A 53,074-nucleotide genomic window follows, 5' to 3' on the forward strand; every position below is an offset into this window, starting at 1 on the left:
AACCCCGAAGCCATGCGCGCCTGGCTGGAGACCGGATACCGGATCGCCCAGGCCGAGGACGACCGCGTCGCCATCGCCCGCATCCTCGCCGACCCGGACAGCGGCCGGCGTGTGACACGAGAAGCCAACGCCCTCCTGGACGCCAACAACCCCGAAGCCATGCGCGCCTGGCTGGAGACCGGATACCGGATCGCCCAGGCCGAGGACGACCGCGTCGCCATCGCCCGCATCCTCGCCGACCCGTCCATCAGCCCGGCCCTGCGCGCGGCAGCCAACGCCGCCCTCGACGACAACACACCCGAAGCACTGCGCCACTTCCTGGAAGTCGGCAGGTACCAGGTCGCCTGACCGGCACGGCGCCGCGCCACGGCGCGTCCCCGGGTGGCACCCCCTGCCGCCCGGTCGCCGGAGTGCCGAGAATCCGGGCGGGGCCGCCTGCGCCTCCGTGCGCCGACGGCCCCGCCCGACAGGCCCCGTGCCGGCTCGGCGCTCTCCGCAGAGCTCTGTGGTCCCGCCGCCCGGTGCGGCATGGGCCACCGACACCTCCGACAGCAGAAAGCACCTTCTTCGATGACCGCACCACCCCCACGCACCGAACACAGCGGTCCGCAGACCGCTTCCGCCATGCCCGACCTGCCGTTCAAGCCTCAGCTCGTCAAAGCGGTGTTCAGGGACGTGACCTCGTTGCACGTCTCCCGGCCGGCCGCGTGGGCCGCCGCGTCGGTGACGCGGACCGTGCTGACGGAGATCATCGACGGCGCGAGAAGCGCGGCGGCCGAGGAGGCCAGGAAGAGGCTGATTCCCAAGGACCTCGTCTCGGCGATCGACCGGAACGTCGAGGTGGAGGTGGGATCCACGTGGTACCTGCACAGCCCGACCTTCCACGGCCTGATGGGCGAGGTGCGCGACGCCGATGGTGCGCTCGTGTCTCTTCGCGAGCGCCGCGGGGCGCGTACACCGAGTGGTGTGGCCGGCGCCCACCGGTTCGAGGCCGGGGTGAGAAGGCTGCTGGGGAGCCGGGGGGTGAGGGCGGTCCCGGCGATGGTCCGCGACCTGGACGGAATCGCGAGCGTGTTCCTGACGGCCCTGGCCCGGGACGCGGCCAAGGTCGTCCGCGAGGGCGGGGTCAAGCGGTTCGGGACGGTCAGCCTGGTGGTGCCGGGCGATCCGGCCCCGGCCCCGCTGCTCAAGGACCCCCTCCTCGCCCTGTCCACCCGCCGCGGGGACGGGCGGACTGTCGGCGGGGACGACGTCCTGGCCGCCGTCACGATGCAGCTGTTCGGCGATCTCGGACAACGCGCCCTCACCGAGGCAGCCGAGATGACACGGAACACGTCGGCCAACTGATCGGGCCCGCCCCGCGCTCTGCCCCCTGCGCACGGTTCCCACGTGTGTGCGGCCCCCGGAATCCGCCGCCCGCATTCGGCTCCGGTCGGCTCGCGAGAACGGGCTCGTCGCATGGGCGCGGACCGCCGGCCGCAGGCACCCCCACGGGGAAGAGCTCCCTTGGCTTCGCGGTACTGGAGTCTGCCGATCGCACGGGCGTCTCGATCGGGTGATCGCGGGCCCTGCCCGGCATGAGAGCAGGGCCTGGTGGTGTGCGGGGAAAATCCAGGGGAGCGTACGGCCGCGCGCTGCTACGGTCGGGCGCCATGAGCTGGCTTCCCGACGACTTCGTCCACCCCGTTGTGGTACCGCTGCCGGGCGGTGGTCACCATCTGCGGCCGATCCGGGAGGCGGACACCCCGCTCGACTATCCGGCGGTGATGGGTTCGCGCGAGCGGCTGTGGACCATTTTCGGTCCGGCCTGGGGCTGGCCCGCGGCCACCATGTCCTACGAGGCCGACCAGGCCGACCTGTTGCGGCACGAGAAGGAGATCGCCGCACACCAGTTCTTCAACTACGCGCTGTTCGACGCGGCGGAGACAGCCCTGCTCGGCTGCGTCTACATCGACCCGCCGGAGAGGGCCGGCGCGGACGGCGAGATCTCCTGGTGGGTGGTGGACGAGCTGGTGGGCGGCAAGGTCGAGCAGGCCCTCGACGCGCTGGTACCGCGGTGGATCGCCGCCGACTGGCCGTTCGAGCAGCCGCGCTTCCTCGGCCGCGAGATCTCCTGGCCGGACTGGCTCGCCCTGCCGGAGCACCCCGGCACGTAAGGGGTTGTTGCCCGTACCGATCTCGAAGGCTGTCGATCGAACGGGCGTCCCGATCGGGTGACTGCGGCGGTTTCCGCGCGTGAGAGCAGGGCCTCCTGCCGGCTCGGGGCGCGATCCCGCTCCGAGCGCCGGACCCGCGCGGCCATCGCCCCTCTGCTGACCGGCAGATCCCGCCGGGCGGGTCATGCGATGTCGAGTCGCTCGCCTGCGAGGCGGGCATCTCGACCGGTGAGACAACGCTCGACCTTCGCGGTGTACGCGGCCGGAGGAGCGGACACGGGCACCACCCTGGCGCGCGGCAGCCGGGGCGTGCGCCCGCTCCGAAGTTCGGTCACCGGTTCGATCCTCACGCCGTCCCACCCTTCCGGTCCTGTCGCGGTGGATCCGTTGTTCACCGTGGTGGTTCTTCCGGTCCCCGGTCGGCGGCTGCGGTGAGCTGGGCGGCCAGATCCTTGAGCGCCTGCCGTAGTTCGTCGGGCTGGTGGACGGTGAAGGGCCATTCCAGGGAGGCGAGCATGTGGGCCATGCCGTCCAGCCGTTCTGCCCGTGCGTGCATGAGGACGCCGGTGGGCTGGGGGGTGAGGGTCACCGCTGAGCGAGGCAGTCGGCGGGCGATCTCGTCGAGGGGGCCATGGATCGTCACCTCGACCTGCCAACGGTAGGGCCCCTGGGCGAGGGTCGAGGTCAGGTGGGCGACGGGGTCGAAGCCGTCGGGTGCGGTGAAACTGTCGGCGCGGGGGGTGACGGAGGCGATGCGGTCGATGCGGAAGGTCCGCAGGCTGGTGCGGAGGTGGTCGTGGCCGACGACGTACCAGCGGCCGGTGTGGAAGACCACGCCGTACGGGTCGATGTCGCGTTCGGTGTGTTCCTGGCGCCAGGACCGGTGGCTGACGGCGACGGTCGTGCGGGCGCGGGAGGCCTGGGCCAGGGCCAGCAGGACGCCGGTTCCGGGTGCCTGACCGATCACGGCGCCGGCGGTGAACGACAGGGTCTCCCGCATGGCGGCAAGCGGTTCGCGCAGGGCGTGCGGAAGCACCCGCTCGATCTTGGCGAAGGCACCGGCGCTGGCCGGTGCGGCGGTGCCCATGCCCAGACGTTCTGCCGCGAGCAGGCCGAGAACGACGGCGAGGGCCTCGTCATTGGTGAGGACCAGAGGGGGCATCCGGTAGCCGCGGGCCAGCCGGTAGCCACCGTAGCGGCCGCGTTCGGCCTCCACGGGGATGCCCAGTTCCCGCAGGTGCGCGATGTACCGGCGCACCGTGCGCACGTCGGTGTCCAGCTGGTCGGCCAGCTCCGTCCCGGTGAGCCGGACGTTGGACTGGAGGAGTTCCAGCAGGGTCAGCACACGGGTCAGGGGATACGACATGGATCACTCGGCATTTCAGGGCGGATACTGTCCTGTATCGACTTTACGCTCCCTGCAGCACCTCACTTCAGGGAGATCACATGGCCACCTTCGTACTCGTTCCCGGCGCCTGGCTCGGGGCATGGGCCTGGGAAGGCACCGCCCGAGCTTTGCGGCAGCGCGGCCACACGGCGCTGCCGCTGACACTGACCGGCCTGTCCGAACACGCCGACCGGGGCGGCCCCCGGACGGACCTGGACACGCACATCGCGGACATCACGGGATTCGTCGAGAAGCACGATCTGCGCGAGGTCACGCTGGTCGCCCACAGCTACGCGGCCGCACCGGTCACCGGGGCAGCCGGACGTCTCGGCGACCGGCTGGAACGCGTGGTCCACGTGGACAGCGCCCCGTTCGCCGCGGGCATGTGCATGCTCGACCTCATGCCACCGCAAGCAGCGGACCAGCTGCGCCGGCAGGTCGACGCTTCCGGCGACGGGTGGCGGCTACCGATGCCGCCCTTCGAGGTCCTGGGCTTGTCCAGCAGCCTCGACGGGCTCGATGAGGGCCGGCGGGCCACTCTGCGCACGCATGCCACCCCTCAGCCGTTCGGCACCTACACCCAGCGCCTCGCCGACCCGGTCGAGCCCGGCCCCGGTGTGGACCGTGTCCTGATCGCCTGCCGTGACTTCACGGGACTGCTGGATGCCGGGGTGCCGATGCTGGCCTACCTGAACCAGCCGCCATGGCGGCGCTTCGACCTGCCCACCGGGCACTGGCCGATGCTGTCCGCACCCGCCGAACTCGCCCGCGTCCTCGACGAGGCCGTCTCCTGACCGCGCCGGCCGAGAGGCGCAGCCCGACGCCTGACCACGAGAGCATCCGCCGGCTGCGGGCCTGTGCTCAGGCCCGCAGCCCTGGGCCCGCAGGGCCTGGAGAACGCTGGCGGAATCGGGCGCGATCACCCAGTACGGCGCGTTGACCATGCCCGCCGGGCGGGTGGAAGAACTCCCCCGCTCGTCCGACACCCCGGACGTTCGCATGCTGCCCGCCTACGACGACTGCCTGATCGGCCACCGCACCCGCGAGACGTCCGTCCCCGCTCCCCACCAGGCCCGCGTCCGGCCAGGAGGCGGCCTCGTCCGCCCCACCGTCATCGCCGACGGCCTGGTCATCGCCACCTGGGCCCGTGGCCCCGGCTCGCGCTCCCTCCAGGTGGATGCGTTCGAACCTCTCCCGTCCCGGATCGAGCAGGGTGGCGACCGGGAAAAGGAGTCCGTCGTCGGCTTTCTGCGGCCCTTGCGCGCCCCGGACGCCGTCGACCTCGACGAGGACGACGACGGCCAGGAGGAGTGAGCGCCGCATCCGTCGTCCGGGGCGGGTCGTCGTACTCCGGGAAGACCATCGCCGACCGGCGGCCACGGCTGGGCCGCGGACGCCGCTGTCGGCGATTCCCCGAGTCACCGCAAAGATGCGGCTCGTCCGGTGCGGCACGCGCCGACGCAGGTGCGAGTCAGCCGATGGAGGAGATGCCGCCCTCGCGGGCGTCGAGCAGCTCGTCCCAGTGCTCGGACGCCCATCGGCACGCGGCGGCCAGCGGCTCCAGCGTGCTGCGGCCCAGCGGTGTCAGCGCGTACTCCACCCGCAGTTTCGGGTCGGCGTGCACCGTGCGTGACACGAACCCGTTCCGCTCCAAGCCGCGGAGCGACCGGGTGAGCGCCTTCGGGGTGACGCGGCCCAGTGGCACGCGGAGTTCGGAGTATCTGCGCGGGCCGTCTTCCAGGCAGCGGAGGACCAGGGGTGCCCATTTGTCACCGAAGCGGAAAGGCAGCAGCGGGGACGGACACAGCTCGTCGAACAAGTCGGGTGGCAGCGGCGGCCGTTGCGTCATCGAGGGTCTCCCGTCTCCGGTCTTGGTATCCAGATGGTGACCGACCTTCCGGATATCTTCCGGAGCATCGGCTCGACGGCAGGTATTCCGACGACGGGCAGGATCGTGGTTTTCGGGGCGGGTGGCCGCCTGCCTGCTCGACGGCCTCACCGATCCGCACCCGTCTCCCTCCGGCCGGAAGGCAGCCGACGTGCCGATGTGCACCTCATCAGAGCAACGGGCGTCGAACGAACACCGTCGTTTCGACCTGTGAAGACAAGGCAGGACATTATGCGTGCAGCCCGCTTCCATGAATACGGCGGAGCGGAGGGCCTGGTGATCGAGCAGGCTCCCGAGCCCCACCCCGGACCTGGTGAGATACGCGTCCGCGTCGCGGCGGCCGGCGTCAATCCCATCGATTGGAAGCTGCGCGCCGGCGCCCTGCGCCGGCTGCTTCCCCTGGAGCTGCCCGCCGTTCCCGGTCGCGACGCCGCCGGCGTGGTCGACGAAGTCGGTGACGGAGTACAGGGGGTGAGCATCGGCGACCGCGTCTTCGGGCTGGGCGGTGTCACCGGCGCAACCGCAGAGCTGGTCGTCCTCTCGGCCTGGGCCCACGCCCCCGACACGTGGAGCGATGAGCAGGCTGCGGGCGCCGGTCTCGCGTCCGTGACCGCGATGCGTGGCCTGAACGCGCTCGGCTCCCTCGCGGGGCGCGTCCTTCTCGTCGAGGGCGCCGCCGGAGGTGTGGGCAGCGCGGCGGTCGAGATTGCCGTGGCACAAGGGGCCACCGTGATCGGGACAGCCGGCGAACGCAACCACGAGTTCCTCACCTCTCTCGGCGCCGTTCCCACCACCTACGGCCCCGGCCTCGCGCAGCGTCTCTGCGCTCTCGCTCCGCACGGCGTCGACGTCGTGCTCGACACCGCGGCCTCCGGATCCCTGGACGACCTCGTCGCGATCACGGGCGACCCGACGCGCGTCGCGACGGTCGCCGACCACGCGGGCGGGCAGCGGCTGGGCACGCACGTGGTCAACGCGGAGAACGACTCCACCCTCCTGTCCGCGGCCGCGGAACTGGGTCGGCAAGGCCGCTACACACCCCGCGTCGAACAGACCTACCCCCTGGAGCGGATCGTCGACGCCCACGCGCACGCCGAGCGCGGACGCACACGCGGAAAGATCGTGATCCGCATCTGAAGCGGGGGCATGGCACAGCTGCGCCGGCCCGCCAAGCGATGATCTTGGCGGGTCGGCGCCGACTGCTCAGCGCTGGACGTCTGCCAGTGACGGATACGCGGGTCCGACGGGAACGCGCCGAGGGATGCCCCGGATCAGCAGTCGAGGCCGGGCCCGGAAGCACCGGCAAACGACCGTCTGCCGACACTCATACGCGTGATCACGAACCCGCAGGTGGGAACTGTCGGCTACTCGCGTCGGAAACAACACACCCAGACCCGCCGTCACTCACCCACTGTCCCAAAACCGAGAAATCCCATCCGGGGGTCGGGCCCGTCGTTCCGGTGGCTTCGGAGTCGAGTCCCGACCTCACGAAGCGACCGGCCGATACGCCAGGCCCCGATCGACCACCTCCTCGGCCGAAAGCTCCCGCTCCGGCGGCCAGAAGATCAAGTCCCTGACATGTCCGGACGGGCATGCCAGGACTCTGTCCAGCCTGTTCAGCCAGCCCTCCACCTCGTCGTCCGAGGCGTGGTCCGCGTCCATGATCCGCTGCACGAGCGCGACTGCCTCCGCGCGGCTCATCTCCTCAGCACTCATCAGGTCCCTCCACCGACTCACCCCGACGAGATCCTTGATCGCCCGGACGGCTCCCAGCCGGCTGACAGGGGCGCCCGCATTCGCTCTCCGAAACTGCCGCTGTTCGAACAGCGACGGACGGCGGCGCCTCCCGAAGCGGTGAACATCTGCTGTCCGTTCCCGGGTACTGGCTCAGGTCTTGGGGAGCGGTCACGGCGAGTGAGCGAGCCGCTGCCGAATCGGATGCGTTCGGAGCCGGGGCGAGGTGAGCTCCAGAGCCCGGTCGTCCTGTCCGGCAGCCATGTGGTCGAGCCATCGTTCGTACCAGGCGAGAAAGTCCGGGGCTGAGGAGACGTTCGGGCCCCAGAAGCCGTCTGCGTTGCCGATGAGCACGCGCCCGGTGAGAGGGCCGGTTGTGCCTATGAGGACGAGATCGCTGCAGCCGCGTTCGATGACGTGCAGGAACAGGTCACCACGGCGGGTGGGGCGACAGGCCCGGCTGAATCCCCTTGAGCCCGTGCCGGCGTCTCTGGAGTTCATCGTGAAGAGCGTGCAGTCCTCCAACGGGATCAGTCCGTAGTACGGAGACGCACCACTGCCGCCCATGTCGGTGAGGAAGTCTCGGTAGGGCTGCGGGAGTTCCACGTCGTGCTCGGCCTGAAAGGCATCTGCCCGACCTTTGGTGAGGCGGGGGCCGAGACGAAATGCGTGCCGCTCCTCCCCGAAGGAGTGGCTTCGGTCGGGCGCGTAGGGGATGCGTGCCAGCTTGCGTCGCAACCGCGGGATGCGGGAGTCCATGCGGGCTCTTCTCTCGTGTCGCCCGCAATCTATCGCACGGCACCGGAGGTCATCCTGCGAGCAGGATCCGCTTCCTCGGCAGCTGGAAGCCGGCCCGGCCCGACATCTGGCGCTTGGGCATCTTGATCCGGTTGACGTGCTCTTCGACGACGCCAGAACTCCACGGCGAAGTGAGGCCGGCGATGACGGCGTCGCGGTCGCGGTCGCTGCCCGCGGCGAGGGTGTGGAGGCCGGGCAGGTCGTCCTGCCGGACGGCGTCGAGCCAGTCGGGCGGGCGCTCGCCCCGGCGCTCGGTCCGCTGACCGTGCCGACGGGTCAGGCCGGGTGTCTGCTCAGTATCCCCAGCTGGCGTAGATGGTGACGTTCTCACCATTGTCCCTGGCTCCGACGCACACGTCACGCCAGTCGAGCAGCCAGCCGCTGGAGCGGCAGCTCTCCCGCTGGAGGCCCAGTTCGCGGATGATCTCCGGGTGGGACAGGCCGTCCTCGCTGGTGACCGTCGCGGCGCGCCAGCAGCCTCCGGAACCGCAGCTGGTGTCTTCGTCGACGATGCTGATGCCTGGCGGCAGTGAGGGGAGGGCCGTGGACGGCGGGGCGTCTGAGCCTTCGCTGATCACCAGCGCGTACAGGAGGCCGGCTACGAGGGTGAGGGCGAACTGCGTCCCCAGGAAGCCGATCGCTCCGTTGCGGAGGGAGGTCCATTCCGGGGGAGGAGAGTTCTCGTGCCGTCCTTCCAGTCCCGCGCCGCAGGCGATGAGCAGGGGCGCGAGAACCGTGAACACGAGATGGGCGTCGGGTCTGGGGGCGTCGATCCAGCCCTGCTGGACACTGATCAGCAGACCGGCTCCAACGAGCAGCGTGCCGCCGATCGCGAAGCCCACGACACGGGTGCGGGCGAGCGTCATCCAGACGGCGGCGGGCGCGACGGCGAAGAGTATCCCCAGGACGATCAGCATGTACGAGGGGACGCGCGGTTCCGAGCGGCCGGTTCCACACGGCCGGGGCTCACCTCAGGCCGCAGGCCGGTCGTTCATGCCGCGAGTGCGGCGAAGTCGTCGTTGCCAAGGTCTTGCCTGTGCGCACCTACGGCCTTGCCGGCGACGACAAGCCCGCCTATGAGCCCATGACAGGGTGAGGACCGCCAGCGGCGGCGCGGGGTGGTGAGCGTGGTCGCGGCGACCGTCATGGGCGCGCACGAGAGCGAGCGGCGTGACCGGCCGGTCGGCCGGCACGGCCAAGGCGGGCCGGCCTGCCGATGAGCAGTACCGGGCCGCCGGCGGCGAGGCCCAGGCCGGGGCGCTGGTCGGACAGCCGTCCCGCGGCGGTGACGCCGGTGAAGGAGCCGACGCCGAGGACCACCAGGACGACGGGGATCCACAGCTCGCCCGGTCCGGCGCCGCCGGTCACGACCGGGGCGAGGGACGGGACGGCGACTACGGCACCGACTGCCTTCTCACCCGTCCTGGCAGAAGCGTGCGAGTGCTGCGTCGTACCGTGCTCGGACGTCCGGGGTCGCCGATACCCGCAGCAGGGCGCCGAGCGCGCGTACCGCGCCGTCCTCGTAGCCGGAGGACTCCGCTTCCCGGGCCGCCAGGTCGAGCTGAGTGATGCCCTCGGCCTTGTTCCCGAGCCCCAGCAGTGCCTCTCCCCTCACCATGAGCAGCAGGATGCGGGGGACGTCGGCCGTGTCCGGTCGGTCGTCGAAGGCCAGGGCCCGAGTCGCGGTGGCGAGGGCCTGGTGCCATTTCCCGGCGTCGGCCCGGTGCCGGGCGAGGTGCTGCATGGCCAGCCTCTCCATGGTCCGGTCGTCGGCCTTGCGTGCCAGCTCCACCGCGCGCTCGCAGCCCTCGGCGGCCTCGTCCAGGCGGCCGAGGGACCCTTGGGCCATGGCCAGCACGATCAGGGCGTTGGCCTCGGCCGTCGCGTCGCCGGCCCGGGCGGCGAGCGCGGAGGCGGCCCCCAGGTGGGTCAGCGCCTCCGGGGTACGCCCTTCCTCGATCAGGACCCAGCCGAGCACGTTGAGCACCCGTGACTCGCCGTGCTGGTCGGCGTCGGCCCGCGCCGCTGCCACGCCGGTCTGCAGGAGCGGGACCCAGCCGTCCCGGACGCGCCAGACGATCAGCGGCCACAGTGCCAGGACGATCCGCCAGGTCCTGCTGTGCAGGGCGGCGGCGTGCGCCGCGGCGACCGCCAGTACGAGGTCGTTCTTCTCCGCGGCGTACCAGGCCACGGCGGCGGACCGGTCGCCGAACTCGCGCACGGCGGCGGGCGGCAGAAAGTCGGCCGGCGGGGGGAAGCACTCCTCGTTGCCGGGCTCGGCTGCCGCCACGGCTCCGACGGCCGTGGCGATGTAGTGGTCGAGTACGCGCTTGAGCGCGTCGGGTCCGGCGCCCAGGCTGCGGGCGTAGAGCCGTACGAGGTCGTGCATCGCCCATCGGCCGGGGGCCGTCTCGGTGAGCAGGTGGGCGACGGCGAGGCGCTCCAGGGCGGTCTCGGCGGCTGCCGGGTCCGTGTCTGCCAGGGCCGCCGCCGTGTACCGGTCGACGTGCGTGCCGGGGTGGCGGCCGAGATGGGCGAACAGGCGGGAGACGTGCTCCGGGAGCTGTTGCAGTGTCAGGTGCAGGGCGGCTCGCACACCGGTGTCCTCCAGGTCCAGCAGGCTCAGGCGGCGTGTCCGGTCGGACAGTTCGGCGGCCATCGCGCCCAGGGACCAGTGGGGTCGTTGCGTCAGGCGGGCGGCTGCCACCCGCAGCGCCAGGGGCAGCCCGCCGCACAGTTCGGCGAGCCGTAGCGCGGCCGCCGGCTCGGCGTGTACCCGTTCCGTGCCGAGTATCCCGGCCAGGAGCATGGTGCCGTCCTGGGGTCCGAGCACGTCCACGGCAACAGACCGGGCGGCGTCGGTGACGATCAGTCCGGGAAGCCGGTGCCTGCTGGTGACGACGGTGACGCAGCGGTCACCGCCGGGCAGGAGCGGCCTGACCTGTTCGGAGTCACGCGCGTTGTCGAGTACGACGAGGAGGCGGCGATCGGCGGCGAGCGACCGGAACAGCGCGGACGCGCCGTTCGCCGACTCCGGTATCCGGCTGTGCGGCATACCGAGGGCCAGCAGGAACTCGCGTAACACCTCGATGAGGGCCGGTTCACCCGTGTCGCTGAAGCCGCGCAGGTCGGCGTAGAGGCGCCCGTCGGCACGTCCGGCGGGGTCGTGGTGGGCCCAGTGCAGCACGAGGGCCGTCTTCCCGACCCCGGCAGGACCGACGACCAGGCAGACGGGCGCCTCGCCCGCGGTGGCCCGGGCCAGAGCGGCGAGTTCCGCCGTCCGGCCGTGAAAGCCGCGCGGGGCGCGCGGCAGCAGATCGGGCGCACCGGTCCGCCCGACGGCATCCGGTGCGGCGGCAGGCGGCGGGGCGGCCGTCTTGCGGGCCGGGCGGGGACGGCCCAGGCTCGCGGCGTGCTCCAGCTCGCCGGCCTCGGCCCTGCTCAGGCCCAGGGCCGTGACCAGGGCCTGCACGGTGCGGCGCTGCGGCCCTCGGGAGCGGCCCTGTTCCAGGTAGGCCAGGGCGCGCACACTCACCCCTGCGGCATGTGCCAGGCCCTCTTGACTGAGCCCCGTCCTGCGGCGCAGAGCGTACAGCTGCGCGCCGAAGGAACGGTCCGCCGGTGTGCGCCAGGCCATGCTGAAGACCTTCCCCCTGCTCGACGTGGCCCGCCGAACGCCGAGCCCCCGCAAAAGTATGAAGGACACGCTTTTGCGGGCGGAATTGCATGGTGGGCGCACGTCCGGACGGGTTGGGTCGATGCTTGAGGAAGAGGGCGCCGGGGCCGTTCGGAAGCCTTTCCCTCGCCGACGCCCGATCCCGCCGGGACGAGAGCCGGTGAGCGAGCCACCGCCCCTTCCTCACCGTCCGTCTTGCGAGAACGCCTGCCCCGAAGCCGCGGCAGGCGTTCCGGGGGAGTCCTTTCCGCGCGCCACCACGACCTGCGCGGAAGAGTTTTCAGGGAGCCGTACCGATGTATCCGATGTCCGCCCTACGCCGAGCCGGAAGGCAACTGGGGGTGCTGCTGTTGGCCTTGACCGCCGCATGCGGCCTGCTGAACGGCGTCACCGCACCCCAGGCCCACGCGAACACCAGCGAGCGGTGGACCGATATCGACTGGCACATGGAGGACTACGACGAACCGCGCGGCGGTTCGGCCGCAGCCCGGCAGTCGCGGTACTACCAGGACGTGGTGAACCGGATGCGTCAACTCGCAAGCCAGGAGATGGCCGGTGTCCAGGGCCAGCCCGGCCTCTATGACACGACGGTTGCCCGCGGAAGGACCACCAACCGGGTCATTCGGGTCCTGCTCTGGAGCAACCAGGCGACCGACCGCAACCCCACCGGCGCTCAGCGGGCCGACGTCGCGTTGTACTACTCGGTCGACAACCTCTACCTGATGGGCTTCTCCGTCCATGGACTCCACTACCGCATCAACGCCTCCTACAGCGCGCACCTGGCGGAGGAGATCCGGGTCCACGAACGCATGCGGGTGGCTCCCCTGGTCCGTGAGATCAACTCCGACGGGAGCTACGCGTCGCTGGCCGCCGGTCCCGAGTGGCGCGGAGCCGAGCCGTACACGGCGAGCAGGTTCATGATCCACTGGCGGGCCCTGGAGGCCGCCACCCCGAGTTCGATGAACAGCAGCCCGGTGCGGCGGGCCCTGGCCTACTTCATCGGCGCCACCGCCGAGGCCACCCGGTTCGGTTGGATCCAGAACCGCATCGCCAACGTTCTCACCTACAACGAGGACCGGACCGACCCGAACGGCCCGGCGCACATCGGCCGCTTCGGCACCGATCTGCAGAACAACTGGAACACCCTGTCCACTCTGGCTCACCAGTCAGCACGGGGAAACAGGACCACCCCCGTGAACATCGACGAGCGGATCTACCGGAACCTGTGGGAGATCTGGGACGGGGACGGTGACGACGACGACGGCACCGGCCGGCCTCGCATCGCCCCCTTCCTCGCCATCCAGGGCAGCGGCATCTGACCGGTGGCACGAAGGCGGGCGGGGTCCGATCCGTCACGGACCGGACCCCGGCCGCCGTACGCGCCCTCAAGCCCAGCCGACGCCGACCGGTCGCACCCGACGGCGCAGCCGGCCCGTACCGCCGGCGGCACGTACACCACGGCGAGGGCCAGGAATGCCGAGAGACCCCGGAGCAGCTGCGCGACCGCACCGAGCACCGGTCGGTCTTCGTCGGTGGTGACGCGCGACTCCTCCCATCGCTCGGTGGCGAGGGCACCCGCCGTCCGCGGGCCGGCCAGAGGTGGTGGTTGAACGCGCAGGTGTGGCCGTCCTCGCTCCTCGGCCCTCACGGATTCAGTCGTCCGGGTTCAGCGCCCGCCGGACGTCGTCGGCCGGCCCAGGGGGAGGAGGTACTGGACCGGCTCGTCGAGGCCGTCGAGGCCGAGGAGTTCGTGGGTCAGGTCGTCGTGCAGGCCGCCGAGCGGGAGGGTGGCCAGGCCGAACGCCGCCGAGGTGAGCAGCAGTGTCTGCGCCAGGTGGCCGGCCTCCAGCAGGCCCAGCCGCAGCGCCCGCAGGCCGTACCGGCGACGCAGCAGACCGAGGTCGAGATGGACCGCGAGCACCGCCGGGGCCTCGTCGATGCCCACCGCGTCCGGGTCGTCCGCCGGCCGGGACAGGTAGGAGGACAGCGCCTTGAGCTCGGCGACGGTGGGCGCCGGGCCGATCGGGAGCAGTGCGCGGCGCTCCGGTACGCAGTGGTAGGTGCCCGCGGCCAGTTCCGCGACGTCCAGCGCCACCAGGCGCACGCGCACGCTGTAGAGGGCGCCGGCGCTGGGGTACGGGCGGTGCCGGAGGGTGCGTACGCCGCCGTCGGCGAGCGGCAGCCGCGTCGTGTGGCTCTCGGCATACGCGGACCACAGCACCCCGCCCAGCGTCTCCGCGTCCAGCGGCCCGGACAGCGGCCCGCGCACCGAGCTGCGCCGGCACAACGCCTCGGCGAGCGACAGCTCCGGCAACGGTGCTCCGGGCAGAGGGAGTTCGGCCGCCAGCCGGGCGGCCGAGGGGGCGGGCGGCGGGGGCAGGTCGCGCAGCGCGGTGTCCTCGGGCCGCCCGATCCGGAACTTGCTGCGCTCCAGGTACCGGTAGTCCGCCGCGCGGTGCCCAGCGGGGAAGAACCCGGGGTCGTCCTCCGTCTCCAGCAGCGCCCGGGCCGCGAGGTGGCACACGGCCCGCTCCTCGTCGGGGGTGACACCGATCCGGTTGAACAGCATGTGCAGTTGGGAGGCCCACACCCAGGGCACGCGGTGGGCGGCCCGCTCCGCGGGCACGGCGCCGCGCAACCGGGCGTTCGCGGCACCGACCCGGCGCACCCATTCCGCCAGCCAGGGCGCGGCCGTGCCCGCGTCGAGGGCTGCGCGCAGGGCCCGGGCGTGCCGCACCAGGCCCGGCCGCTGGAGGGCGAACACCGAGTTCACGCTGGAGTGGACGGCGGCTCCGGGCAGCGGATCCACCTCGGTGGCCCAACGCCAGGAGGAGGCGTGCCGGCGCAGCCAGCCCGCGGCTTCCAGTTCGTCCAGACCGAGCGCGTGGGCGGTGGCGTGGGCGAGGTCGAGGGCGAGCGGGAGCCGGGCGGCGCGGTCCGGGGTCGCGCGCAGGGCCTCGACGGCCGTGCGGGTGGAGTGCGCGAACACGTCCTCGGCCAGGGGCAGCGCGGCGGGGCCGCCGTACCGTTCGGTCTCGGGGACGTACGGCACCTCGCGCACCTCGCCGTGCCGGGACGGCCAGGGACCGGTGAACTCCGCGGGCCGGGCGGCCGCCAACCCCGCCAGGGTGGAAGGCAGTTCGGTGGCGGCGCCGGCGGACAGCGGGCCCCGGAAGCGGATCCGCAGGTGAGGGCCGCCCTCGCCGTAGCGGAGGAAGAACCAGGCGGCGCGCGGGTCGGCGGTCAGGTCATCCATCAGCGGGGCGAGGTCGTCGGTGACGAACGCGTCCGTTGCCGCGCCGCCGGTGTGCAGGGCGAGGTGCAGGCTGTGCCAGGTCTGTCCGGGGGCCTCGGAGGCGGCCGGTCGGGGGCGGGCGGTCGTCATCGCGTCCTCACGGGAAGGGGTGGGGATGGAGGGGCAGTTCGTCGTGGCGGGGCGGCCGGGCGGTACGGCCCAGCCGGTGAGGGACCTCCAGCAGCCGGTCCAGTCCGGCGGTGCGGCGGTTGACGTGCCCGAAGGTCATCGGCAGTGTGCCGGGGACGATCACCTTGGCGCAGTGCAGGCCCAGCCGGTCCCGTACGCCCGGCTCGTCCTGCGTGACCGCGATGACCTCCAGGCCCTCGGCCGCCAGCCGCTCCACGGTCCGCTCCAGCAGCACCGTCAGGTCGGCCACCGGCTCGGGTGCTCCCGGCCACCGCTCGTACCACGGCGCCTGCGCGGTGTCGGCGAACAAGAAGTCCAGCCGGGGCTGTGCCTCCGGCAAGGTGTTGAGGCCGACGTGGTCGTCCAGGTCCAGCACCAGCTCGGGGCGGTCCAGCATCGGACGCAGCCGCTCCGGGGCCCGGGGACCGCCCGGGCCCGAACGGCGGGCGGCTTCCTGGACGTTGGTGACCACCTCGGCCACCGCCGAGCGGATCGCCACCCGGGGGTCGTGGTGGGCGCCGGCGGCCAGGAACGCGCGGGGCGCGTCGGGGTGCGCGCCCTCGTAGCGGCAGAGCGAGATCACCGCCGGGACACCCAGGTCGTTGGTGGCGTCCAGCAGGCTCAGGCGGTAGCGCAGCAGCGCCGCACGGTCGGCCAGGAAGGTGACCTCCGGGTCGTCGACGGGGACGGCGACCCGGGGCAGGGGCGTGCGCGCGTACCACGCCATCAGGAAGGCGTCGCGTTCGGCGACCTCGAACAGCCCGTACAGCGCGGCCTCCTGGGGGCTGTTGCCCAGTCCGCAGCCGTTCGAGGACTCGTACACCACCCGCGGCCGGTCCGGCCCCGGTACGTCCCAGTACGCCACGTGCTCGGGTACCGCCAGCGCACGGCGCTCGGTGAGCGACCAGCCGTACACCCAGTCGAGTGCGAGGTCCGGGGAGTACGCGACGGTGCGCCGGGCCGGGTGACCGTCGAACTCGGGATCCGGCAGGCCGAGCCGGACGGGGTCGAGCACGGCGTGCTTGCCCCCGGCGACGAGGTCGGCGTGCGAGGCGCGCAGCACGGTGCGGCGTCCGGTGGGCCGCATTCCGGCGAACCGCTCCACGCTCTCGAAGAGGGCGATGCGTTCGCTGGAGCGGAAGTCGCCCGACCGGCCGTGACCGCCGTCGTCCAGGGAGCGGCCGTCCGTCACCCAGGCGGTGGTCAGCGCGAACGCGGAATCCTCGGTCCGGAAGAGGCGGCGCACCGGCCCGAACCGCTCGTCGTGCAGTTCGTCCCGCAACGTGGCAGGTGTCGTACGGTCGTTGGGGCCGCGCAGCACCGACGGGTCGGGCAGCGGCCGGGGCTCGACCGGCAACCGGGCGCCGGCGGGCGAGTCGTCCGGCAGCGGCCTGCACACCGGGCAGCCCCCGACCGGCCGGATGCGGTGGCTGGACCAGGTGTACCGGTCGCCCTGGAGCAGGTGGACGACGGCCCGGCCGTCGACCGTGACCGGGCCGGGGCCGCGGGGGCCGGGTGCGGGTGGGCCGGACGTGGGTGGTGCGTGCCGGTCGGCAGCGGGTGGCTCCGGTTCGGACGGGTCGGTCGCCAGCAGGTCCGCAGCGAGCCGGAGCGCCGCCTCGGCCAGTGGCGGGGTCCCGGTGCCGCCGAGGGCGAGCCGCGGACTCTGCCACGGCACCCGGCCGCCCGCGGTGGCCAGCCGTTGGTGTTCCGCGCAGCCGACGCAGGCCCGCGCCCCGGGGTGGAGCACCGGCCCGATCACGGTCAGCGCGCCGTCCTCGCGCACCGGCACGAACCGCACCGGATGGGTCAGGGCGTGCCGGCTGAGCCGCTCGGCCAGTCCGAGGTCCCACGTGGTCAGCCGCACGATGGCGGTGCCCGCGACCATCGCGAGCGCCGTCGCCGCGTCGAGGACGGGCACGGGGGCGGAGGCGGAGGCGGGGAGCGCGTACGGGTCGGGGGTGCTCATCGGGGGCCTCCCGGTGCGGACAGGACCGTGAATCCGGACGCGCGCAGAGCATCGGCGAGAGGGTGGTGGCCTGCGCCCTGCCAGGGTGTGGGGCGCAGGCCGGTCAGGCGGCGCAGAGCAGTGCGCAGGGCCGGTTCCCGGGCGGCGATCGCGGCCAGCCAGACGTCGGTCCAGCCCTCGTCCGCCCAGCCGGCCGGCTCGGCACCGGCCGCGGCGAGCGGGGCGGCGGCGCCGCTGAGCGCGGTGTGCCGTGCCCGGTCCGGTGCGTGCTGCGCCGCCATCACGCGCGTGACCGCGTCGAGGGCGGCGAGGGCCACGGCGTCCGCCGCGGTGGCCTCGACGGCGCGGCTCACCGTGGCGGGCGCGGCGCCGGCACCGGACGAGGCCGGCCGGACCCGGACGACGGCCGCATGGACCTCACCGGGGCCGAGCCGCCGGACGGACAGCTCGGCGGAGCGGCCCATGCGTTCGGTCAGCACGGTCCACCAGTGGTGGGCCTGGGGGTGTGTGCGCCGGACGTCGTCCCCGATGCCGCGGGCGGCGGCCGGGGCCGTCTCCGACGTGGTGGAGGCGGCTTCCAGGTCGAGGGCGGCGCGGCGCAGTGCCCGGCCGTGGGCGTGGTCGCGGCTCGCGCCGACGACCGGGGCCGGCAAGACGTCGGCGAGGGCGAGTTCGGCGGCCCGGCAGGCCGCCTCCAGCCGGGCCAGATCCGCCCGTACGGCGCCGGCGACCAGCAGGCCCGCCGGCGTCCGGCACGAGGCGAGCGACGCGGGGAGCTGCGGCAGGTCCCCGGGCAGTGGCGCGTCGAGCACACCGAGCCGCGGGTCGCCCAGGGCCGTGACCCGGCGCAGGGCCTCCCCCAGGTCCGGCGCGGGCGGGGCGTCCGGACCCCGGCGGGCGGCGCGCGGGGCCGCGGCCCACGGGTGGTACGTCGCCTCGGGCGGTTCGGTCCGGGCGATCAGCACGGCCGGATGCCCCGCCCTGTCCGTGCCGAAGGCGTCCTCGTGTCCGGCGGGGTCGGGAAGGCCGGCGACGGCCGCGAGCAGCCGCCCGGCCGCGGCACCGGCGAGCAGCGCGACGTGCGTGGGGGACGGCCCTGTGGCGGCGGCAGCCGTCCGCCGCGGTGCCCCGGCCCGGACAGACGTCGTCCTGGAGGGCGCCGGGACGGGCACCGTCGACCGCGACCGCGCGGTGGCGGGACCGCTCGCCGCCCACGGTGGCGGGGCGGCGAGGCGGGTGGCGACGGCGGCGGCGTCGGAGCGGGCGCGGTGCGGGGGCCCCGGCTCGGTGACGAAGCCGCCGTCGGTGTCGCAGGACACGGCCAGCGCCACGGCCCCGGTGGGCGTGTCGGCGGTGATCACGGCTCGGCCGGCGGCCAGCCGCCCGTCGGCGACGACCCGGGGGCTCGCCCCCGCGCGGCCGAGCGCCCGTACGAGGCTCGCGGCGAGCGGACTCTCGGGGTCCGGTGTGGCGACGACCGGTCGCGCGTTCCGGATCGCTTCGGCCGCCTCCGCCGGGTGGGCGGCGGACGAACCGGGCCAGGGCGGGAGTTCGGCGTCCTGCGGGTGCTCGACGACCAGGTCGTGTTCGCGCAGCCGGGCCGTGAGCGCGGTGATCGCGGCTTCCACCCGGGGGTCGGCCTGATCACTCGCGGCGCCCTGCTCCCGGACGTCGGTCCCCTCCCCCGCTTCGGCCCGCGCCCGGACGTCGGCCGCCTCCCCGGCTTCGGCCCGCGCCCGGGCGTCGGCCTGATCCTGGGTGCCGGTGCGGACCCGGGCGTCGGCCTGCGGCCTCGTGCCGGTCCGCGGGTCGGCGTCGTCCGGCGAGCTCGTGCCGGTCCGCGGGCCGCCGTCGCCGCGCACCGCGCGGTCGGGGGCGAGCCGGGCCGAGAGCAGTCGCCACAGGGCCGGCAGCGCGCGGCTGCCCTCCAGCGTGACGCCGACGCCGCGGCCGCGCAGGTGCAGCCCCGCGAGCAGCGGGGTGACGGCCACGCCGGGCCGCAGCCGGAGCCGCGGTTCCGGCCGCGGCGCGGGCGCGGCGGGGGCTTCGGACGCCGGCGGGGCGGGCTCCGCTCCCGGAGCGGGGTCCGGTGGCTGCGGGGCCGTGCCCGTCGCTGCGGCGGGGGTGGTCATGACGAGCCCTCCACCGCGGCGATCACCTCGTCGACGCGGACCTGCCAGATGTGCCCGGTGAGCGCCGGCACGGTGCGCACGACCAGGTGCGCGGCGAGGTACCGTTCCACCGGCCGTACGTCGCAGATGGCGAACAGCCGATAGAGCGCGTTCGTGCAGACCCGGTAGATCAGGTAGTCGGGCCGGCTCCACATCGTCCCCCGCGGGTCCGAGCGGCTCAGTCGGCGGTGGAACTCGCTGTAGCGGGTGCGTGTGTCCGGGTTCCAGCGGTCGGCCACCGCCCGGTCGCCCAGTGCCGCCGCCCGGTCCCGGTAGGCGAGGGGGTCGCCGGCGAGGTCCGCGCCCGTCGCCAACCGCTCCGCCGCGATGCGCCACGCCTCGGCGGACCAGTCGGCCCAGGCGCGTTCCCAGCCGGCCGCCCCGCCGCCCGTGATCCGTTCCACCAGCGCGGTGACGGCCGGTCCCGTGGCCTTCCACCGGCGTTCGAAGGCCGAGCGCAGCCGGCCGTCCGGGTCCTCGTGCACCAGGAAGTCCTCGAGGTGCGAGACGAACGAGTAGTGACCGCCGATCAGTCCCTGCGGGTGCGCCGCGGCGTGCGCGGCCAGTGCGGCGACCGCGAGCTGCACGCGGGCGGCGGGCGCGTCCCCGTGCTCGCCCAGGAACGCGCACCCGGTGCCGAGCGCCGGCAGGCCCAGCGCCAGCAGGTCGTCGCGGAGCCGGATCCCGTCGGCCCCGATCAGGGCGTGCAGGGACGACCGGCCCACCGGTTCGACGCGGACCGTGCCGTCCGGCACGAGCGGGCCGTACGGCGGGGCGATCAGCTCGGCGCGGCCCGCCGCCTCGGCCCGGGCGAGGAGTTCCTCCTCGGTGACCTCGGCGCTCGGGGGGCGGTCGGTGACCCGGCTCCGCAGGGCCGCCGCGGTGCGCTCGGCCGCCGCGGCCACCGGGCCGGGTGCGCCGCGCAGCCGGAGCCGTACGTGGGGGCCGTACAGCCAGTGACGCTCGACGTGCGCGGTCAGACCGTCGGCGGCGGCCCGGCGGGCCAGCGGCAGCACCGCCTCGCGCAGCAGCGGGGCCTTGTCCTCGCGGTAGTCGTACACGACGACGTCGAGCCCTGCGGCGGAGCCGGGCGTGGCCGGGTCCAGGGGGGCGACCGCGGGGGCGGGGCCGGCCGGGGCGTTCATCGGGTGCCTCCTCGGCGGGGTGCGGGTCGGTCGGCGGGCCGGCGTGCGTCCTCGTCGGCCGTACGACGGCGCGCCGGGCGGTACGTCTCGATGACGGACTCGACGGCATGGGCGGGCCGGTCCCGGCCGCCGAAGGCGGGCAGGGCCTCCTCCAGGACGACACCCCCGGAACGGCGTGCCAGCCAGCTGCCCAGGCAGCGCAGGTGCAGGACGTTGCCCAGGTCGAGCGCCTGCGGCTTGGGCAACCGCAGCCGCGCGACGAAGTCGTCGACCGCGTGCCCGGCCGGGGGGCGCGGCACCGGGTGCAGGAAGAGCTGCTCCGGCAGGTCGAGCAGGGCCCTCCAGCGGGCCACCGCGGCGGCCGGCACCTCCCGTTCCTCCGCGGCGAGGTCGGCGCGCAGCGCGTCGAGCACGCCCGGGCCGAGGTACCAGCGGCGCCGGGCCAGCACCAGGTGGCGGTGGCGCAGTCGCGGCGTACGGACCACCTGACCGCCCGGCGCCGCCACGGCGTGCCGGGGCAGCAGCGGGCGGAAGTCCACCACCCCCTCCGGATGGTCGGACAGGAACGGTCCGAGTCGCCCCGGCAGCATGACCGGGGCGAGGAAGCCGAGGTAGAGCACGTCCAGCGGGTCGCCGGTCTCCCGTACGCGGAACCGCAGCCGGTCGGTGGCGGGGTCGTGGACGAGATCGAGATCGGCCTCGGCGAGGGCGGTCCGGCCGCGGTCGGGCCCGATCTCCTCGGCGAGCAGCAGCGGGTGCAGGTTCGCGTTGAACCCGCCCACCGGCCGGATCTGCGCCGCCCGCGCGCCCGCGCCGAGGCCGCGCCGGATGCGCTCCCCGATCTCGGCCGCGGCGCTCGCGGGGAGGGCGTCGAGGAAGCGGCTGGTGAAGCGGCCCCAGCCGCCGTAGACGTGGTTGACGCACAGCGACTCGCCGTCGTGGGCGCGTTGGACGAAGTGGGAGTAGCTGAGCGGCCGGGCGGCCGTCCAGTCGGGCAGGCGGGCGGCGAGGGCGCGGAGGTGACCGGCCGGCAGGACGATCTCGGGGGCGGTGTCCCCGGCCGGTCCCGCCGCCTCCCGCGCCAGTGCGGCGAACTCCTCGCGCAAGCGGACCAGTCGGACCAGTCCCGAGGGCAGTTCGGGGTCGTCGGACCGCCGGCCGGCGAGGCGGCCGGACTCCTCCCAGGCGGCGGCGGTGGCGGCGCCGAAGTCCCACGGGTCGCGGCAGGTGCCGCCCTCCCCGTAGCGGGCGACGAAGCGGTCCCGGGCGACCCGGCTCATCACGTGGCCCAGGTCGAACAGCTCGGCCAGGGGGGTGAGTTCGGTGAGCGCGGCGCGGTCGGCGGGGGTGAGCGGGTCGTACCCGGCGGGCCGGTCCTCGTACGGCGGTCCCGTGGTGCGCCCGTCCCCGCCCGGTGAGGCCGGCGGGTGGTGCGGGGGCAGGGGGGCGGGGGCGACGACGTCCTCGGTGAGGACCGTCAGCGGGGCCGCGTCCGGTGCGACGGGTCGGCCGGTGTCGGCGAGCAGTTCGTGCCAGCGGTCGGCCAGGGCGGCGAGCAGGGCGGGGCGCTCGGCCGCGGGGGCGGTCGAGAACCGCCCCGTGTCCCGGGCGAGCGTGACGATCCGGTCCGCCAGGGCGGCGTCCGCGGGCCACTGGCGCAGCCAGTCGGCGAGCGCCAGGAGCGGGGCGGGGTGCTGCGGGTCGACGGGCTCCGCGGGCACGAGCAGTCCCGAATCGGCGAGCCGGTCCACGAAGCCCGCGACGGCGGAGTCGTCCGCCGTGCGGCCCAGGTCGGCCGCGAGCCGGGCGGTCAGCGTGCCGAGGGTGAGCGGGCGGTCGGTGAGGGCGGCGGCCAGCACGTCCAGCGCCGGGCGGGCGGCCAGCTCGACCTCGTCCTCCCGGCTGACCAGGTAGCGGCCGCCGGCGAACAGCGCCTCCGTGCGGGCGAGGCGGACCCGTCCGTCGGCCGCCCGTGCGGTGCTCGTCATCCGGTGGGGCAGCGCGCCGCGGCGGCGCGGCTCGTCGAGCAGGGCCGCGGTGAGGGCGGTGACGAGCGTGCGGTTCTCCTTGACGACGGGGGTCAGCGAGTGGGTGGGAGCCGGGCCGGGCTCCGGCGCGGAGGTGGTCGTGCCCGTCGGGCCGTCGGCCGGCCCGGCGGCCCAGCCGACGGCGGTGAACCACGACAGCGGACTGGTCTTCGTGCTGGCTCGCAGGGCGTGCCGGAGGACCGAGGGTTCCTCCTTGCGCGCCCGTCGCCCGGTTTCGCCCCGGCCGGCCCGGTGGACCGCCCGCAGCAGGTCGGCGCTGGTCAGGGCGATGGCCCGGGGGAAAGCGGGGGAACGGCAGAGGCCGGCGAGCGCGGCGCGCTCGGCGGCCAGGGCGGGCGGGACGGCGGTGCCGAGCTCATCGAGCAGTCGAGCGCGCAGCGCCCGCACGGCGAGCCAGTCGGCGAGCCGCGGCACCCGTTCGGGCAGGGTGCCGAGCCGGTCCAGGAGGGCGGGGCGGGGCTCGCGGCCGTTGTGCAGGGCGCGGCGCAGGGGGAGGACCACCCGGCGGTGGAAGTCCTCGTCGTGGGCGGCGCGTGCGGCGAAGAGGTCGTCGGACAGGGCGGCGCGCAGGGCGGCGTCCTGGGCGGCCAGGGCGGTGAGCCGGGCGAGCAGGGTCCGCACCTCGGCGGAGGGGGCGGTCTCGGCGGGGTGGGGAAGCACGGTCGTACGGACGAGGGCGTACGGTGCGGTCCGGTCGTACGGGTCCGCCGGGTCGTCGGGCCCTGCCGGATCGGCCGGGTCGTGGGGACCTGCCGGGTCGGCGTGGTCGTACGGGCTCGCGGGGCCGCGTGCCGCCGCCTGGTCGGCCCGGCCGGGCGGCGGCACGCGCACCGGGGCTGCCGGCGGGGCGGGGTACGGCATGGCGGGACTCCCGGCGTACGGCTCGGAGGCGGGCGGGATCGGTGGAGCGGGGGCGGCGCGGGCCGGGCGGGAACGCGCACCAGGTGTGCGTGGGCGGACCGCGTGGCGATCGGAGGCGTGGGCGTGCGGCCGGGCAGGGCTGGACGAGCCGGCCGGCCGCACGGTGGCCGTGGCCCACCGGCCCCGCGGGATGCGAGGCCGGGGGCGGACCGGGAGAGCAGGTGCAGCCCCTCAGGTTCGAAGGGCGGCAGGTTCGAAGGGCGGCACTCGGGGAGGGCGCGGGGTCAGAGGACCACGGGCCCGTTCTCCTGCGGCTGAGCACACGACGACGAGCCCTGGCAGGAACAAGAGCCCCAGGAGGCGCCGTTCTCGGGCAGTGCGGCGGTGTCGCGCAGCGAGGTCACGGTCAGGTCGGTGAGGTCCAGGTCCGCGTCCAGGGCGAGGTCCTGAAGCTCCAGGGCGTCCTGCTGGTTCTGGGTACGGGACATGACGAACTCCTTCGAGAGTAGGGGGAGCGGAACGCGCCGGCGGAACGCCGACGCGGAACATGCCGGAAGAAGGGCACGTGAGGGAACTGCGCTCACAGCTGGAGAAAGAGCCGAACGATCATTCGTCGTACAGGAGCGAGTGTGGATCTCGGGAGATGCCGCCAGCAAGGCCGATCCGCAGATTGGCCCGTTGTGCTCGACCTGGTTCGGCGCGTCTCGGCACGCGCGGCGCAGGGGTTTGACGGCGGCCGGACCGGCGCATGGTGAAGACGGTGTGGAGCCGCGTGTTCTTCGCGGAACGACTTTTCCCTGGTTGTCCACACATCGCGCCAGGAGTCCCGACAAGTGGACGCGACACCTCCGCCGGTCGGCCGCCGCTCCCCTCGGCCGCCGCGGCGCAGGCCCGACACGCGGAAGTGACGTACATCACTTCGGCGACGCGTGGACTCTCGGTCAGTTCCCCGTCGTCCCCGCGGGACGGACCACCGCTCGGGCCGGCGTCGCGGCGGCCGTCGTCGGTCGGGCGACCGTTCCGGGCCTTGGTGCCCGGCGCGCTGTGCGGGGCCTCTCGTTCCGCGCCGCCGAGATCGGCGGCAGCGAGGTGCCGTGGACGACGCCCTCTCGGCCGACGGCCGCCGCGGACGGGGCCGGCCCGGTGGGACAGCGGTGACGCACTCGTGACGACCGTGCAGGACCACGGCCTCGGCTGCCCGGTTTTCGCCTGAACCCGGTCGCGGGTCAGCGGGCGAGAGAGACGGCGAAGGGCTTGAAGCCGTGTCGGCGCAGGACGTGGGGTACGACCAGGATCATGGCCTCGGTGGCGCGGGCCGTGGTGATGTCGCCGAGGTCCTCGATCCGTTCGGGCGGCCGGCCCAGGTCGCCGGGCAGGCCGTCGCCGTCGTCGCAGGTGGCGTTGGAGACGTCGATGAGGATCTTGCCCGCGAGTTCGGTGCGCAGGCCGGTGAGGTGGTCCAGGGAGCTGTCGCCAGGGGTCGCGTTGATCACGATGTCCGCGGTGCGGGCGGTGGTGCGCTGGTCGGCGAAGGCGCTTCGCGGCGGGAGCCCGGTGGGGCGGGCGGCGGTGTTCTCGGGGTTCCGGACACCCACCCACCGACACCGACCCGGCACATCGCGGGAAGGGCGACGGCCGTTCCCGCGGAGCCACTCCGAGGAGATCAGGCCGGTGAGGACCGGCGCGGTGAACCTCCCACCGTTCGCCCCGGGACGGCGCCGTCTGACGACGGCAGCCTAAAGTGGCGAGATGCCTGCACCTGCCGACCGGTCGGCCCTGGACCTGCTGGACGCCCATCTGGAGGCGCTGTGGGACGCGTCGGGCGCCGCGCTCCCGCTGGAGCCGCTCGGCCTCGCGGCGGAAGGAGGGGACGAGCTGGTCCGTCGGGTCCTCGACCGGCTCCGGAGCGTCCCGTGCGAGCCGAAGGACGCCTTCGGCCGGGAAGTCGGCGGTCTGCTGGTGGAGTTCCGCTCCCGTCGCAGCCCCTGGAACGCGGCGGCGCTGCGGCTGCTGGACGACACGTACACCTTCGTGGCCACCGGTCCCCGACGGCACGAGGACTGGGCGCACGACGTCCATGCCGTGCTGCACCGGAGAGTGGCCGATCCCCGCGGCTGGGTCCGGCTGGACCGGGACCGCACCAACCCCGCCCGCCGGACGGTGCCCGCCTATCCCTTCGACCCACCGGACCCGGCGGAGTTGCCCGCCCGTCTGTACTCCCTGGAGGCAGAGGCGGCAGTCGCCGCGCTGGCCGTCATGGCGGAGGAATGGCACGGGGAGCCGGCCCCCGTCCGCTCCCGCCCCGACCGGGACGCCCTGCTGGCGGACGCCCGGTCGCTGCTCGACCGGTACGGGCCCGGTGCCCGCTACTGGACCAACGCGACGGCCGCCGCCTGCGGTCCGGCACCGGACTTCCTCGCATCCGGCCTCCAGGGCACCGCGTCCCACTGCTTCCACACCCGCGAGTACATCGCCGGCCTCGACGTGTTCGAGGACCTGGGCGTGATCGCGGTCGACGACGAAGAGGTGGGCGTCTTCTGGTCGTTCGGGGCGTACTGACGACCGTCGCGGAACATACGCCCCGTACCCGCACGGTGTGGCCCCGCCGCTCCCGGCGCGATGCCTCGACGCGCGAAGGTTTTCGGGGCCGCGGCACCGGATCGGTCCTGCTCCTGGTCATCGGTACTGCGGTACCGCCGTACCGCGGTACCGCTCTCGGCCGGTACGGCGGTGTCCTGGCGCAGGTCGAGGCCCGCAAGGGCGTGGGCGTCGTCGAGGCAAGGCGCTGGGGGGCGTCGGGCTGTCCGTCGCCGGCTCGGTGACCCGCTTCGCCGAGGCGTACCCGGCCGGCGACGCCGGGCAGTCGCCGGGTGGCCGACGGAGGTCGGCAGCCGCCTGCACGGCTTCGTCGCGGAGCCGGACGCGGACCGCCCCCCGCCCGCACTCCCGCACCGCGGAGGGGCCGAGGCCGGCCTCTTCGGCGCATCCGCTCCTTCCCGGGTGGACCGGGCGCGGTTTCCGGCCCGGCCGTCGCCGCCTAGGCCGGCCGCGGCTCCTTGTCCGGCCGTTACGGGCCCGTACCGCACCCGGACCACCCACCCGACCGGAAACTGACGCGCCGGCCCGCGCTTCCCGGTGGCCTCGCCCCGTCGACGCCGGACACATGGCCCTCAGGCTCTGAACCCCGTCATGGCGCCCGGCGGGAGGACGCCGGGGGCGCCGGGGCGCGGGCCCCCGGCCCACGGGGTCAGGGGCGGGTCGCACCGGGTGCAGAGCCGCCCCTTCGGGGCGGGCGGGTCACACCCCTGGAAGCCGCTCCCGGTACCGGCGACGACGCGGCGCACGAGCGGGGAGCAACGGGGCCACGCGATCCCACAAGTCGTCAGGCACAGGACCGTCCGGCACCTGCAGAGCCCTGCCGCCCCCAGCCCAACCGCCGAGCCCCTCAATCCAGCTCATCCTGAAATGACCGGTCGGAGATCGCACCCACGCCAGTGCGGAACGGCGCCCCCGCCCGTAGCGGCCGCTCCGGAGCGGGCGGAACGGCCGCGTGACGGGTGTGACGGTCGGCGGGCCTCCGTAAAGGCGTCAGCGGGCCGTGCCGAAGTCCTGCGTCCAGTAGTTGCCGGGCTGCGCCAGCCCCACACCGATCTCCTTGAAGCCGCAGTCCAGGATGTTGCGCTTGTGGCCGGCGCTGGCCATCCAGCCCGCCATGACCTGCTCGGGCGTGGAGTACCCGTAGGCGACGTTCTCGCCGTAGGTGCTCCAGAGGTAGCCCGCGCGCGTGATCCGCTGTCCCGGGTCGGACCCGTCGGAACCGGTGTGCGACATGGTGGTGTGGCTCGCCATGTCCGCGCTGTGGTTCTGGGCGGCCTGCGAGAGCTTCGCGTTCAGGGTGACCGGGGAGCAACCGGCCTTGGCGCGCTCGCCGTTGACCAGGGCGACCACGCGGGCGACGGCGGCGGACGCGGGGGCCGCCGTGCCGGCGACAGGGGACGTGCCGGCTGCGGGGGCCGTGGGGGCGGGCGGCTTCGGTGCGGCGGTCGTCGTCGAGGGGGGCGCGGTGGCCGGCTTCGACGCGGTGGTGGTCCTCGTCGGGGCGGGTGGGGTGGGCGTCTTCGAGGCGGGCGCCTCGGTCTTCGCCGGGGCGGGCGCCGCGGTCCCGGGAGAGGCCGTGGGCGAGGCCGAGGGCGAAGACGTCGCCGTGGGCTTCGCGGTCCAGACGTCCCTCCCCCGGTGTCCGTCCCAGGACGTCTTCCTCCCGTCCGTCCAGAAGCCGCCGGACGTGACGGTGACGGCATCGGATCCCGCGCCGTCCATGCATGCCATGGCGGCCGACGGCACCGCCACCGCGCCCATCGCCAGGACGGCTATGGCTATGGGTCGGCGGCGCGTCGTCCTGCGGTGCTTCCGGTGGTTCCTCATACGGACCTCGTTCGGTCGACTCTCCTTGCGCCTCCGGCAGGCTCGGTTTCGCACAGGCAGTGCGCTTGACCTGCGGGGACGCCTTGTGGGGCCGTCATTGTTAAAAGCCGCGTGAGGGCACGGCAACGGGCGCTCCCACTACCTCGCCTAGTAGGCGAGAGCGCCCTTGAATCCGGCCCGGGATTGTGCCGAGCCGTCGTGCCGGACGTCGGCGGCGCCTCACGCTCCGTCAGAAGGACGGCAGAGGCGGTCCAGCGGCCCGAGACCGGTGGCCCTGGCCGGCACACCCGGCCGAGGAGCCGCGTATGCCGGTTTATGTACGCCAGATCCGCCTATGTCACCCACGCGCGACGTACTATCGCGGCACGTTGACGGGGGCCGGGGACGTGAGGGATGTCACTGGCTTCGCCTGCAACCTTTTCGATCGTCGGTTGCGCGCAGGAGGCGGTAGCAGCGGGCGCTTTCGTCCAGGCCGGGACGGGAGTCGCCGATGCCCTGGTCGTCTTGGTCGTCCGGGCGCTGTCCGGGCCGTCCGGGCCGTCGGCGATCCGTTCTGCGGTGATCCGACACAGGGCGGGCGGACGGTCTCCGGAAGCGAGGTCGCCGGGAACACCGCAGGCCGGCTGCCGGGCCTTGCGGCTCCGGCGGGGGCGGCCGGCCCGGCAAGCGGGCCACCCCCGCGCCTGATCACTCGGCAGGTGCCTGCCGGCCGTGGTCCCTGACCGACTTCTCGATGGTGTACGCCCACGCGGTGAACGTCTCGACCTGCTCAGGGGTCAGATCACGTACGGAGATCTGCTCCAGGGTGCGCCACATGTCGGCGATGGGCTCCCGCAGGGCGCGGCCGGTGTCGGTGAGGCTGACCACCATGACCCGCCGGTCGTGGGCGGCGGGCTCCCGGGTGAGCAGTCCGGCCTCCTGCATGCGGCGCAGAGACTTGGAGACGGTGGAGTGGTCGAGGCCGACACGCTCCAGCAGTTCTGTCTGTGTCTGGCCATCGTGGTCGAAGAGCTGCATCAGCAGCAGTTCCTGTCCCGGGTGGAGGTTCAGGGCGCGCAGCATGGCTGCGGCGTGGCCGCGGTGGGTGCGGGCGAGCTGGAAAACGGCGTAGCTCAGTCGCCCGTCGCGTGCCGCGTCCGGTGGTTCCGATGAGGTGGTGTCCGACATTGCTGCTCCCTGGTGACAAGAGGTGACAAGAGTGGGGTGACCGGTCAGTCGACGGTGAGGACGATCTTGCCTCGGTTGTGGCCGGCATCGCTGGCCTGCTGCGCCTCGGCGGCCTCGGCCAGCGGGTAGGTGGCGCTGATCGTGGTCACCAGTGTGCCGTCGGCGGCCTGCCGGGCCAGCTCGGCCAGCCGCGCGGCCGAACGGCGCTGCGGGCCCTCGGCGAAGACGATGCCGAGTTCGCGGGCACGGAAGTCGGCGGTGGTGACGATCCGGTCGGTGCCGCCGCGCAAGGTGACGGAGTCCTCCAGTGCGCCCTTGCCGGCGGCGTCGAAGACAGCGTCCACCCCGTCGGGAGCGAGCTCGCGGACCCGCTGGACCAGGTTGTCCCCGTAGACCAGCGCGGTCGCGCCGAGCGAGGTGACGTACTCCTGGTTGGCCGGTCCGGCGGTGCCGATGACGCGGGCGCCGCGGGCGACGGCGAGCTGGACGGCGACGGTGCCGAGCGCGCCGGACGCCCCGTGGATCAGCAGCGTCTCCCCCGAGGTGACGCCGAGCAGGTCCAGCACTCGCTCGGCACCGTCGCTCGCCACGGGCAGGGCGGCGGCGTGCGCCCAGTCCAGGCCGGCCGGCTTGGGCGCGAGGACGGCCGCGGACGCCAGGGCGTACTGGGCGTAGGAGCCGGTGTCGGACCAGCCCAGGACCTCGTCCCCCGCCTTCAGGTGGTCGACGTCCTCGCCGACGGCGTCGACCACACCGGCGATCTCCCCGCCGGGCACGGCGGGCAGCGTGGTGGGGAAGATGGCCTCCATGGCACCGGAGCGGATCTTGCCGTCCACCGGGTTGACACCGACAGCCCGTACCCGCACACGGACCTGGCCGGGACCGGGACGAGGAGTGTCGATCTCCGCCTCGTGCAGAACCTCGGTACCGCCGAACACGTCGAAAACGATGGCCTTCATGACGAAATCTCCTCAGGTGGGGTGCCGCACCGACCACTTTCCGTGGCCAGCCACATAAAAGTAGCACTGATTATGTGGCTGGCCAAGTAATCGCTTCGGGTGAGGCCCCGAGGGCGGCCCGCCTGGCGTCACACGCCCCTTCGACGGCAGGCGGCCGCTTGACGGCAGGCTGCCGACGCGGCCGACGCAGCCGACGGACCCGGACGTTTCGGAACCCGCGGACGGCGGCGAAACCGGGGCCGGGAGAACCCCGGCGGGGCGTCGGAGACGCGGACCCGGCGGACGCGGGCGCGCTCGTGCAGGGTGTTCCCGCTCTACAGGCCCTTGCGCATGCCGACGCGGTGCAGGCGGCGCCGCTCCGGATACACGGCGTCGACCGGGAGCACCCGCACCCCGGTTCGCCCTGGCGGTCGGAGCACAGCCAACGCCTCGGCGACCGCGGGCAGTTGGTCCCCTCCGGCCGACGGCATCTCGTCGCTCACCCGGTGCTCCGCACGTAGAGCCCGCGGGCCGGTCCCCGCGGTGGAGCCGAACAGCCCGGCCAAGACCGGTGGCGCCGGAGGCACGGGACGCGTGCCGTGGAATTGACCCGGGAATCCGCGGACGGATTGCCCCAGGCACCCGGTCAACCCGCCGCCCAGAATAGTGATCACCAGGGCGACGAAAACGCCTGCCACCAAGGGAGCGCACGCCATGAGCAGCATCCGTACCGACTTCGCGCCGATCGTGACCCGGGCCGCCGAGGCGGAGACGACGAGCGACCCGAGCAGCACGATGACGCTGCTGGCGGACTCCGAGGCGACAGGCGGGCTGCTGACCAGCTACCGCTCGACCTTCGCGGAGGGCGCGGTGGGAGCGCCGGCACACTTCCACACGCGGGCCGCGGAGATGTTCTACGTGATCGACGGTTCCCTGCGCGTCCTGCTGGGGGAGGCGGTCACCGTACTGAGCGCCGGTGACTTCCTGCTCGTACCGCCGCACACCCCGCATGCCTTCGCCGCCGCCCCGGGGTGCACGGCGGACGTGCTGTTCACCTTCACTCCGGGAATGGCGCGCTTCGACTACCTGCGGCTCCTGGGCCGGGTGATGCGCGGCGAGGCCGGCTTCGAGGAGATCAAGGCGTCCTCGGAGCGCTTCGACAACCACTACGTCGACAGCCCGGCGTGGAACGCCGCACTGGCCTCCGGCTGAACCACGGCGCGGTCCCCGCTCGGCGGCCGGGCGGATCGTCGTGATCACGCCAGGGCCGGTGCCACCCGGACCGGCTTCGGCGAGATGACGGCCCCTTGCCGATCAGCATGGACTTCCCGTTCCGGGTGCGTGCGAACTCCTCGGACCGCCAGGAGACGATCCGCACCAGTTCGTGCTCCTCGACATGAACCACAGCCGTCTTCACTGCGTCCGGGCCCACGGCCCGCCGCTGCCGGTAGTCGCGCTCCAGCTGTTCCTCGGCAGCCCGAGCGGCGGCTTCTCACTCGATCACGCGTGCGGCATCTCGTACGGGTCCTTTTGCGGGCCAGCGAATTCGCTTGGCGCAGGGCCTCCTTGGAAGGGCTGACGGATCTCCTCGCCCGGGAGCGCGACAGCGGCGGAAGGGGCTCCCGCCACTCGGCTTGTCGGGGGCCTGGCTCAGCCGTCACCCATGCACCACACGCACTCCATCGGCCGCGCCCCTCCGCCGCGGCCGCCCTTCCGTACCTCCCCCGCCGCTCCGGCTCCCCGTCGGCCGGCCCGGGATCCGGTGCCGGTGCGGCGGGGAGCCGGAGCGGACGGTGCCGGGAGCCGGCCCGGCCGGTGTCACCGCTCAGGCCGGCTGCCGGTGTCACCGCTCAGGCCGGCTGCGGCTCCTTGTCCGGACGGTGGATCGGGGTGGCCGCGCCGGTGAGGGGTGCCCCCGTCCCGCCGTGCCGCTCCGCGATGATCTCCGCCGCGATGGACACGGCGGTCTCCTCGGGGGTACGGGCCCCCAGATCCAGCCCGATCGGGGACCTCAGCCGGGCCAGCTCGCGTTCGCCGACGCCCGCCTCCCGCAACCGCCGCTCCCGGTCCTCGTGGGTGCGGCGCGAGCCCATCGCGCCGATGTAGGCGGCCGGCCGGCGCAGTGCCTCCCGCAGCAGGGGCACGTCGAACTTCGCGTCGTGGGTCAGGACGCACAGCACCGTCCGCCCGTCGGTGGCCGTGCCCCGCAGGTACCGGTCGGGCCAGTCGACGACGATCTCGTCGGCGTCCGGGAAACGGGCCCGGGTGGCGAAGACGGGCCGGGCGTCGCACACCGTGACGTGGTAGCCGAGGAACCGTCCCGCCCGCACGAGCGCCGCCGCGAAGTCGATCGCGCCGAAGACGATCATGCGGGGCGGCGGCACGGCCGACTCCACGAGCAGGGTGACACCGCCCGGGCAGTGCGTGCCGTCCTCGGAGAGTTCCACCGTGCCGGTCCGGCCGGCGTCCAGCAGGGCGCGGGCCTCGGCGCGCGCGGTGCGGTCCAGCTCCGGGCCGCCGCCGAGCCCGCCCCCGGACGAGCCGTCGGGGCGCACGAGCAGGGCCCGGCCGAGCAGGGCGGCGGGGCCCCGCGCCACCCGGGCCAGGGCCACCGGCTCGCCGTCCGCCGCGGCGGACAGCGCGGCGTCGTGCACCGCCCGCCCGGCGGAGAACGGAACGACCAGCACGTCGATCGTCCCGCCGCAGGTCAGTCCGACCGCGAAGGCGTCCTCGTCGCTGTAGCCGAACCGCTCGGTCAGCGGCCCGCCGTCGCGCAGGGCCTGGCGGCACAGGTCGTACACGGCGCCCTCGACGCAGCCCCCGGAGACCGAGCCGATCGCCGTGCCGTCGGCGTCGACGGCCAGGGCCGCCCCGGGCGGACGCGGGGCGCTGCCGCCGACGGCGACGACCGTGGCGACGGCGAAGTCCCGGCCCTCCTCGGCCCAGGCGTGCAGGGCTCCGGCCAGATCAAGCATCGTCGCCCGCCGACAGGACGCGGTCGGGCCGGATCGGCAGGTGGCGGTGGCGTACGCCGGTCGCGTGCCAGACGGCGTTGGCGATCGCGGCGGCCGCGCCCACGATGCCGACCTCGCCGAGGCCCTTGATGCCGATCGGGTCGTCGGGGTCGGGGTCGTCGACCCAGTCGGCCTCGACGTGCGGGACGTCGGCGTGCGCGGCGACGTGGTAGCCGGCCAGGTCGGCGCCGTGGACACCGCCGCTCGCCGGGTCCCGGACGGCCTCTTCGTGCAGGGCCATGGACAGGCCCCAGATCATTCCGCCGACGAGCTGGTTGCGGGCGGTGAGCGGGTTGACGATCCGGCCGGCCGCGAAGACGCCCAGCATGCGGCGCACCCGGACCTCGCCGGTGGCCGGGTCGACGGCGACCTCGGCGAACTGGGCCCCGAAGGAGTGCCGTTCCCTCTGCGCGAGCGCGCCGACGGCCTCGGTCGTGTCCGACCGCACGGTGATGCCCTGCGGCGGGACGTCCCCGCCCGGCGCGAGGGTGCGGCGCAGTTCCTCGGCCGCGGCCGTGACGGCCCAGCTCCAGGAGCGGGTGCCCGCGGAGCCGCCGGCGATCATCGCGGGGCCGAGGTCGCTGTCGCCGATCCGCACCAGCACGCGGTCGGTGGGCACCTCCAGGGCGTCGGCGGCGACCAGGGTGAGCGCGGTCCGGGCGCCGGTGCCGATGTCGGCGGCGTTGATCCGGACCGTGAAGGTGCCGTCCGCCTGTGCTGTCACGGACGCCGTGGAGGGCATGGCCATCGCCGGGAAGGAGGCGGCCGCGGTGCCCGTGCCGAGCAGCCAGCGCCCCTCTCTGCGCACGCCCGGGCGCGGGTCCCGCTCCGCCCAGCCGAACCTGCGGGCCCCTTCCCGGAAGCAGGCGACCAGGTTCCGCCCGGCGAACGGCAGTCCGGAGACCGGCCCCACCTCGGGTTCGTTGCGCAGGCGCAGGGCGATCGGGTCGACACCGCACTTCTCGGCGAGTTCGTCGAGCGCCGACTCCAGCGCGAACGAGCCCGGCGCCTCGCCCGGGGCGCGCATCCAGGTCGGGGTGGGGACGTCGAGCCGCACCAGTCGGTTGGCCGTGTGGTGGGCGTCGGCGGCGTACATCGACCGGCCGGCCGCGGCGCTCGGCTCGACGAAGTCGTGCACGGTGGAGGTCTGGCTCAGGGAGCGGTGCTCCAGGGCGCGCAGCCGCCCGTCCGGATCGGCGCCGAGGCGGACGCGCTGTGCGGTGGGACTGCGGTAGCCGGCGAGGGAGAACATCTGCCGGCGGGTCATGACGACCCGTACGGGCCGCCGCAGCACGGTCGCGGCCATCACGGCGGCCACCTGGTGGGCGCGCCCGCCCTTGCTGCCGAAGCCGCCGCCGACGTGTTCGGAGCGCACGCGCACGGCGCCGGGGTCGAGGGAGAACAGGTTCGCGAGTTCCGTCGCGACCCAGGTGGTGCCCTGGTTGGAGTCGACGACCTCCAGCCGGCCGCCCTCCCAGCGGGCGGTCGCCGCGTGCGGCTCCATAGGGTTGTGGTGCTCCTCCGGCGTGGTGTACCGGGCGTCCACCACGACGGCGGACGCCGCGAGTTCCCGGTCCAGGTCGCCCTTCTCCGCCACGGCCGGCGCGTGCCCGTCGACCGGGTGCGCCTCGGCCTCCCGTGCGGCCGAGAACGCGACGTCGTGCGGCTCCTCGTCGTACGTCACGGCGAGGGTCTCGGCGGCCTCCCTGGCCTGTTCGGACGTCTCGGCGACGACCAGGGCCACGGGCCAGCCCCGGTGGGGCACCCGGTCGTGCTGGAAGAGGCCGGTGCTCGGGTCCGGCGGGGTGCCCATCATGCCGATGAACCCGGTGTCGAGGCGCGGGGCGTTGTGGTGGTGGAGCACGGTGAGGACGCCGGGCATCGCCAGGACGGTGTCGGTGTCCAGGGAGCGGACGCGGCCGCGGGCGACGGTGGACAGCACCAGCCAGCCGTGGGCGAGTTCGGCGAAGGGGATCTCGCCGGCGTAACGGGCCGCGCCGGTGACCTTGTCGCGGCCTTCCACGCGGGTGTGGGCGGTGCCGGTCGCGCGCCCGGCGGCGGACCGGCCGGTGGTGGCGGTGGTCATCGGGCGGCCTCCTCGGCGAGTTCGCTGAGGACGGCCACGACGAGGTTGCGCATCAGGGTCACCTTGTATCCGTTGCGGGGCAGGGGCCTCGCGGCCGCCAGTTCGGCGTCCGCGGCGGCGGCGAAGGTCTCGGCGTCGGCCGGGGCGCCGGTCAGGGCGCGTTCGGCCGCACGGGCCCGCCAGGGGTGGGAGGCGACGGCCCCGAAGGCCAGGCGCACGTCGTGCACGACACCGTCCCTGAGGTCGAGGGCGGCCGCGACCGAGCCGACGGCGAAGGCGTACGAGGCGCGCTCGCGCACCTTGCGGTAGCGGGAGTGGGCGGCCGTGACGCCGGGCGGCAGGGTGACGGCGGTGATCAGGGCGCCCCGCGGCAGGGCGGTCTCCCGGTGCGGTGTCTCCCCCACGGGCAGGTAGAGGTCGGTGAGCGGCAGCTCGCCCGGTCCGCCGGCGGTCTCGTAGGAGACGCGGGCGTCGAAGGCGGTCAGGGCCACGCCCATGTCGGAGGGGTGGGTGGCGACGCAGTGACCGGAGGCGCCGAGGACGGCGTGGTTGTGGTGCTCACCGGTGAGGGCGGGGCAGCCGCTGCCCGGATCGCGCTTGTTGCAGGGCGAGGTGACGTCGGTGAAGTAACCGCAGCGGGTGCGCTGCAGCAGGTTGCCGCCGACCGTGGCCATGTTGCGCAGCTGCCCGGAGGCGCCGGCCAGTACCGCCTGGGCCAGGGCCGGGTAGCGGCGCCGGACCTCGGGGTGGGCGGCCAGATCGCTGTTGGTGACGGTCGCGCCGATGCGCAGTCCGCCGTCCTGCGTCGACTCGATGCGGTTCAGGGGGAGTTCGCGTACGTCGACGAGCCGGGCGGGCCGCTCGACGCCGGTCTTCATCAGGTCGATCAGATTGGTGCCGCCGCCCAGGAAGCGGGCGTCCGCGTCACCGTCGAGCAGCGCCACGGCGCCGGGGACGTCGTGGGCGCGCCGGTAGCCGAACTCCCTCATGCCGACGCTCCGTTCGTCTCGGCGGCGCGGGTCACGGCCTGGACGACGGACACGTAGGCACCGCAGCGGCACAGGTTTCCGCTCATCCGCTCGCGGATCTCCTCGGGGGTCAGGGGCGGCGGTCCCGCCTCGGGTCGCAGGTCGCGGGTGACGGCGCTCGGCCAGCCCGCGGCGTGTTCGGCGATCACGGCGATGGCCGAGCAGATCTGACCGGGTGTGCAGTAGCCGCACTGGAAGCCGTCGAGGTCGAGGAACGCCTGCTGCACCGGGTGCAGTTCGTCGCCGTCGGCCACTCCCTCGACGGTGGTGATCTCGCGTCCCTCGGCCGCGACCGCCAGTTGCAGGCAGGCCACGCTGCGGCGGCCGTCGACCAGGACGGTGCAGGCACCGCACTGCCCCTGGTCGCAGCCCTTCTTGGTGCCGGTCAGGTCGAGCCGTTCCCGCAGGGCGTCGAGCAGGGTCGTGCGGTGGTCGACGGTCAGCGGGTACTTCTCGCCGTTGACGGACAGGGTGAGGTCGCTGGACGTCGATGAGGCCATGGAAGCCTTCTCTCTCACGTGGTGAGGCGGGTCGGGAGGGGGCGTGGGCGCTGCGGCCGGCGGCGCCGGTGCGCGACCGTGCGGGAGGCGGGGCAGGTGGGCCGTGTCCGGCCGCCCCGGGCTGTCCCGCGCGGACGGCACGCCGATACGATGGGAACAAGCGGACAGTTGTCCGTTGCCCGGAAAACGTAACGGACAACTGTCCGCTTAACAAGGACCGGGTTTCGGCCACCACCGCGAGGAGGGCCAGTGGGCCAGAACAAGGAAGCGCCTCTGCGCTCGGACGCGCAGCGCAACCGCGCGCGCATCCTGGAGGTGGCGCTGGCCGAACTGACCCGCTCGGCGGACACCCCGCTGAGCACGATCGCCAAGAAGGCGGGTGTCGGGCAGGGGACCTTCTACCGCCACTTCCCCACCCGCGAGGCCCTGGTCATGGAGATCTACCGCCACGAGATGCAGCAGGTCGCCGACACCGCGGCCCCGCTGCTGTGCGGCCGGGAACCCGACCGGGCGCTGCGCGAGTGGATGGACGGGCTCGCCCGGTTCGCCATGACCAAGGCGGGGCTGGCCGATGCGATCCGGCAGGCGACCGGCGCGCCGGGCACGCAGAAGCCGGGCCACGCCCCGGTGACGGAGGCGGCCGAGCGCCTGCTCCGCGCCGCCGAGGAAGCCGGCGCCATCCGCCCCGGGATCACGGTGGACGACCTGTTCCTCGCCATCGGGGGCCTGTGGACACTCGACCCGCACAGCGACTGGCAGCCCCGGGCGACCCTCCTGCTGGACCTCGTCATGGACGCGCTCCGCGTCGGAGCGCCCGGGCGGTGACGCGCCGGGGCCGCCAGGGGCGCCGAGTGCCGCGGTGAGGGCTCCGGGTTCGCCCGTCAGGGCGGCGCCGTGGAGGCCGGATCCGACCGTTCCGCGCGTGCCGCCGGCACCGCCGGGCGGGTGTCGACGCCGTTTCCGGCGCAGGCCGGGAACGCGCCGATGCGCGGTTCCCCGGAACGCGTCACGTGACAGAGCCGGCCCGCGCCTTCCCTCGCCGGGACGTTCCGCTCGCGACGCCCACCGGGACCCGCGGCCACCACCGGATGCGGGGTCCGGTGCCGGCCGGGCCGGTACGGACAGCCGGGCAGGACCGTTTCCCGCGTGGTGAGGTTCGTTCTCACGGCGGCGGACCGGTCCCCGGGCCTGCGGCGCGGGCGTAGCGGGCGGCGAGGTCCGCGAACGCCGCGGCCAGTTGCGGTGGGCCGATGATTTCGACGTCGGTGTCGAAGTGGCCGAGGGCGGCGGCGAGTCCGGTCCAGGACCAGGAGCCGAGGGTGAGCCGGCAGTGGTGGGGGCCGAGTTCCTCGACGGTTCCGTCCCGGACGAAGGGGGCGACGTCGGCGGCCGGGAGGTGGAGGACGACTTCGCCTCGGCAGGGCCAGTCGGTGCTGGTGCCGTCGTTGCCGCGGAACCGGCTGGTGAGGAAAGTGGAGACGTCGCCGCCGGGGAGTTCGCGCGGGGTGAAGCGGGGGCCGGTGGGCGTGCGGGGCCGGATGCGGTCGACGCGGAAGGTGCGCCAGTCCCCGCGGTCGAGGTCCCAGGCCACGAGGTACCAGCGATGGCGCCAGGTGACCAGGTGGTGGGGTTGTACGCGGCGGGGGGCGCCGGCCGCGGTGTCCGGGCCCGGGGTGTGGTCGAGGCGCAGTTCCTGGCGGGCGTGGATGACGCGGCTGAGTTCCATCAGGACCTGGGGGTCCACCTCGGGGGTGTCGCCGGCCGCGGGCGGCCGGACGGCGGTGACGCGCAGCAGGTCGATGCGGTGGCGCAGGTGGGGTGGCATGACCTGGCGGAGGGTGGCCAGGGCCCGGGCGGCGTCTTCGGCGACGGCGGTGCCGGTGGCCGCGGTCTGCAGCGCGACGGCCAGGGCGACGACCTGGCCGTCGTCGAACAGGAGGGGCGGCATACGGGTGCCGGCCTCCAGCCGGTAACCGCCGGCCGGTCCTTTGACGGTGGTGATCGGGTAGCCGAGGTCGCGCAGCCGGTCGATGTCGCGGCGCACGGTGCGCGAGGTGACGTCCAGACGTCCGGCGAGGTCCTCGCCGGACCAGTCACGGGGGGTCTGGAGCAGCGAGAGCAGCGCGAGGAGGCGGGAGGAGGTCTTCTGCATGGGATCCATGGTCCCCGCAGTGGAGGACACACCCTGTCCGCTACTCCTGCCAATGTGGCGTACAAGCCGCTCAGGAGGCATCGCCCCTGGTCACGGCAGTCGCCGTCCGGACCGGCCGGGTCGGCGGCGCATTCGTCACATCGAGGCAAGGAGCAGGCCGTGTCCGTCACGACCACCACTCACCTGAACTTCCGGGGCGCCGCGCGCGAGGCGCTGGACTTCTACCGGTCCGTCTTCGGTGGACGCACCGTCGCGGTCACCTACAGGGACGCGGGCGCCGTACAGAACGAGAGCGAGGCGGACTGGGTGATGTGGGGCGAGGTGACCGGTGACGACGGCTTCCACGTCATGGCCTACGACGTGCCCGCGCAGCTGCCCTGGAACCAGGGCGAGAACCCGTTCTTCGTCTCCGTGCGCGGTGACGACGCCGAGGAGATCGGTGCCCTGTGGGGCAGGCTCGCCGAGGGCTCGGCCGTCGTGCGTCCGCTGGAGCCCGCGCCGTGGGCGCCGCTGTACGGCATGCTCACCGACCGCTTCGGCGTCACCTGGGTCCTGGACGTCACCGCCCCGTACCACGGCTGAACCGGCCGGCCCGCCATGGACCGCGCCGTCCGGGCCACCGCAGCGACACGCGCGGCCCGGACGGCGCGGGCACCGAACACCTACGGCAACGGAAGGAAAGGGGTCACCGTGCGGACACGGGAGCCAGGACGGACCGTCCTCGACAGCCGCGCCCTCAACCGCGCCACCCTCGCCCGCCAGCACCTGCTCACGCGCACCGACACCTCCGCGCCCGAGGCGGTGGCCCACCTGTGCGGCCTGCAGGCGCAGGAACCGCAGGAACCCTTCGTCGGCCTGTGGTCCCGCCTGTCCGGCTTCGAACCCGGCCGGCTGGACGACGCGCTGACCGGCCGCACGGTGGTGCGCACCCACCTGATGCGCCGCACCGTCCACCTCGTCACCGCCGACGACGCACTCGCCTGGCGGGCCCGCCACGACACCATGCTCCGGCAGCGAGTACTGGGCACCTACCGGCGCGAGCTGGCCGGCATCGACGTGGACGAGGTCGCCGCCGCCGGCCGCGCGGTCATGGCCGACGGGCGGCCCCGCACCATGACCGAACTCGTGCGAGCCCTGGAAGACCGCTGGCCCGGTCCACCACGCCGCGTCCTGGGCGAACTGCTCGTCGCGGCCCTCATCCCCATGGCCCAACTCCCGCCCCGCGGCCTGTGGCGGCAACGGGCAGGCGTGCGCAACCTGCCGTTGGCCACCTGGCTGGAACGGGACGTCGACCCCCTGCCCGCCGGGGACGGCGATCCCGTCGGGCAGCGGCTGCTGCGCCGCTACCTCGCCGCCTACGGGCCCGCCGCCGGCGCGGACCTGCGCGCCTGGTGCGGCCTCGCCGGCCTTCCCGCCGCCGTCAAGGCCTGCCGGGAGGAACTCGTCGTCTTCCGCGACGAACGCGGCCGCGAACTGCTCGATCTGCCCGACGCACCCCGCCCCCACCCCGACACCCCGGCCCCCGTCCGGTTCCTCCCGGCCTTCGACAACGCCGTCCTCGGCTACCACGACCGCAGCCGCATCATCGACGCCCCCCACCTCGGTCTGTCCGTGGCAGGCCACCGTACGGTCCTCGTCGACGGGCGCGTCACCGCCACCTGGACCGTGCGCGGCCACCGGCTCCGCGTCAGCCCCCTCCGCACCCTCACCGCCCTGGAACAAGAAGCCGTCCGCGCCGAAGCCCAGGACCTGGCCGCCTTCCTGGACGAAGGGATCGAGGACGTCCGACTCGGCACCGGGGACTGACGCTCACGCGTCCCGGTCCCCGCCGTCACGGGACCGTCCCGAAGGACACGTCGAGGGCGCCGCCGGCTCGACGAGCAGCCACCCGGATCCGGCGTGACGCTCGACGCCGCTCCCGCTCCGGATCGACATCGACCCGGCCTCCGGCCGCCCGGCACACGCCGCTCCACAGCCCTGCGCATCTGGACGGAACTCCCGACCCGGCACACCGGGTCGTGTCCGGTGGGCGGTGTGCCGGCTCCCTTCCGGGCTTCCGCCCGGCAGGGAGCCGGCCCGGGGTGACGACCGCGCGCTCACCGCCCGTCGCGCAGCAGCGCGCAGACGAAGTCCTCCTGGACGGCGCGCAGCCGCTCGAGCCGCGCGGGATCGCCGGCCCTGTTGATCTGGCTCGTGACCGAGAACGTCAGTGAGCGCCGGCCGTCGGGCGTGGCGGCCACCAGCTGTGTGTAGCCCGGGAAGTTGCCGGTGTGGCCCAGCACGACGCCGCACCGTGTCGTGTAGCGGAAGACGCCTAGTCCCGCGGCGTTGCGCCCCGGACCGGCGGGTTCGGACGCACCCGCGATCCACCGGCGCTGCTCCCGTACGACGCCCTTGCCGTAGAGCGCGCCCGAGACGTAGCCGCGGACGAAGCGGGTCATGTCGAGCGGAGTGGAGACGATGCCCCCGGACGCCCACGCCCCGGAGGCGCTGACGAGCTCGCTGACGTCCTCCGGAGACGCGGGGTCACTCACGTCGTACCCGTGCAGGTAGGGCTCGGGCATGCGGTAGCCCTGCGGGAGGCTGGTGTCGCGCAGTTCCAGCGGCCCGTACACGAGTCGCCGCAGGAGTTGTTCGTACGGGGTACCGGTGACCGCTTCCGCCATCAGCGCGACGGCGATGTTGTCGGAGTTGGAGTACTCGTAGCGGCTGCCCGGGCTGAACCGCAGGGGCTCGTCGGCCACGTGGTCGAGCAGGTGGCGGGGGTCGAAGCGGTGGCGCGGGTCGGCCGCGACCACCGCGATGAACTCGGGGTCGCGCGAGTAGTCCGGCAGGCCACTGGTGTGGTTCAGCAGTTGCCGCAGCGTCACCGGGCCCCACGCGTCCGGGAGTTGCGGAAGGCGCTCGCGCAAGGTGTCGTCCAGGTCCAGTGCGCCGCGGTCGACGAGGGACAGTGCCACCGCTCCGCTGAAGGCCTTGGCCGTGCTCGCGATCCGCATGTGGTCGCTCGCCCGCGGCGGGCGGCCCGTCGCCAGGTCGGCGACGCCGGCCCGCAGGACGCGGGTCTGCCGGCCGTCGCGCAGCACGGCGACGATCGCGGGCGGACCACCCGGCTCGTCCACGAACCGGTCGATCCGGCGTTGCAGCGCACGGTCGTCCACCGGCCGCCGCGGGGTGCGGTCGCCCGCCGTCCCGGCCGGGAGAGGGCGGGCGGAGCGGCCGCGCCGTCAGCGGGCGCTCGTGGTGGCGATGTCGGCGATGTGGTCGTACCGCTCCACCAGCACGAAGAGCCTGGTCCTCCGCGTCGTCTCCCCGCTGCCGAAGGTCAGGGTGACGACGGCCTCATGGCCGTTGCCCACGGTGCCGTTGTCGGTCACCGTCCACCGCGCCGGGACGTTCTGGGCGCGCAGGACGCCGTCCACCTGGTTCTCGTTCTCCCAGGCCGCCAGCCGCTCGGCGAAGTCGGGCGTCAGGTAGTGCCGGCGGAGCGCCGTGGCCAGCGTGACGTCGGGGTCCGTGTAGTCGCCCTTCGCGTCGACGTACGCGCCGTAGAAGTCGCCGACCCGGGTCACCGCTTGACCGGGCGTGCCGCTGACCGACTGCGGTGCGGCGGTGGACGTCTTCGCGGGGGCGGGGACGGACGCCTGCGCCGGCACCTGCGTCGGCACACCGAGTCCGACAGCCAGGACGAGGCCGGCGGCGAAGGCCGCGCGGCGGCCCGGACGACGGTGTGCGGGGAACTTCCTGTTCATGTGTGTCTTCCTTTTCTGACTCTGACTCTGGCTCTGGTTCTGGCTCTGGCTCTGGTTCTGGTCCGTGTGCGGGTGCTCTCGGCCGGTGTCCTCGCCCCGGGGCCGTCGTGTGACGGCGGGCGCGGTGGGTGCGGTGAGGCGCCGCGGGGTGCCGCGGGGTGTCGCGGGTGCCGCGAGATACCGGACGCCGCGCCTCGGGCGTTCGAGCACAGAGGCGTCCCGGTGCGCAGGTGCGGGAGGGTGTCGTCGCCGTACTGCCGCCGGGCGGTCGTTGCGCCCCGGCCTGTGCGGCAACGGTGGGCGGTCCCTCCCCGCCGAACCGCGGAGGGGGCGCCGACCGTTCGAGTGGATTCAGCAGGTGGAACTGCTGGAGATCTTTATCCCGGTGACGCTGTAGGCGTTCGCGAACACGGTTTGGCTGTTCGGCCGCAGGCAGATCGAGGTTCCGTCCTGGAGCCGTAGATACGCCACGTCGTCGTTCCGGGTGTTCACGACGTAGTAGTGCGGACGAGCCCTGACCGTTTGGTAGGAACTGGTGACATCGCGGTACTTCGCGATCGGCGTGCCCGCCTCATAGGCGTGCTCGTCCACGTAGAAGCAGACGTAGGGATACGGGCACCCCTGGGTGGGGGACTCCGCGTGGGCTGCCGGCGCGCCTGCCACGGACATGGCTGCGACGACCATGCCCACGCCCGCGAGGCCTGCCGCCTTCCGGACGACGGACTCCATCAAAACCTCCAAGAATCGAGTGGATCGGCTGAGACTGCGGCGTCGCATCGTGATCCGCTGCGGACGCCGCCGGCCGGCAGGGGCAACACGGGTTGGTCCCCGCAACCGTGCTCGGTGCGACACCAAGAGCATCGGCGGTCACCGGAGCCCGGCACAACGACTGTCGCCCCTTCGGTGAGGGTGGAACCGTCCCAGCCCATCTGACGTGCAGGGATACGAGTGCCTGGGATACGGGATCGCGGGCGGACGACGGAGGGACGGTGCCGATGCGGGACGACGTCGAGGAGTTCGCGGCGCTGCTGCGCAGGCTGAAGGACCGCACGGACCGGAGTTACGGCTCGCTGGCCCGCCGCGTCAACATGAACACCTCCACGCTGCACCGGTACTGCACGGGCGAGGCGGTGCCGCAGGACTTCGCGCCGGTGGAACGGCTCGCGGCCTTCTGCGAGGCGACACGGGAGGAGCGGCTCGAGCTGCACCGACTGTGGTTGTCGGCGGTGGCGGCTCGACAGGGGGCGCGTACGGCCGACTTGGCGGAGACCGCGGTTCCGACGCCGGCGTCGGGGCCGGGGCCGGCGTCGGACCTGGAGCCGGCGTCGGAACCGGACACGGAGCCGGGGCCAGGGCCGGACCTGGGGCCGGCGTCGGAATCGGACACGGAGCCGGGGCCGAACACGAACAGGGACGGGGCGTTCGTCGGGGAGAGCCGCTCCGCGGAGCCACCCGGGAACGGTCCCGACCCGGACCAGCCCGCTCACTCGTCCTCCCTCGTTCCCTCCCTCGCCTCCCCTCCCATCCCCTCCCCCGCTGCCCGTCCCTGGTACCGCCGCCGACGGGTCCTGGCGTCCACCGCCGTCGCCTGCGCGCTGCTCGCCACGGTGCTGAGCACGTCCGCCCTGCCGGACGGCCGCTCCTCCGAGGCGGCTGCCTCCCGCGCAGCGGGCCCGCGGCCGAGCGCTTCCGGCACACCCCACCGCTCGGCGGACCCGTCGGCCGCCACTCCCCCCTTCCCCTCCGCTTCCCGAAGCTTCACGTCCTCCAGCTCTGGGCGGGAAGCCCCCGCCCCCTCCACCCCCGGCAGCGGTCCCACCCCGGCTGCGAAGCCGGCCACCGGTGTGCCCCTCGCCTGGACCACGGACTCCCTGGTCTGGGACAAGGGCTGCGACCACGACTACGTCATCGACAAGCCGCCCGCGCAGGTGCCTCCGCCGCCGGTGGAACAGGACGCCGGGGCATGGGCGGCGACGCAGGGCGCGGTGCACGGGCGGCACACGATGGTGCAGATCTCGGTACAGGGACGGTCCTCCACGGCCGTGGTCCTCGAAGCGCTCCACGTGCGCGTCGCAGGCCGCGGCACCCCGGCCGCCGGGAGGGCGTACGCCATGGGCCAGGGCTGCGGCAGCGACCTCACGCCCCGCCGCTTCACCGTGGACCTCGACGCCGTCCGTCCCCTCGCCCGCCCGAAGGACGGCGCCGACACCGGACAGACCGTCCCCGCCGTGCACTTCCCCTACCGCGTCTCCGCCGAGGACCCGGAGGTGCTGCTGGTCGAGGCGACGGCACAGGCCTACGACGCCCGCTGGTACCTCGAGCTCGACTGGTCCTCCGAGGGCCGCACCGGCACCATCCGCATCGACGACCACGGCCGCCCGTTCCGCACCACCGGCATCGAGGGAATGCCGCACTACTGGTACGGCACGAACGACGCGGGTGAGCGTGCCTGGGTCCCTTCGACGGAGTAGCGGCGGCAGGGTGAGGGCTCGCCGCTCGTGACCTGCCGATCCTGCGTGACCTGGGCGTTCTCGGCCGTCTCACGGCCTCGTCACCCGTGATCGGTCTCGAACCCGTGGCATTTCCTCGCGAGGGCGAGTGCGAGATCAGGCGGCTTGCCCGTGTCGGCCGGGTGCACCACGCTGAGCCCCGAGCACGAGGACCACCGGCGAACCCGGCCCGCGCACCGATGAGTTTCCCGCGCCGTTCCGGTCCACACGCCGGACACCCACGGACGGAAGGCTGAGCCATGCGGAAACTGATCTACGGCATGAACCTGACTCTGGACGGCTACATCGCCGCGGCCGGCGACGACATCGGCTGGAGCGGACCGCCGAGCCACGAGCTGTTCCAGTGGTGGCTCGACCACGAGCGGGCGAGTGGCCTGTCGCTGTACGGGCGCAAGCTGTGGCAGACGATGAGCTCCTACTGGCCGACCGGCGACCAGCAGCCCGACGCCACCCCGGCGGAGATCGAGTTCGCGCGGAACTGGCGGGACACGCCGAAGGTGGTGTTCTCCTCGACGATCGACAAGGTCGACTGGAACACCCGCCTGGTCACCGGTGACGCGATCGCCGAGATCAGCCGGCTCAAGGCCGAGGACGGCGGCCCGATGACCATCGGCGGCGCGACGCTCGCCGGGGCGGCCATGCGCGCCGGGCTGATCGACGAGTACGTGATCGCCGCTTATCCGGTCCTGGTGGGCGGCGGCACGCCGTTCTTCACCTCGCTGGACGGCTGGGTGAACCTGAACCTGGTGGAGACGCGGACGTTTCCCGGCGGCGTGGTCCTGACCAGGTACGAGACGAGGCGCTGAGCAGCACCCACTCCCTCGTCTCCTGCTAGGTGGACGCCACCGACTGCGGCTGCGACACCTTCACCGGCTGCCTCACCCCGGAGTTCGGCGCGGAGCGGGCGGTCTCGAGCACGGTGTACGCGGCGGCGGGGGCGGCAGGATCCGCGGGAACCGCCGTCGGGCCGGGTCACGGCCGCACGAGGCGGCGCAGGGCCAGTCGCGCGAGCGGCGCATAGGCCAGGAGCACCGGCCGCGGTCCCTCCATCGTGAGCCCGGTCGTGCTGCCGCGCCCGTGCGTCCGCACGTCGTGGTGCAGGCGGAGCCGGATCGGCCCCAGGCGGACGCGCCAGGTCCAGGCGCGGCGGTCGTGGTCGACGTGTTCGACGGTGAAGGCGAGCCGGACACCGACCGCCGACTCCACGGTGCCGCTCATACCGGAGGTCAGCTGACGATCGGGAGTGTGCACGGCCTTGATCTGCGGGGACCAGGCCGGCCACCGGTCGACGCAGGCGTAGCGCTGCCAGACCGTTTCGGGGCCGGCCGGGCCCGTGGCGTGGAGGGTCAGGCGTCCCACGGCGGGTCCGTGTGTCGCCGTGCCGGGCGGGCACGACGGGCGGTGCTCATCGGATCTGGTCCCGCAGGTATGCGGTGAGGGCGGTGCCCGGCCGGAACGTGGCGGCGCCGTCCGCGCCCTGGAAGCTGCCGAAGCTGCCGAGGGTGACGGCCTCCCGGCCCTTGAGCGCCTCGGCGATGGTCCCGGGGTGCTCGACCGTGCCGAAGAGCGTGTCGAGGACCAGGCCGACGTCGTCCGCGGTGAGCCGCGGCCCGTTCCCGCCGTCGCCGGCACGGTGAGCGGTCTTCTCGGCGAGCTGTGACTTGTCCATGTACGCATTCCCGTCGCGTCCTGGTGCCGGTGCTGTGGTGCTTCCACCATCACAGCAGGCCGCGGCCCTCGCATCTTCGGCCGGACGCCCGGGGCGCGAGCCGACGAGCGTGCTCGCAACGGTCGGCGCGAGGAGGCGTACCGGCCCGGGTCGCCGTGTTCGGCACAGGTGTTGAGCCCGCGCCACGGCTTCGGTCGGGGCAGGGGCCGCCGTGCGCCCCGGGGCCGGCCGGGAGCAGTCGCAGGGAAAGGAGAGAAGGCCGACGGCCCCCGCTCGCCGCGCTGCGGTACACCTCCCCGACTCGACCCGACCCGCGCCCTGCCCTGCCCCGGCGATGCCCCGGCGATGCCCCGGCGATGCCCCGGCGAACGGCCGGAGCGTTCGCCGGGGCATCGCCAAGGGCCGGTCGCGGGCAGTGTCCACGGTCCGGTGCTCGAGGCCGGTGACGGTGCGGTGACGGCGGCGGTCCGCCGCACGTGTCGCGGTCACACCGGCGTGGGCCCGGACGTGGCGCCGAGACCGGTGCGACCGTCCCGCCCGAGGCGGCCGTCGTCACCTGGCACGGGACTCAGAAGTCGTCGGCGCCGTTGCGAAGTTCGGGGGTCCAGTACCCGGTGAGGGCCTTCACCGGGTCGACGGCGATGCCGTCGCTGCCGGGCGCGGTGACGGCGATGACCGTGGAGTCGCCCTCCAGCATGACGGAGAACGCCGACACGGGTTCGTTGTCCTCGTCGACCCCGCCGTCCGACAGCTTCACCAGGGCGTAGGCCGGGGCCCCCGCCGTGAGCACGACCGGCGCGGCCGGCTTGCTCTTGGCGACGGACGGGACGTCCTTCTTGTGGCTCTCCAGGAACTGGATGTGCGGGAAGCCCGCCAGTCGGCAGGAGTGCCGGGTGGTGTTCCGGGCCGTCAGGACGATGTGGGTGTAGGGCGGACCGTCCTGCGTGGCGGCGGTGACGCGGACGTCCCGCGCGGTGCAGACCGGAGCGGAGGCGGTCACCTGCTCGCCGGTCGAGCCGGTCGTGCCGGCGGAGGTGCCGGTGGAGCCCGCGGAGGTGCCGGTGGAGCCCTTCGATCCGGTCGCGTCCGCGGAGTCGGCCGCCCCCGTCGCGCCGGACGTGCCGGTGTCCTCGCCTGCGGTCGCCGGGGAGGAGGCCACGGTGGCCGAAGTGGTCGGCGCGGACGTCGCCCCGGAGTCCGTGTCGCTCTGGCACGCGGTGAGGGACAGGGCGAGAGCCGTGCCCGCGACGGCGAGCAGCGTGGAGCGGTGGCGCTGGGTGTTCATGGAGAGTTCCCCCGTGAGGTGGTTCGGGGCCGCGGGCGGTGCCGTCGGCCGATGTCGTCCTGCTTGCTTCTCGTGGTGGTCGGTCGCCCTTGCCGGGCCGGTGGCCGGAGGGCGGGATGCGGACGGGCTCGCGCGGATCGGCCCGCGCGGACTCGTTCTCCGCCGGGTCCGTGCGCCGGGGCGCCCGGACCGCGCGGGGCCGGGAGGGGCGTTCCGCGTCGGCCTCCAGTCGATCACTTCCGGTCTCCGCGGCCCAGGCGGTTCTCCCGGCAGAAGTACCGGCGGCGATACTTCTGCCGGGGGCTCGCGTGCGGACGAGCCGGACGACGGGAGACAGCGACGGTGCGCGACGGCACGCCTTCCACAGGGGACTTCGGGCAGCGGGTGCGGGCTCTGCGGGTCCGCGCCGGACTGAGCCAGGAGGCGCTCTCCCACGCGGCCGGGGTGAGCGTCAGGGCGCTGGCCGACATGGAACGCGGACGTACCCGGGGGCCGCAGCGCCGTACGGTGCAGGCGCTGGCCGAAGCGCTGGAACTGGACGGCGACGAGGCGGCGGGGCTGGAGGGGGCGGCCGCCCTCGGCAGGCCGCGTCCCGGGCCGGTCACCGGCCCGGCCGGCCCCGGCGCCCTGGCGCTGCCGCGCGACATCCAGGACTTCACGGCCCGCGGACCGGCCCTCGCCCGGCTGCTGGACCTGGTGCGGGAGGCCGGTCCGGACCGGCCGGTGGCCACCGTGGTCACCGGGCAGCCGGGGCTGGGCAAGACCGCGTTCGCGGTGCGTGCCGCGCACCGCCTCGCCCCGCACTTCCCCGACGGGCGGTTCGCCCTGGACCTGCACGGCATGGATCCCGAGCCGGTCACCCCCCGGGACGCGCTGGCCCGGCTGCTCGGCGCGGTGGGGGTCGCCGACGCTCTGATACCGGCCGGCACCGACGACCGTGCCGGTCTGTGGCGCTCCCTGGCCGGCGAGCGGCGCATGCTCCTGCTGCTGGACAACGCCGCCGACGAATCACAGGTCGCCCCGCTGCTGCCGGGGGCCGGACCGTCCCTGGCCATCGTCACCAGCCGCCACGCCCTGGCGGGTCTGGAGTCCGTGCACCGCACCGATCTGGCCCTGCTGCGACGCGAGGAGTCGGTGGAACTGCTGACCCGCATCATCGGCCCGGAGCGGGTGCGGGCGGAGGCCCAGGCCGCACGCGATCTCGCCGACCTGTGCGGGCACCTGCCGCTGGCCGTCCGGATCGCCGGCCAGCGGCTCCTGAGCCGGCCGCACGAACGCCTCGGCAAGCTCGTCGCCCGTCTCGCCGCCGAGGGCCGGCGGCTGGACGGCCTCCAGGCCGGCAGCCTGCGGGTGCGGGCCGCCTTCGCGCTCTCCTACCGGCAGCTCCTGCCGGCCTCGCGGACCCTGCTGCGGCGCGCCGCGCTGGCCGCCGGTGCGGACTTCAGCCCCCGGGCCGCGGCGCTCCTGGCCGATCTGCCCTACGACGAGGCGGTCGCCCGCGCCGAGGAACTGACCGACGCCGGACTGCTCCAGAGCGACGCCGTCGCCGAGCGGTACCGCTTCCACGACCTGCTCAGGCTGTACGCGGTCGAGCAGGTCGAGGCCGAGGACGGCCCCGAGGTCCGCGACGCCGCCCTCGACCGGACCGCGTCCTGGATGCTGCGCCGGGCCACCGTCGCCGCGCTGCACTTCGACGTCGACCACGAACGGGCCGTCCCGCAGGACGACCCGGACCCGGACCGGGCGCCCGCGGGCCGGGAGGAGGCACGGACCTGGCTGGAGACCGAGCGGGGCCAGTGGCTCGCCGCGCTGCGCCGGGCCCATGCGACCGGCGGGTACCGGCAGGTGGTGGACACGGCGGAGGCGATGCACTGGTTCTCCGACCTCAACCAGCACTGGGAGCAGTGGGTGGAGGTGTTCCGGCTCTCGGCCGACTCCGCCCGTCTGCTGGGCAGCGGGCGGGAGGAGGCGGTGCACCTCAACTACCTCGCCTGGGCCTACAACCACTGTGTCCACGACCCGCGCGCCGCCCTGACGAGCGCCGACGCCGCACTCGCGGCGGCCCGCGCGTGCGGGGACGGGCTTCAGGAAGGCTGGGCACTCGGCTACGGCGCGGGCGCACTGTACCGGCTGGGCCGCACGGAGGAGGCCCAGGAACGCCTGCGTGAGGGCGCCCGCTGCCTCGCCCCGCAGAAGTCGCCGCAGAGCCGGCTGGCCGAACTGTCGATCCTCAACACCCTGGGCACCCTGCTGCGCCTGAGCGGCCGGGCGGCCGAGGCGCTGGACATCCACCGCCGCAGCGAGCGGATCTGCCGCGCGGGGGTTCCCGGCCGGACGGACCAGGTGATCACGGTGTACCACGCGGTCGCCCGGCAGCAGATCGGCAACGACCTGGCGGCCCTGGGACGCCGGGAGGAGGCCGAAGCACCGCTGCGGCAGGCCCTCGCCGCCTTCGACACCGTGCAGATGGCGGCCTGGGCGGAGCAGGCCCGGCTCGACCTGGGGCGGGTGCTCGCCGCCCTGGGGCGTCCGGAGGCCCGCGAGACGCTGCGCACCGCCCGCGACGCCCTCGCCGCGCTGCGAAGCCCCCTGCAGGTCGAAGCCGCCGCCGCCCTCGCCGCGCTCGACGAGGCCGGCGTCGGCACCGGCTGACGCGGGGAACGGCTGACGCGGGGAACGGCATCGCCCGGCGCAGGGGCTGTTGCGGGCCGCGTGCCACGGTGGCCGCGACGGCTCCGCGCGCCACGGTGGCCGCGACGACCGGTCCGCGGGCACGGCTCCGCTCCCGGCGGGCCGTTCGCCCGTCGTCCGTCCGGGACGGGAGCCGTAGGCAGGCGACCGGCGCCGAGGGAGGCCAGGGGCGTTCCGCGTGGAGTCATTAACAGCCATACCCGTCAGGCCCGTTGACTTGCGACGAGGGGCGCCTCCACCATGACCGGGCGGTCACATGACCGTCCGGTCACATGAAGGGGTGTCCATGCCCACTCCCACCTGGACCCGGCTGTCGCCCGCCCGCCGCGAGCGGGTCCTGGTCGCGGCGATGGACGAGTTCGGCGCCCACGGCTACTCCACGGGCAGCCTGAACGTCATCGCCCGCGAGGCCGGGGTCGCCAAGGGCTCCCTGTTCCAGTACTTCTCCGGCAAGCTCGACCTCTTCTCCTACGTGGCCGAGCAGACCTCCCTGCGCGTCTACGCGCACATGCAGCCCTGGCTCGACGGCTACGACGGGACCGGCGACTTCACCACGCACCTCGTCGACGCGCTGGAGGCCTGGCTCGAGTACTTCGCCGGGCAGCCGCTGGAGCGCGGGGTGGCCGCCGCCACCGTCATGGAGCTGGACCCGGCGGTCCGGGACGCGGTCAGGCAACCCGTGAACGCCATGTACCTGGCCGGTCTCCGCCCCCTCCTGGAACGTGCCGTCGGCGCCGGGGACCTGCGCGAGGACGCCGACCTGGACGCGCTGCTGTCGTTCCTCCTGGTGCTCCTGCCGCACCTGGCGCTCGTCGCGCACGTCCCGACGCCGAACAGTCCCGTGCAGCTCACCGGGGTCGGTCCCCGGGCCCGGCGCGAGAATCTCGAACGTCTCGTCATCCCGCTGCTCGCCGAGTTCCGGGCGCGGGACGACCGATGAGGAAACCCGACCGCGAGGGCGTCGTCCCGCTGCCGGGCGCGGGACACCGGCCGGCTGCCGACCCGGTCCGCTCGACCGCCACGGCCCTGCGGCCGGCCGCACGCCGCGCGGCTGCTTCCCCGCGTGCCCCGGGCCTGAGCGTCCCGGCGACCGGTGGCCGCGGCGGGCGGGACCCACCGCGCCCCCCCCCACCCTCTTCCGACCCCTCGCGACCAGCCGGTCCAGAGCCTCCCGGCCGTACGCGTCGTGCCCCGTCGGTGCGCACGGACCGGTCCCGGCCGAGCCGGGTTCGCTCCGGGTCCGGCGCGGTTCCCCGCTCGATGAGCTTTCTCCCGCACACCGCTCGGGCTCACGGCTGTGGCCGCGGCGGAGTGGGTCTCCGGCCCCGGAGCCCCACATCCCAGAGCCCCAGAACACCCGCACACCCGCACACCCGCACACCCGCACACCCGCACACCACGGAGACGTACCACCGGACATCACTGCTTCCTCCCCACAGAAAAGGTGATCTCGTGTTCCGTACACTCCTGCGGTCCCTGACCGCGCTGCTGCTGTGCGCGGCAGCCGCCCTCTCCTCGGCGTCCGCCGCCCACGCGTCCGAGGCGGCGGCCCCGGTCCGGGCGGCGGACCCCTCCACCACGGGGTCGTTCCCCGTCGCCTACACCGACCTCACCGTCTCCGCCTCGGGCCGCTCGTTCAGCGCACGCGTCTGGTACCCCGGCACGACGGCCGGGGCGAACGCGCCGGTCGCCGCCGGCTCCCACCCCGGCCTCGCCTTCGGGCACGGCTTCTTCCAGGCCGTCACCCAGTACGAGAGCCTGCTCAAGCACTACGCCTCCTGGGGCGTCATCACCGTCGTGCCCAAGTCCCAGGGCGGCCTCCTCCCCAGCCACTCGGCGTTCGCCGACGATCTGAACGCGGCGCTCACCTGGCTCACCACCCAGAACAGCACCACCGGCTCGCGGTTCGCCGGCGCGGTCAGCACCGGCCGGCTCGCCCTCTCGGGGCACTCCATGGGCGGCGGCTCGGCACTGCTCGCCGCGAGCCGGAACCCGGCCGTCAAGTCCGTCTCCACCCTCGCGGCGGCGGAGACCAATCCCTCGGCGGTCACCGCCTCCGGCGCGCTGGGCATCCCCGTCCAGTACGTCGGCGGCAGCGCCGACAGCATCGCCGGCGTGGCGGGCAACCAGCAGAAGATGTACGACGCCAAGGCGTCCGCCACTCAGCTGCGCGTCATCACCGGTGGGTTCCACTGCGGGTTCGAGGACAGCTCCGGCATCGGCTGCGACAGCGGAACCGTCACCCGCGCCGCCCAGCTGAAGCTGACCTACGGCATCACGACCGCCTGGCTGCTCCACACGCTCGGCGTCGACTCCTCCCTGTACGACCAGGTGTGGGGCTCCGCGGCCCAGAACCTGGCCGGTGTCGTGTACTCCGCCAAGCCCTGAACGCTCCGACGCACGACGCACGACGGCGGCGGTTCGGCGCCGGCCGGGCCGGCTGAACGCGGAGGGACCGTGACCGTCCGGAGCACACCGGCGGTGTGAGCACGTCGCCGGGGGGGGGGGGCCGGGGGGGGCCCCCCCCCCCCCCCCCCCCCCCCCCCCCCCCCCCCGGGGCGCCCCCCCCCCCCCCCCCCCCCCGGCGGGGGGGTTAGCGC

At 74.2% G+C, this 53,074-nt stretch carries 45 protein-coding genes and 2 pseudogenes; 17 read left to right on the forward strand and 30 right to left on the reverse strand.

From position 1 onward, the window contains the following. The 3 genes from ACF09K_RS19555 to ACF09K_RS19565 form a co-directional block, all read left to right on the forward strand. Positions 1-348: ALF repeat-containing protein (locus tag ACF09K_RS19555; protein ID WP_392245133.1), on the forward strand; the 348-nt coding region annotated here is incomplete at its 5' end. Positions 349-570: 222 nt separating this feature from the next. Next, entirely contained in the window at positions 571-1,347 is a 777-nt protein-coding gene (locus ACF09K_RS19560) for a hypothetical protein (RefSeq protein ID WP_392245134.1), read from the forward strand. A 305-nt stretch (positions 1,348-1,652) separates the two neighbouring features. After that, complete coding sequence (locus ACF09K_RS19565; protein ID WP_392245136.1) at positions 1,653-2,156, forward strand: N-acetyltransferase; 504 nt, start codon at positions 1,653-1,655, stop codon at positions 2,154-2,156. A gap of 391 nt (positions 2,157-2,547) precedes the next feature. Here the strand turns inward: ACF09K_RS19565 and ACF09K_RS19570 are convergent, their stop codons facing one another. Continuing rightward, the gene (locus ACF09K_RS19570) at positions 2,548-3,522 is read right to left on the reverse strand and encodes a helix-turn-helix transcriptional regulator (protein WP_392245138.1); all 975 of its coding nucleotides are present in this window, start codon (positions 3,520-3,522) and stop codon (positions 2,548-2,550) included. 80 nt (positions 3,523-3,602) lie between these two features. Between ACF09K_RS19570 and ACF09K_RS19575 the strand changes: the two genes are divergently transcribed. Together ACF09K_RS19575 and ACF09K_RS19580 are read left to right on the forward strand one after the other, a co-directional pair. Continuing rightward, positions 3,603-4,337 carry an alpha/beta fold hydrolase gene (locus ACF09K_RS19575; RefSeq protein WP_392245139.1) on the forward strand — a complete coding sequence of 245 codons (735 nt, stop codon included), beginning with the start codon at positions 3,603-3,605 and terminating at the stop codon, positions 4,335-4,337. A gap of 61 nt (positions 4,338-4,398) precedes the next feature. Next, positions 4,399-4,857, forward strand: a complete 459-nt coding sequence (locus tag ACF09K_RS19580) for a DNA glycosylase AlkZ-like family protein (RefSeq protein WP_392245525.1) — start codon at positions 4,399-4,401, stop codon at positions 4,855-4,857. Between the two features lie 157 nt (positions 4,858-5,014). On the opposite strand, the gene ACF09K_RS19585 is transcribed toward ACF09K_RS19580, so the two are convergent. Then, positions 5,015-5,392 (reverse strand): winged helix-turn-helix transcriptional regulator, encoded by a 378-nt coding sequence (locus ACF09K_RS19585; protein WP_392245140.1) that lies wholly within the window; start codon positions 5,390-5,392, stop codon positions 5,015-5,017. Positions 5,393-5,662: 270 nt separating this feature from the next. Here ACF09K_RS19585 and ACF09K_RS19590 point away from each other — a divergent pair, with 270 nt between their 5' ends. Continuing rightward, complete coding sequence (locus tag ACF09K_RS19590) at positions 5,663-6,568, forward strand: NADP-dependent oxidoreductase (protein WP_392245527.1); 906 nt, start codon at positions 5,663-5,665, stop codon at positions 6,566-6,568. Positions 6,569-6,916: 348 nt separating this feature from the next. Here ACF09K_RS19590 and ACF09K_RS19595 read toward each other — a convergent pair whose 3' ends face one another. The 6 genes and pseudogenes from ACF09K_RS19595 to ACF09K_RS19620 all read right to left on the reverse strand — a co-directional run bounded on the left by ACF09K_RS19595 (position 6,917) and on the right by ACF09K_RS19620 (position 11,600). Further along, positions 6,917-7,147, reverse strand: coding sequence for a bacteriocin immunity protein (locus ACF09K_RS19595; protein ID WP_392245142.1), 231 nt, complete (start codon positions 7,145-7,147; stop codon positions 6,917-6,919). Between the two features lie 189 nt (positions 7,148-7,336). Then, on the reverse strand, positions 7,337-7,924 hold the full coding sequence (locus ACF09K_RS19600; protein WP_392245144.1) for an SMI1/KNR4 family protein: 588 nt from the start codon (positions 7,922-7,924) through the stop codon (positions 7,337-7,339). A 49-nt stretch (positions 7,925-7,973) separates the two neighbouring features. Next, the gene (locus tag ACF09K_RS19605) at positions 7,974-8,297 is read right to left on the reverse strand and encodes a hypothetical protein (RefSeq protein ID WP_392245145.1); all 324 of its coding nucleotides are present in this window, start codon (positions 8,295-8,297) and stop codon (positions 7,974-7,976) included. Then, positions 8,257-8,880, reverse strand: coding sequence for a hypothetical protein (locus tag ACF09K_RS19610; protein WP_392245147.1), 624 nt, complete (start codon positions 8,878-8,880; stop codon positions 8,257-8,259). Before ACF09K_RS19610 ends, ACF09K_RS19605 begins: the two co-directional genes overlap by 41 nt. Before the next feature lie 295 nt (positions 8,881-9,175). Further along, positions 9,176-9,349 (reverse strand): annotated as a pseudogene (locus ACF09K_RS19615) (Cmx/CmrA family chloramphenicol efflux MFS transporter); the annotation flags it as partial. A gap of 28 nt (positions 9,350-9,377) precedes the next feature. Next, the gene (locus tag ACF09K_RS19620; RefSeq protein ID WP_392245149.1) at positions 9,378-11,600 is read right to left on the reverse strand and encodes a helix-turn-helix domain-containing protein; all 2,223 of its coding nucleotides are present in this window, start codon (positions 11,598-11,600) and stop codon (positions 9,378-9,380) included. A gap of 395 nt (positions 11,601-11,995) precedes the next feature. Here ACF09K_RS19620 and ACF09K_RS19625 point away from each other — a divergent pair, with 395 nt between their 5' ends. Beyond that, on the forward strand, positions 11,996-12,958 hold the full coding sequence (locus tag ACF09K_RS19625) for a ribosome-inactivating family protein (RefSeq protein ID WP_392245150.1): 963 nt from the start codon (positions 11,996-11,998) through the stop codon (positions 12,956-12,958). A 347-nt stretch (positions 12,959-13,305) separates the two neighbouring features. Here ACF09K_RS19625 and ACF09K_RS19630 read toward each other — a convergent pair whose 3' ends face one another. From ACF09K_RS19630 to ACF09K_RS19660, 7 genes are all read right to left on the reverse strand, one after another. Next, entirely contained in the window at positions 13,306-15,024 is a 1,719-nt protein-coding gene (locus tag ACF09K_RS19630) for a thiopeptide-type bacteriocin biosynthesis protein (protein ID WP_392245151.1), read from the reverse strand. A gap of 7 nt (positions 15,025-15,031) precedes the next feature. Beyond that, positions 15,032-17,032 (reverse strand): YcaO-like family protein, encoded by a 2,001-nt coding sequence (locus ACF09K_RS19635; protein ID WP_392245152.1) that lies wholly within the window; start codon positions 17,030-17,032, stop codon positions 15,032-15,034. Next, positions 17,029-19,164 (reverse strand): hypothetical protein, encoded by a 2,136-nt coding sequence (locus tag ACF09K_RS19640; protein WP_392245154.1) that lies wholly within the window; start codon positions 19,162-19,164, stop codon positions 17,029-17,031. Before ACF09K_RS19640 ends, ACF09K_RS19635 begins: the two co-directional genes overlap by 4 nt. After that, positions 19,161-20,348, reverse strand: a complete 1,188-nt coding sequence (locus ACF09K_RS19645) for a hypothetical protein (RefSeq protein ID WP_392245156.1) — start codon at positions 20,346-20,348, stop codon at positions 19,161-19,163. The genes ACF09K_RS19640 and ACF09K_RS19645 overlap by 4 nt, the downstream gene beginning before the upstream one ends. Beyond that, entirely contained in the window at positions 20,345-23,257 is a 2,913-nt protein-coding gene (locus ACF09K_RS19650; RefSeq protein ID WP_392245157.1) for a lantibiotic dehydratase, read from the reverse strand. The genes ACF09K_RS19645 and ACF09K_RS19650 overlap by 4 nt, the downstream gene beginning before the upstream one ends. Positions 23,258-23,541: 284 nt before the next feature. Continuing rightward, positions 23,542-23,745, reverse strand: a complete 204-nt coding sequence (locus ACF09K_RS19655) for a thiazolylpeptide-type bacteriocin (RefSeq protein WP_392245159.1) — start codon at positions 23,743-23,745, stop codon at positions 23,542-23,544. Positions 23,746-24,483: 738 nt separating this feature from the next. Further along, a complete protein-coding gene (locus ACF09K_RS19660; protein ID WP_392245161.1) occupies positions 24,484-24,852 on the reverse strand; it encodes a hypothetical protein in 369 nt (122 codons plus the stop codon). A 154-nt stretch (positions 24,853-25,006) separates the two neighbouring features. Here ACF09K_RS19660 and ACF09K_RS19665 point away from each other — a divergent pair, with 154 nt between their 5' ends. After that, positions 25,007-25,816 carry a hypothetical protein gene (locus ACF09K_RS19665; protein WP_392245163.1) on the forward strand — a complete coding sequence of 270 codons (810 nt, stop codon included), beginning with the start codon at positions 25,007-25,009 and terminating at the stop codon, positions 25,814-25,816. Between the two features lie 1,029 nt (positions 25,817-26,845). On the opposite strand, the gene ACF09K_RS19670 is transcribed toward ACF09K_RS19665, so the two are convergent. From ACF09K_RS19670 to ACF09K_RS19685, 4 genes are all read right to left on the reverse strand, one after another. After that, on the reverse strand, positions 26,846-27,682 hold the full coding sequence (locus tag ACF09K_RS19670) for a CAP domain-containing protein (RefSeq protein ID WP_392245165.1): 837 nt from the start codon (positions 27,680-27,682) through the stop codon (positions 26,846-26,848). 687 nt (positions 27,683-28,369) lie between these two features. Continuing rightward, positions 28,370-28,849 carry a MarR family winged helix-turn-helix transcriptional regulator gene (locus tag ACF09K_RS19675; protein ID WP_392245166.1) on the reverse strand — a complete coding sequence of 160 codons (480 nt, stop codon included), beginning with the start codon at positions 28,847-28,849 and terminating at the stop codon, positions 28,370-28,372. 44 nt (positions 28,850-28,893) lie between these two features. Then, complete coding sequence (locus ACF09K_RS19680) at positions 28,894-29,808, reverse strand: NADP-dependent oxidoreductase (protein WP_392245168.1); 915 nt, start codon at positions 29,806-29,808, stop codon at positions 28,894-28,896. A gap of 314 nt (positions 29,809-30,122) precedes the next feature. Beyond that, complete coding sequence (locus ACF09K_RS19685; protein ID WP_392245170.1) at positions 30,123-30,290, reverse strand: hypothetical protein; 168 nt, start codon at positions 30,288-30,290, stop codon at positions 30,123-30,125. Positions 30,291-30,501: 211 nt separating this feature from the next. Between ACF09K_RS19685 and ACF09K_RS19690 the strand changes: the two genes are divergently transcribed. Beyond that, positions 30,502-30,999: a cupin domain-containing protein gene (locus ACF09K_RS19690; RefSeq protein ID WP_392245172.1), complete on the forward strand. Its 498-nt coding sequence runs from the start codon at positions 30,502-30,504 to the stop codon at positions 30,997-30,999. 638 nt (positions 31,000-31,637) lie between these two features. Here ACF09K_RS19690 and ACF09K_RS19695 read toward each other — a convergent pair. From ACF09K_RS19695 to ACF09K_RS19710, 4 genes are read right to left on the reverse strand one after another with little or no spacing between them, the layout of a single operon-like run. Beyond that, a complete protein-coding gene (locus ACF09K_RS19695; protein WP_392245174.1) occupies positions 31,638-32,762 on the reverse strand; it encodes an XdhC family protein in 1,125 nt (374 codons plus the stop codon). After that, a complete protein-coding gene (locus tag ACF09K_RS19700; protein WP_392245175.1) occupies positions 32,755-34,887 on the reverse strand; it encodes a xanthine dehydrogenase family protein molybdopterin-binding subunit in 2,133 nt (710 codons plus the stop codon). Before ACF09K_RS19700 ends, ACF09K_RS19695 begins: the two co-directional genes overlap by 8 nt. Next, positions 34,884-35,876 carry an FAD binding domain-containing protein gene (locus ACF09K_RS19705; RefSeq protein ID WP_392245177.1) on the reverse strand — a complete coding sequence of 331 codons (993 nt, stop codon included), beginning with the start codon at positions 35,874-35,876 and terminating at the stop codon, positions 34,884-34,886. Before ACF09K_RS19705 ends, ACF09K_RS19700 begins: the two co-directional genes overlap by 4 nt. Continuing rightward, complete coding sequence (locus tag ACF09K_RS19710) at positions 35,873-36,415, reverse strand: (2Fe-2S)-binding protein (RefSeq protein ID WP_392245178.1); 543 nt, start codon at positions 36,413-36,415, stop codon at positions 35,873-35,875. Before ACF09K_RS19710 ends, ACF09K_RS19705 begins: the two co-directional genes overlap by 4 nt. A 249-nt stretch (positions 36,416-36,664) precedes the next feature. Here ACF09K_RS19710 and ACF09K_RS19715 point away from each other — a divergent pair, with 249 nt between their 5' ends. Continuing rightward, a complete protein-coding gene (locus tag ACF09K_RS19715; protein ID WP_392245180.1) occupies positions 36,665-37,240 on the forward strand; it encodes a TetR/AcrR family transcriptional regulator in 576 nt (191 codons plus the stop codon). Between the two features lie 337 nt (positions 37,241-37,577). On the opposite strand, the gene ACF09K_RS19720 is transcribed toward ACF09K_RS19715, so the two are convergent. Next, a complete protein-coding gene (locus ACF09K_RS19720) occupies positions 37,578-38,567 on the reverse strand; it encodes a helix-turn-helix transcriptional regulator (protein ID WP_392245182.1) in 990 nt (329 codons plus the stop codon). Positions 38,568-38,726: 159 nt separating this feature from the next. On the opposite strand from ACF09K_RS19720, the gene ACF09K_RS19725 reads away from it, so the two are divergent. Together ACF09K_RS19725 and ACF09K_RS19730 are read left to right on the forward strand one after the other, a co-directional pair. Continuing rightward, positions 38,727-39,149: a VOC family protein gene (locus tag ACF09K_RS19725; RefSeq protein ID WP_392245184.1), complete on the forward strand. Its 423-nt coding sequence runs from the start codon at positions 38,727-38,729 to the stop codon at positions 39,147-39,149. A 108-nt stretch (positions 39,150-39,257) separates the two neighbouring features. Then, positions 39,258-40,373, forward strand: coding sequence for a winged helix DNA-binding domain-containing protein (locus tag ACF09K_RS19730; RefSeq protein WP_392245186.1), 1,116 nt, complete (start codon positions 39,258-39,260; stop codon positions 40,371-40,373). 290 nt (positions 40,374-40,663) lie between these two features. On the opposite strand, the pseudogene ACF09K_RS19735 reads toward ACF09K_RS19730, so the two are convergent. The 3 genes and pseudogenes from ACF09K_RS19735 to ACF09K_RS19745 form a co-directional block, all read right to left on the reverse strand. Next, positions 40,664-41,767: pseudogene (locus ACF09K_RS19735) on the reverse strand (serine hydrolase domain-containing protein); the annotation flags it as partial. Positions 41,768-41,794: 27 nt separating this feature from the next. Further along, complete coding sequence (locus ACF09K_RS19740) at positions 41,795-42,319, reverse strand: hypothetical protein (protein ID WP_392245188.1); 525 nt, start codon at positions 42,317-42,319, stop codon at positions 41,795-41,797. Positions 42,320-42,670: 351 nt separating this feature from the next. Beyond that, on the reverse strand, positions 42,671-42,988 hold the full coding sequence (locus tag ACF09K_RS19745) for a hypothetical protein (protein WP_392245190.1): 318 nt from the start codon (positions 42,986-42,988) through the stop codon (positions 42,671-42,673). Positions 42,989-43,314: 326 nt separating this feature from the next. Between ACF09K_RS19745 and ACF09K_RS19750 the strand changes: the two genes are divergently transcribed. Together ACF09K_RS19750 and ACF09K_RS19755 are read left to right on the forward strand one after the other, a co-directional pair. Next, complete coding sequence (locus tag ACF09K_RS19750; RefSeq protein WP_392245192.1) at positions 43,315-44,790, forward strand: helix-turn-helix domain-containing protein; 1,476 nt, start codon at positions 43,315-43,317, stop codon at positions 44,788-44,790. 278 nt (positions 44,791-45,068) lie between these two features. Then, positions 45,069-45,635, forward strand: coding sequence for a dihydrofolate reductase family protein (locus ACF09K_RS19755; protein ID WP_392245194.1), 567 nt, complete (start codon positions 45,069-45,071; stop codon positions 45,633-45,635). Positions 45,636-45,801: 166 nt separating this feature from the next. Here the strand turns inward: ACF09K_RS19755 and ACF09K_RS19760 are convergent, their stop codons facing one another. The 3 genes from ACF09K_RS19760 to ACF09K_RS19770 form a co-directional block, all read right to left on the reverse strand. Beyond that, the gene (locus ACF09K_RS19760; RefSeq protein WP_392245195.1) at positions 45,802-46,188 is read right to left on the reverse strand and encodes an SRPBCC family protein; all 387 of its coding nucleotides are present in this window, start codon (positions 46,186-46,188) and stop codon (positions 45,802-45,804) included. A 46-nt stretch (positions 46,189-46,234) separates the two neighbouring features. Continuing rightward, positions 46,235-46,498 (reverse strand): HU family DNA-binding protein, encoded by a 264-nt coding sequence (locus ACF09K_RS19765; RefSeq protein WP_392245197.1) that lies wholly within the window; start codon positions 46,496-46,498, stop codon positions 46,235-46,237. Between the two features lie 568 nt (positions 46,499-47,066). Then, entirely contained in the window at positions 47,067-47,783 is a 717-nt protein-coding gene (locus tag ACF09K_RS19770) for a DUF4232 domain-containing protein (RefSeq protein ID WP_392245199.1), read from the reverse strand. A gap of 342 nt (positions 47,784-48,125) precedes the next feature. Between ACF09K_RS19770 and ACF09K_RS19775 the strand changes: the two genes are divergently transcribed. The 3 genes from ACF09K_RS19775 to ACF09K_RS19785 all read left to right on the forward strand — a co-directional run bounded on the left by ACF09K_RS19775 (position 48,126) and on the right by ACF09K_RS19785 (position 52,862). Continuing rightward, entirely contained in the window at positions 48,126-50,435 is a 2,310-nt protein-coding gene (locus tag ACF09K_RS19775) for a helix-turn-helix domain-containing protein (protein ID WP_392245201.1), read from the forward strand. A 325-nt stretch (positions 50,436-50,760) separates the two neighbouring features. After that, positions 50,761-51,414, forward strand: a complete 654-nt coding sequence (locus tag ACF09K_RS19780) for a TetR/AcrR family transcriptional regulator (protein ID WP_392245203.1) — start codon at positions 50,761-50,763, stop codon at positions 51,412-51,414. A 512-nt stretch (positions 51,415-51,926) separates the two neighbouring features. Next, on the forward strand, positions 51,927-52,862 hold the full coding sequence (locus ACF09K_RS19785; protein ID WP_392245205.1) for an alpha/beta hydrolase family protein: 936 nt from the start codon (positions 51,927-51,929) through the stop codon (positions 52,860-52,862). Positions 52,863-53,074: the final 212 nt, after the last annotated feature.

It is taken from the genome of Streptomyces sp. NPDC014882 (assembly GCF_043081325.1).
GTDB lineage: Bacteria > Actinomycetota > Actinomycetes > Streptomycetales > Streptomycetaceae > Streptomyces.

Coding starts and splice junctions, on each gene's coding strand:
- ACF09K_RS19560 (WP_392245134.1), top strand. CDS start 571: ATGACCGCACCACCCCCACGCACCGAACACAGCGGTCCGCAGACCGCT.
- ACF09K_RS19565 (WP_392245136.1), top strand. CDS start 1,653: ATGAGCTGGCTTCCCGACGACTTCGTCCACCCCGTTGTGGTACCGCTG.
- ACF09K_RS19570 (WP_392245138.1), bottom strand. CDS start 3,522: ATGTCGTATCCCCTGACCCGTGTGCTGACCCTGCTGGAACTCCTCCAG.
- ACF09K_RS19575 (WP_392245139.1), top strand. CDS start 3,603: ATGGCCACCTTCGTACTCGTTCCCGGCGCCTGGCTCGGGGCATGGGCC.
- ACF09K_RS19585 (WP_392245140.1), bottom strand. CDS start 5,392: ATGACGCAACGGCCGCCGCTGCCACCCGACTTGTTCGACGAGCTGTGT.
- ACF09K_RS19590 (WP_392245527.1), top strand. CDS start 5,663: ATGCGTGCAGCCCGCTTCCATGAATACGGCGGAGCGGAGGGCCTGGTG.
- ACF09K_RS19595 (WP_392245142.1), bottom strand. CDS start 7,147: ATGAGTGCTGAGGAGATGAGCCGCGCGGAGGCAGTCGCGCTCGTGCAG.
- ACF09K_RS19600 (WP_392245144.1), bottom strand. CDS start 7,924: ATGGACTCCCGCATCCCGCGGTTGCGACGCAAGCTGGCACGCATCCCC.
- ACF09K_RS19605 (WP_392245145.1), bottom strand. CDS start 8,297: ATGGTGAGAACGTCACCATCTACGCCAGCTGGGGATACTGAGCAGACA.
- ACF09K_RS19610 (WP_392245147.1), bottom strand. CDS start 8,880: ATGCTGATCGTCCTGGGGATACTCTTCGCCGTCGCGCCCGCCGCCGTC.
- ACF09K_RS19620 (WP_392245149.1), bottom strand. CDS start 11,600: ATGGCCTGGCGCACACCGGCGGACCGTTCCTTCGGCGCGCAGCTGTAC.
- ACF09K_RS19630 (WP_392245151.1), bottom strand. CDS start 15,024: ATGACGACCGCCCGCCCCCGACCGGCCGCCTCCGAGGCCCCCGGACAG.
- ACF09K_RS19635 (WP_392245152.1), bottom strand. CDS start 17,032: ATGAGCACCCCCGACCCGTACGCGCTCCCCGCCTCCGCCTCCGCCCCC.
- ACF09K_RS19640 (WP_392245154.1), bottom strand. CDS start 19,164: ATGACCACCCCCGCCGCAGCGACGGGCACGGCCCCGCAGCCACCGGAC.
- ACF09K_RS19645 (WP_392245156.1), bottom strand. CDS start 20,348: ATGAACGCCCCGGCCGGCCCCGCCCCCGCGGTCGCCCCCCTGGACCCG.
- ACF09K_RS19650 (WP_392245157.1), bottom strand. CDS start 23,257: ATGCCGTACCCCGCCCCGCCGGCAGCCCCGGTGCGCGTGCCGCCGCCC.
- ACF09K_RS19655 (WP_392245159.1), bottom strand. CDS start 23,745: ATGTCCCGTACCCAGAACCAGCAGGACGCCCTGGAGCTTCAGGACCTC.
- ACF09K_RS19665 (WP_392245163.1), top strand. CDS start 25,007: ATGCCTGCACCTGCCGACCGGTCGGCCCTGGACCTGCTGGACGCCCAT.
- ACF09K_RS19670 (WP_392245165.1), bottom strand. CDS start 27,682: ATGAGGAACCACCGGAAGCACCGCAGGACGACGCGCCGCCGACCCATA.
- ACF09K_RS19675 (WP_392245166.1), bottom strand. CDS start 28,849: ATGTCGGACACCACCTCATCGGAACCACCGGACGCGGCACGCGACGGG.
- ACF09K_RS19680 (WP_392245168.1), bottom strand. CDS start 29,808: ATGAAGGCCATCGTTTTCGACGTGTTCGGCGGTACCGAGGTTCTGCAC.
- ACF09K_RS19690 (WP_392245172.1), top strand. CDS start 30,502: ATGAGCAGCATCCGTACCGACTTCGCGCCGATCGTGACCCGGGCCGCC.
- ACF09K_RS19695 (WP_392245174.1), bottom strand. CDS start 32,762: ATGCTTGATCTGGCCGGAGCCCTGCACGCCTGGGCCGAGGAGGGCCGG.
- ACF09K_RS19700 (WP_392245175.1), bottom strand. CDS start 34,887: ATGACCACCGCCACCACCGGCCGGTCCGCCGCCGGGCGCGCGACCGGC.
- ACF09K_RS19705 (WP_392245177.1), bottom strand. CDS start 35,876: ATGAGGGAGTTCGGCTACCGGCGCGCCCACGACGTCCCCGGCGCCGTG.
- ACF09K_RS19710 (WP_392245178.1), bottom strand. CDS start 36,415: ATGGCCTCATCGACGTCCAGCGACCTCACCCTGTCCGTCAACGGCGAG.
- ACF09K_RS19720 (WP_392245182.1), bottom strand. CDS start 38,567: ATGCAGAAGACCTCCTCCCGCCTCCTCGCGCTGCTCTCGCTGCTCCAG.
- ACF09K_RS19740 (WP_392245188.1), bottom strand. CDS start 42,319: ATGAACAGGAAGTTCCCCGCACACCGTCGTCCGGGCCGCCGCGCGGCC.
- ACF09K_RS19745 (WP_392245190.1), bottom strand. CDS start 42,988: ATGTCCGTGGCAGGCGCGCCGGCAGCCCACGCGGAGTCCCCCACCCAG.
- ACF09K_RS19750 (WP_392245192.1), top strand. CDS start 43,315: ATGCGGGACGACGTCGAGGAGTTCGCGGCGCTGCTGCGCAGGCTGAAG.
- ACF09K_RS19755 (WP_392245194.1), top strand. CDS start 45,069: ATGCGGAAACTGATCTACGGCATGAACCTGACTCTGGACGGCTACATC.
- ACF09K_RS19765 (WP_392245197.1), bottom strand. CDS start 46,498: ATGGACAAGTCACAGCTCGCCGAGAAGACCGCTCACCGTGCCGGCGAC.
- ACF09K_RS19770 (WP_392245199.1), bottom strand. CDS start 47,783: ATGAACACCCAGCGCCACCGCTCCACGCTGCTCGCCGTCGCGGGCACG.
- ACF09K_RS19780 (WP_392245203.1), top strand. CDS start 50,761: ATGCCCACTCCCACCTGGACCCGGCTGTCGCCCGCCCGCCGCGAGCGG.